General features: G+C 37.8%; 60 protein-coding genes (1 of these 60 running past the window's edge). 13 read left to right on the forward strand and 47 right to left on the reverse strand.

Going from position 1 to position 57,671, the window contains the following annotated elements; all coding sequences use genetic code 11:
* Positions 1-21 precede the first annotated feature (21 nt).
* A complete protein-coding gene (locus tag ACRPLY_RS05890) occupies positions 22-660 on the reverse strand; it encodes an HlyD family efflux transporter periplasmic adaptor subunit (RefSeq protein WP_028413985.1) in 639 nt (212 codons plus the stop codon).
* 279 nt (positions 661-939) lie between these two features.
* Between ACRPLY_RS05890 and ACRPLY_RS05895 the strand changes: the two genes are divergently transcribed.
* The gene (locus tag ACRPLY_RS05895; RefSeq protein WP_033578476.1) at positions 940-1,401 is read left to right on the forward strand and encodes a MarR family winged helix-turn-helix transcriptional regulator; all 462 of its coding nucleotides are present in this window, start codon (positions 940-942) and stop codon (positions 1,399-1,401) included.
* Between the two features lie 50 nt (positions 1,402-1,451).
* Here ACRPLY_RS05895 and ACRPLY_RS05900 read toward each other — a convergent pair whose 3' ends face one another.
* From ACRPLY_RS05900 to ACRPLY_RS05925, 6 genes are all read right to left on the reverse strand, one after another.
* Entirely contained in the window at positions 1,452-2,255 is an 804-nt protein-coding gene (locus ACRPLY_RS05900; RefSeq protein ID WP_028413987.1) for an endonuclease I family protein, read from the reverse strand.
* On the reverse strand, positions 2,252-3,211 hold the full coding sequence (locus tag ACRPLY_RS05905; protein ID WP_432231661.1) for a S8 family peptidase: 960 nt from the start codon (positions 3,209-3,211) through the stop codon (positions 2,252-2,254). Before ACRPLY_RS05905 ends, ACRPLY_RS05900 begins: the two co-directional genes overlap by 4 nt.
* Positions 3,212-3,412: 201 nt before the next feature.
* Positions 3,413-4,153, reverse strand: a complete 741-nt coding sequence (locus tag ACRPLY_RS05910; RefSeq protein WP_047751340.1) for a DsbA family oxidoreductase — start codon at positions 4,151-4,153, stop codon at positions 3,413-3,415.
* Between the two features lie 201 nt (positions 4,154-4,354).
* Positions 4,355-5,335 (reverse strand): DUF3231 family protein, encoded by a 981-nt coding sequence (locus ACRPLY_RS05915; RefSeq protein ID WP_033578473.1) that lies wholly within the window; start codon positions 5,333-5,335, stop codon positions 4,355-4,357.
* A 180-nt stretch (positions 5,336-5,515) separates the two neighbouring features.
* Positions 5,516-6,436, reverse strand: coding sequence for an oxidoreductase (locus ACRPLY_RS05920; RefSeq protein ID WP_432231662.1), 921 nt, complete (start codon positions 6,434-6,436; stop codon positions 5,516-5,518).
* Positions 6,437-6,583: 147 nt separating this feature from the next.
* The gene (locus tag ACRPLY_RS05925; RefSeq protein WP_028413991.1) at positions 6,584-6,955 is read right to left on the reverse strand and encodes a thiol-disulfide oxidoreductase DCC family protein; all 372 of its coding nucleotides are present in this window, start codon (positions 6,953-6,955) and stop codon (positions 6,584-6,586) included.
* A 419-nt stretch (positions 6,956-7,374) separates the two neighbouring features.
* Here ACRPLY_RS05925 and ACRPLY_RS05930 point away from each other — a divergent pair, with 419 nt between their 5' ends.
* Positions 7,375-8,598: an MFS transporter gene (locus tag ACRPLY_RS05930; RefSeq protein WP_028413992.1), complete on the forward strand. Its 1,224-nt coding sequence runs from the start codon at positions 7,375-7,377 to the stop codon at positions 8,596-8,598.
* A 115-nt stretch (positions 8,599-8,713) separates the two neighbouring features.
* Complete coding sequence (locus ACRPLY_RS05935) at positions 8,714-8,878, forward strand: hypothetical protein (protein WP_432231663.1); 165 nt, start codon at positions 8,714-8,716, stop codon at positions 8,876-8,878.
* Positions 8,879-8,914: 36 nt separating this feature from the next.
* Here ACRPLY_RS05935 and ACRPLY_RS05940 read toward each other — a convergent pair whose 3' ends face one another.
* The 9 genes from ACRPLY_RS05940 to ACRPLY_RS05980 form a co-directional block, all read right to left on the reverse strand.
* Entirely contained in the window at positions 8,915-10,126 is a 1,212-nt protein-coding gene (locus ACRPLY_RS05940; protein WP_033578470.1) for an MFS transporter, read from the reverse strand.
* A gap of 103 nt (positions 10,127-10,229) precedes the next feature.
* Positions 10,230-11,138 carry a UTP--glucose-1-phosphate uridylyltransferase GalU gene (gene galU / locus ACRPLY_RS05945; protein ID WP_028413994.1) on the reverse strand — a complete coding sequence of 303 codons (909 nt, stop codon included), beginning with the start codon at positions 11,136-11,138 and terminating at the stop codon, positions 10,230-10,232.
* A 44-nt stretch (positions 11,139-11,182) separates the two neighbouring features.
* Positions 11,183-12,385, reverse strand: a complete 1,203-nt coding sequence (locus tag ACRPLY_RS05950) for a macrolide family glycosyltransferase (RefSeq protein ID WP_033578469.1) — start codon at positions 12,383-12,385, stop codon at positions 11,183-11,185.
* A 287-nt stretch (positions 12,386-12,672) separates the two neighbouring features.
* Positions 12,673-14,178 carry a LysM peptidoglycan-binding domain-containing protein gene (locus ACRPLY_RS05955; protein ID WP_432231664.1) on the reverse strand — a complete coding sequence of 502 codons (1,506 nt, stop codon included), beginning with the start codon at positions 14,176-14,178 and terminating at the stop codon, positions 12,673-12,675.
* A 157-nt stretch (positions 14,179-14,335) separates the two neighbouring features.
* Complete coding sequence (locus ACRPLY_RS05960) at positions 14,336-14,557, reverse strand: spore germination protein (RefSeq protein ID WP_028413997.1); 222 nt, start codon at positions 14,555-14,557, stop codon at positions 14,336-14,338.
* Between the two features lie 84 nt (positions 14,558-14,641).
* Complete coding sequence (locus ACRPLY_RS05965; RefSeq protein ID WP_033578468.1) at positions 14,642-15,496, reverse strand: DUF1206 domain-containing protein; 855 nt, start codon at positions 15,494-15,496, stop codon at positions 14,642-14,644.
* A 35-nt stretch (positions 15,497-15,531) separates the two neighbouring features.
* Positions 15,532-17,034: a cardiolipin synthase gene (gene cls / locus ACRPLY_RS05970; protein WP_432231665.1), complete on the reverse strand. Its 1,503-nt coding sequence runs from the start codon at positions 17,032-17,034 to the stop codon at positions 15,532-15,534.
* 260 nt (positions 17,035-17,294) lie between these two features.
* Positions 17,295-17,849 carry a hypothetical protein gene (locus ACRPLY_RS05975; protein WP_432231666.1) on the reverse strand — a complete coding sequence of 185 codons (555 nt, stop codon included), beginning with the start codon at positions 17,847-17,849 and terminating at the stop codon, positions 17,295-17,297.
* A gap of 157 nt (positions 17,850-18,006) precedes the next feature.
* Positions 18,007-18,402 (reverse strand): DUF2809 domain-containing protein, encoded by a 396-nt coding sequence (locus ACRPLY_RS05980; protein ID WP_251439045.1) that lies wholly within the window; start codon positions 18,400-18,402, stop codon positions 18,007-18,009.
* A 222-nt stretch (positions 18,403-18,624) separates the two neighbouring features.
* On the opposite strand from ACRPLY_RS05980, the gene ACRPLY_RS05985 reads away from it, so the two are divergent.
* The 3 genes from ACRPLY_RS05985 to ACRPLY_RS05995 all read left to right on the forward strand — a co-directional run bounded on the left by ACRPLY_RS05985 (position 18,625) and on the right by ACRPLY_RS05995 (position 21,522).
* A complete protein-coding gene (locus ACRPLY_RS05985) occupies positions 18,625-19,668 on the forward strand; it encodes a fatty acid desaturase (RefSeq protein ID WP_028414002.1) in 1,044 nt (347 codons plus the stop codon).
* Between the two features lie 112 nt (positions 19,669-19,780).
* A complete protein-coding gene (locus ACRPLY_RS05990) occupies positions 19,781-20,923 on the forward strand; it encodes a sensor histidine kinase (protein ID WP_028414003.1) in 1,143 nt (380 codons plus the stop codon).
* Complete coding sequence (locus tag ACRPLY_RS05995; protein WP_013056197.1) at positions 20,920-21,522, forward strand: response regulator transcription factor; 603 nt, start codon at positions 20,920-20,922, stop codon at positions 21,520-21,522. Before ACRPLY_RS05990 ends, ACRPLY_RS05995 begins: the two co-directional genes overlap by 4 nt.
* Before the next feature lie 33 nt (positions 21,523-21,555).
* On the opposite strand, the gene ACRPLY_RS06000 is transcribed toward ACRPLY_RS05995, so the two are convergent.
* The 3 genes from ACRPLY_RS06000 to ACRPLY_RS06010 all read right to left on the reverse strand — a co-directional run bounded on the left by ACRPLY_RS06000 (position 21,556) and on the right by ACRPLY_RS06010 (position 22,737).
* Positions 21,556-22,080: a cupin domain-containing protein gene (locus ACRPLY_RS06000; protein ID WP_289578843.1), complete on the reverse strand. Its 525-nt coding sequence runs from the start codon at positions 22,078-22,080 to the stop codon at positions 21,556-21,558.
* A 127-nt stretch (positions 22,081-22,207) separates the two neighbouring features.
* Positions 22,208-22,390 (reverse strand): hypothetical protein, encoded by a 183-nt coding sequence (locus ACRPLY_RS06005; protein WP_047751346.1) that lies wholly within the window; start codon positions 22,388-22,390, stop codon positions 22,208-22,210.
* Between the two features lie 29 nt (positions 22,391-22,419).
* Positions 22,420-22,737, reverse strand: a complete 318-nt coding sequence (locus tag ACRPLY_RS06010) for a hypothetical protein (protein WP_028414006.1) — start codon at positions 22,735-22,737, stop codon at positions 22,420-22,422.
* Between the two features lie 493 nt (positions 22,738-23,230).
* Here ACRPLY_RS06010 and ACRPLY_RS06015 point away from each other — a divergent pair, with 493 nt between their 5' ends.
* Both ACRPLY_RS06015 and ACRPLY_RS06020 read left to right on the forward strand, forming a co-directional pair.
* Positions 23,231-23,782 carry a TVP38/TMEM64 family protein gene (locus ACRPLY_RS06015; RefSeq protein WP_432231667.1) on the forward strand — a complete coding sequence of 184 codons (552 nt, stop codon included), beginning with the start codon at positions 23,231-23,233 and terminating at the stop codon, positions 23,780-23,782.
* A gap of 88 nt (positions 23,783-23,870) precedes the next feature.
* Positions 23,871-24,170 (forward strand): hypothetical protein, encoded by a 300-nt coding sequence (locus ACRPLY_RS06020; RefSeq protein ID WP_028414008.1) that lies wholly within the window; start codon positions 23,871-23,873, stop codon positions 24,168-24,170.
* Positions 24,171-24,199: 29 nt separating this feature from the next.
* Here ACRPLY_RS06020 and ACRPLY_RS06025 read toward each other — a convergent pair whose 3' ends face one another.
* The 4 genes from ACRPLY_RS06025 to ACRPLY_RS06040 form a co-directional block, all read right to left on the reverse strand.
* A complete protein-coding gene (locus ACRPLY_RS06025; protein WP_432231668.1) occupies positions 24,200-24,985 on the reverse strand; it encodes an ABC transporter ATP-binding protein in 786 nt (261 codons plus the stop codon).
* A gap of 18 nt (positions 24,986-25,003) precedes the next feature.
* Positions 25,004-25,984, reverse strand: coding sequence for a FecCD family ABC transporter permease (locus ACRPLY_RS06030; protein ID WP_028414010.1), 981 nt, complete (start codon positions 25,982-25,984; stop codon positions 25,004-25,006).
* Positions 25,981-26,988 carry a FecCD family ABC transporter permease gene (locus ACRPLY_RS06035; protein WP_028414011.1) on the reverse strand — a complete coding sequence of 336 codons (1,008 nt, stop codon included), beginning with the start codon at positions 26,986-26,988 and terminating at the stop codon, positions 25,981-25,983. The genes ACRPLY_RS06030 and ACRPLY_RS06035 overlap by 4 nt, the downstream gene beginning before the upstream one ends.
* Before the next feature lie 90 nt (positions 26,989-27,078).
* A complete protein-coding gene (locus tag ACRPLY_RS06040) occupies positions 27,079-28,029 on the reverse strand; it encodes an ABC transporter substrate-binding protein (RefSeq protein ID WP_028414012.1) in 951 nt (316 codons plus the stop codon).
* Positions 28,030-28,288: 259 nt separating this feature from the next.
* Between ACRPLY_RS06040 and ACRPLY_RS06045 the strand changes: the two genes are divergently transcribed.
* Together ACRPLY_RS06045 and ACRPLY_RS06050 are read left to right on the forward strand one after the other, a co-directional pair.
* Positions 28,289-29,158, forward strand: coding sequence for a permease (locus tag ACRPLY_RS06045; RefSeq protein ID WP_033578462.1), 870 nt, complete (start codon positions 28,289-28,291; stop codon positions 29,156-29,158).
* A 16-nt stretch (positions 29,159-29,174) separates the two neighbouring features.
* Positions 29,175-30,011 (forward strand): TIGR03943 family putative permease subunit, encoded by an 837-nt coding sequence (locus ACRPLY_RS06050; RefSeq protein ID WP_028414014.1) that lies wholly within the window; start codon positions 29,175-29,177, stop codon positions 30,009-30,011.
* Positions 30,012-30,049: 38 nt separating this feature from the next.
* Here ACRPLY_RS06050 and ACRPLY_RS06055 read toward each other — a convergent pair whose 3' ends face one another.
* From ACRPLY_RS06055 to ACRPLY_RS06110, 12 genes are all read right to left on the reverse strand, one after another.
* A complete protein-coding gene (locus ACRPLY_RS06055; protein WP_432231669.1) occupies positions 30,050-32,818 on the reverse strand; it encodes a bifunctional diguanylate cyclase/phosphodiesterase in 2,769 nt (922 codons plus the stop codon).
* Between the two features lie 86 nt (positions 32,819-32,904).
* Positions 32,905-33,432: a GNAT family N-acetyltransferase gene (locus ACRPLY_RS06060; RefSeq protein ID WP_028414016.1), complete on the reverse strand. Its 528-nt coding sequence runs from the start codon at positions 33,430-33,432 to the stop codon at positions 32,905-32,907.
* Between the two features lie 109 nt (positions 33,433-33,541).
* The gene (locus ACRPLY_RS06065) at positions 33,542-34,093 is read right to left on the reverse strand and encodes a hypothetical protein (protein WP_013056190.1); all 552 of its coding nucleotides are present in this window, start codon (positions 34,091-34,093) and stop codon (positions 33,542-33,544) included.
* Positions 34,094-34,431: 338 nt separating this feature from the next.
* Positions 34,432-35,193, reverse strand: coding sequence for a serine hydrolase (locus ACRPLY_RS06070; protein ID WP_255256912.1), 762 nt, complete (start codon positions 35,191-35,193; stop codon positions 34,432-34,434).
* A 14-nt stretch (positions 35,194-35,207) separates the two neighbouring features.
* Positions 35,208-36,215, reverse strand: coding sequence for an ABC transporter ATP-binding protein (locus tag ACRPLY_RS06075; RefSeq protein WP_034266569.1), 1,008 nt, complete (start codon positions 36,213-36,215; stop codon positions 35,208-35,210).
* Between the two features lie 12 nt (positions 36,216-36,227).
* Positions 36,228-37,136, reverse strand: coding sequence for a C40 family peptidase (locus ACRPLY_RS06080; RefSeq protein ID WP_098113450.1), 909 nt, complete (start codon positions 37,134-37,136; stop codon positions 36,228-36,230).
* A 31-nt stretch (positions 37,137-37,167) separates the two neighbouring features.
* Entirely contained in the window at positions 37,168-38,112 is a 945-nt protein-coding gene (locus tag ACRPLY_RS06085) for a S66 peptidase family protein (protein ID WP_034266565.1), read from the reverse strand.
* An 88-nt stretch (positions 38,113-38,200) separates the two neighbouring features.
* Positions 38,201-39,844, reverse strand: coding sequence for a peptide ABC transporter substrate-binding protein (locus tag ACRPLY_RS06090; RefSeq protein WP_432231689.1), 1,644 nt, complete (start codon positions 39,842-39,844; stop codon positions 38,201-38,203).
* 23 nt (positions 39,845-39,867) lie between these two features.
* Complete coding sequence (locus tag ACRPLY_RS06095; RefSeq protein ID WP_028414022.1) at positions 39,868-40,866, reverse strand: ABC transporter ATP-binding protein; 999 nt, start codon at positions 40,864-40,866, stop codon at positions 39,868-39,870.
* 4 nt (positions 40,867-40,870) lie between these two features.
* Positions 40,871-41,809 (reverse strand): ABC transporter permease, encoded by a 939-nt coding sequence (locus tag ACRPLY_RS06100; RefSeq protein WP_028414023.1) that lies wholly within the window; start codon positions 41,807-41,809, stop codon positions 40,871-40,873.
* 1 nt (position 41,810) lies between these two features.
* Positions 41,811-42,740 carry an ABC transporter permease gene (locus tag ACRPLY_RS06105; protein WP_432231670.1) on the reverse strand — a complete coding sequence of 310 codons (930 nt, stop codon included), beginning with the start codon at positions 42,738-42,740 and terminating at the stop codon, positions 41,811-41,813.
* A gap of 14 nt (positions 42,741-42,754) precedes the next feature.
* Positions 42,755-43,579, reverse strand: coding sequence for a M55 family metallopeptidase (locus ACRPLY_RS06110; protein WP_033578456.1), 825 nt, complete (start codon positions 43,577-43,579; stop codon positions 42,755-42,757).
* Between the two features lie 252 nt (positions 43,580-43,831).
* On the opposite strand from ACRPLY_RS06110, the gene ACRPLY_RS06115 reads away from it, so the two are divergent.
* A complete protein-coding gene (locus tag ACRPLY_RS06115) occupies positions 43,832-45,127 on the forward strand; it encodes a purine/pyrimidine permease (protein ID WP_047751354.1) in 1,296 nt (431 codons plus the stop codon).
* 30 nt (positions 45,128-45,157) lie between these two features.
* On the opposite strand, the gene ACRPLY_RS06120 is transcribed toward ACRPLY_RS06115, so the two are convergent.
* From ACRPLY_RS06120 to ACRPLY_RS06130, 3 genes are all read right to left on the reverse strand, one after another.
* The gene (locus ACRPLY_RS06120) at positions 45,158-49,363 is read right to left on the reverse strand and encodes a tetratricopeptide repeat protein (RefSeq protein WP_432231671.1); all 4,206 of its coding nucleotides are present in this window, start codon (positions 49,361-49,363) and stop codon (positions 45,158-45,160) included.
* A 167-nt stretch (positions 49,364-49,530) separates the two neighbouring features.
* Positions 49,531-50,772: an MFS transporter gene (locus tag ACRPLY_RS06125; protein WP_028414028.1), complete on the reverse strand. Its 1,242-nt coding sequence runs from the start codon at positions 50,770-50,772 to the stop codon at positions 49,531-49,533.
* Positions 50,773-51,074: 302 nt separating this feature from the next.
* The gene (locus ACRPLY_RS06130) at positions 51,075-51,362 is read right to left on the reverse strand and encodes a hypothetical protein (protein WP_028414029.1); all 288 of its coding nucleotides are present in this window, start codon (positions 51,360-51,362) and stop codon (positions 51,075-51,077) included.
* 275 nt (positions 51,363-51,637) lie between these two features.
* Here ACRPLY_RS06130 and cspD point away from each other — a divergent pair, with 275 nt between their 5' ends.
* Complete coding sequence (gene cspD, locus ACRPLY_RS06135; protein ID WP_013056175.1) at positions 51,638-51,841, forward strand: cold-shock protein CspD; 204 nt, start codon at positions 51,638-51,640, stop codon at positions 51,839-51,841.
* A gap of 59 nt (positions 51,842-51,900) precedes the next feature.
* Here cspD and ACRPLY_RS06140 read toward each other — a convergent pair whose 3' ends face one another.
* Genes ACRPLY_RS06140 through ACRPLY_RS06150 form a run of 3 tightly spaced genes read right to left on the reverse strand, consistent with a single transcriptional unit; the run spans position 51,901 to position 53,095 of the window.
* Complete coding sequence (locus ACRPLY_RS06140) at positions 51,901-52,173, reverse strand: DUF2564 family protein (RefSeq protein ID WP_028414030.1); 273 nt, start codon at positions 52,171-52,173, stop codon at positions 51,901-51,903.
* 56 nt (positions 52,174-52,229) lie between these two features.
* Entirely contained in the window at positions 52,230-52,412 is a 183-nt protein-coding gene (locus ACRPLY_RS06145) for a zinc-finger domain-containing protein (protein ID WP_013056173.1), read from the reverse strand.
* Positions 52,413-52,441: 29 nt separating this feature from the next.
* Positions 52,442-53,095: a ribonuclease H family protein gene (locus tag ACRPLY_RS06150; protein ID WP_028414031.1), complete on the reverse strand. Its 654-nt coding sequence runs from the start codon at positions 53,093-53,095 to the stop codon at positions 52,442-52,444.
* A 219-nt stretch (positions 53,096-53,314) separates the two neighbouring features.
* Here ACRPLY_RS06150 and ACRPLY_RS06155 point away from each other — a divergent pair, with 219 nt between their 5' ends.
* Positions 53,315-53,713 carry a reverse transcriptase-like protein gene (locus ACRPLY_RS06155; protein WP_033578453.1) on the forward strand — a complete coding sequence of 133 codons (399 nt, stop codon included), beginning with the start codon at positions 53,315-53,317 and terminating at the stop codon, positions 53,711-53,713.
* 6 nt (positions 53,714-53,719) lie between these two features.
* Here the strand turns inward: ACRPLY_RS06155 and ACRPLY_RS06160 are convergent, their stop codons facing one another.
* The 6 genes from ACRPLY_RS06160 to ACRPLY_RS06185 all read right to left on the reverse strand — a co-directional run.
* Positions 53,720-53,995, reverse strand: coding sequence for a DUF6123 family protein (locus ACRPLY_RS06160; protein WP_013082383.1), 276 nt, complete (start codon positions 53,993-53,995; stop codon positions 53,720-53,722).
* Positions 53,996-54,056: 61 nt separating this feature from the next.
* A complete protein-coding gene (locus ACRPLY_RS06165) occupies positions 54,057-54,518 on the reverse strand; it encodes a divergent PAP2 family protein (protein WP_013056169.1) in 462 nt (153 codons plus the stop codon).
* Positions 54,519-54,648: 130 nt separating this feature from the next.
* The gene (locus ACRPLY_RS06170; protein WP_013056168.1) at positions 54,649-54,963 is read right to left on the reverse strand and encodes a hypothetical protein; all 315 of its coding nucleotides are present in this window, start codon (positions 54,961-54,963) and stop codon (positions 54,649-54,651) included.
* A gap of 105 nt (positions 54,964-55,068) precedes the next feature.
* A complete protein-coding gene (locus ACRPLY_RS06175) occupies positions 55,069-55,326 on the reverse strand; it encodes a DUF2533 family protein (protein WP_013082381.1) in 258 nt (85 codons plus the stop codon).
* Positions 55,323-56,096 (reverse strand): nucleotidyltransferase domain-containing protein, encoded by a 774-nt coding sequence (locus tag ACRPLY_RS06180; protein WP_432231672.1) that lies wholly within the window; start codon positions 56,094-56,096, stop codon positions 55,323-55,325. The genes ACRPLY_RS06175 and ACRPLY_RS06180 overlap by 4 nt, the downstream gene beginning before the upstream one ends.
* A gap of 5 nt (positions 56,097-56,101) precedes the next feature.
* On the reverse strand, positions 56,102-57,671 hold the 3' portion of the coding sequence (locus tag ACRPLY_RS06185; RefSeq protein WP_432231673.1) for a dynamin family protein. Its footprint extends 2,048 nt past the window's final position; 1,570 of the gene's 3,618 nt are visible here — the last part of the coding sequence; its start codon lies off the right edge, out of view — the gene reads right to left on this strand; the stop codon is at positions 56,102-56,104.

The raw sequence follows: 57,671 nt of genomic DNA on the forward strand, positions 1-57,671 counted from the left end.
CTTGAACTGTTGTAGTAAGAATTAGTCTTTTGAAATTTTTACTTCAGCGTTCATTCCTGGTAGCACATGCTCTGAATAATTAGAAATAGAGATTTTTACAGGAACCGTTTGAGATACTTTTGTGTAGTTTCCATCTGAGCTTGAGTTCGATGTTAAAGATGAAAGTGAATTAGTTGCATATCCCACTTCTTCAACTTTACCGTCAATTTTTGTACTACTGTCTCCATCTACTGTTACATCTACATCGTCGCCCTCTTTAATATCCTTAAGCTGATCCTCTTTGATATTCGCTACGATAAATAGATCTTTCATATCTACTTCGGTTGCAATTTGCTGTCCAGCTTGAACCATTTGATTTTCTTTTACATTTGTTTGAATAATTTTTCCATCTGCTGGTACTGTAGCAGCTACAGAGCCTTTTTCAGCTTGAATCTTAGCAATTTCAGCATCTTTTGATACATCATTTCCTTCTTCCACTGTCCAGCTTGCTACCTTACCTGCTGCAGGTGCAACTACGTTGTATACATCTCCAGATACTTTAGCGTTATCCGTTGTAATATAGTTGGATTTTTGAACGTAATAATATCCTCCTCCAATTAATAAAGCTAAAATAACGATGATTCCAATAAAATTTGTTACCATTAAGCGACTTCTAGACATTCATTACTCCTCCTTAATACTTCACTAATAAAATTACTTTTTGATATAGCTTTTTCATAAAGATATTATCTCCATCTATTAGGAGATATGTTTCTTTATAATCATCCATTTGGTTAACTACCTAAATAACTTTATCATAAAGATATTTTTTCGTAAAGATATTAATTTAAAAATAATAATGGGGGTTAAAGATAATCGTTTCCATCCTTTACAATTGTTTCATTTTATTTTAGAGTTAGTTTATATATGTCCGTAGTGTACAAGGAGATGGAAGCTAGCATGGATAACAATGTAGAATCAAAAATTGAACACCTTTATCAAATTAACACATCTTTTTTTCAATATATGCGACATTTAGTCGAAGAAACATTAAAAACGCAGCCTTATCACTTAACACCCACTAAATTTTATATCTTAAACTACATTGCCAGCGGTACAAAGTATATGGTGGCAGATATTTCAAATAAACTTCACTTAACCTCGGGCGCTACAACTAGCTTATTAAATCAATTGGAAGAAGAATCTCTCATTCAGCGCGTGCGAGACGAAAAAGACCGGAGAGTCGTGTGGGTTTCATTGACCGATGAATCCAAACAGCTTGTTTCAATGATTACAGAGAAGCGAAATGTATTTTTAAAAGATATGCTAGCAGCTCTAACTGTAGAAGAACAAGAAGAATATTTTCGCTTGTTAAATAAAATGGATGCCCTTTTGAGCGATAAATATGGATTTTCTTATTAGGATACCTAAAGGAGCTCCGTTTCGAATAGAAACGGAGCTCCTTTTTTATTTTAGAAAGCCGAATTCATTAATGTAGCTGCTTTGTCAGGAAAATCGATAAAAGGATTTCGGTTGCCTTGCAATTCAAAAATTGCTGCATTGCGATGTTTTTCATAAAGTGAAACGGTAAATTCTTCATGCCATTTTAGTAAAAGAGGAAGATCTACTCGTGAAGAGTCAATTTTATTATGATAGCGAATTAAAAAATAAAGCGTAGCTCGAGCGACAATTCCTTTTCCATATTCGGGTTCAAACTTACCTTTTTCTGATTTGCCGCACCCTTCTTTCACATCTGATTGCTTAACTTCCGGTGTATAATCCGGGAAGTCAATATAAGAGGAATTACCTCTTCGGCTGTTACAAGAAGGTTCACACGCAAACAAATGATGCAAATCGCCTCTCATAGGCTCTTGTTTTCCAAACCAAGATTGCGGGACAACGTGCTCACAGTTTAGCAGTATATCATTGCTTGAAACAGATGAGTGACTAAGCGACTGAAGTGCATCAATATCTTGCTGTATCGCTTCTAACGGATCCATACCTTTCCCTGAATACAGACTCTTCAGCTCTCCATTCTCCTGTAGATCCACCCATGGATATACATATTTATGCGGCGAATAACTCAGCAAATGCTGATGCGTTTCCGTTAACAAAGCTTGCATGGCTTCTCTTTCAAAGAGAGTACCTCGATAATAAAGATTTTTACTCTCTTCATCCGTCTTTTCATCATAATAGCTTCGTTTGTTTACGTATTCGTGATAAAGGGCTTTTGCCTGCTGTTTTTCCACCATTAATATATCTAAACTGCTTTTCATCCCATCACCTCTGAAGTCATTTGACGTTGAATTTCACGCAATAGCTTTTCAACAATGGTCAAGTGCACAAACCCGTTTCCTACTTCTCTTGGTGATTCATTTAATGGAAGTGTTCTTCTGATTAACTGTGCGTAAAGCTCTGGTTCTGTAAGTTCTCTTCCAAACGTTTCATTTGAAAGAACTTTTATCAATGCCAAAGCTCCCGCCACGTGAGACGTGGCCATAGAAGTTCCGCTCAGTGCGGCATACTTTCCATTCAAGTAGGTTGATATGATCTTCTCCCCCGGAGCCACTACGTCCACTTCATTGTTTGAGTTGGAAAATATCGAAGAACGTTTCTTTAGATCAACCGCTCCTACGCTAATCACTTCATTATATGAGCCTGGGTATGCAAACTCATCTGTGGAGCTTTCTCCATCTCCTTCATTTCCCGCTGCGCAGACAACTAAAATATTCTGATCAACAGCATCCTGAATCGCTTCATGCAGTTCAGGTACATCGGCCGGACCTCCAAGTGACATTGAAATGATATCTACTTTTTGCTGGATGGCGTAGGTAATACCTTGAATAATCCATTCATATTGACCTGAACCATTCCCATCAAGTACTTTCAGAATAAGTAAATTCACCTCAGGAGCCACTCCTACAACGCCCGCTCCATTATGAGCTGCTGCAATTGTGCCTGCTACGTGAGTACCGTGACCATTATAGTCTTGATAAACATCAGGATTTTGCTGATCATCGTGCGTAAAATTTCTTCCTCCAATAATTCGCTCCTGCAAATCTGGGTGTGTAACCTCACAGCCAGTATCCAAAACCGCTACGGTTATTCCCTGTCCTTTTGTTTGCTTCCATACTTCCTCTGCTCCAATTAGAGCCACTCCTTGTGGGACTTCATTAAATTGACTTAATTGTTCAACTACTTGAAATGGGATAATGCGCACTTTGTTCTTCATTTAGATTCCCCCTGCAGGATTAAATGGAAGCTAGTTCATGGTGGGATCACTTTTAATCGCTTATTTTTGGAGTTCACTCATCGAGGTTTGTTGCTTCTAAACTTATTATAACACAAAAACAGAACACACGTTTGTGTTTTTGTGATTTTTTTTAAAAAAATAAACAAAAAGCAGAAGCGAAATTTCCGCCTCTGTTTTCTTTTATTGTTGGTCTTTAGAAGAATCAGGCACGGCACATTGACCATCTGCACAAAAGGCATCATCTGCGCCTTCTGGAGACAAACTCTTCAAAGCGGGAGTCGGATTTTCTTCTTCCCATACTTGTTGGAGAGCTCCTACAAATGTTTCGACTGGCTGTGCACCTGAAATCGCATATTTTTGATTAATAACAAAATACGGAACGCCGCTAATGCCATATTGCTGAGCCGTTGCTTCATCACTGCGCACTTCATTTGCATATGCATTTTTATCTGCAAGAATTTGACGTGCTTCTTCTCGATCAAGACCTGCATCTTCAGCAAGAGCAATCAGCGTCTCTTCTTCACCTAGATGTTTTGATTCAGTGAAATATGCATATAAGAGTTTTTCTGTAATAGCTGCTTCTTTTCCTTGAGCTTTTGCAAATTTAGCTAAACGATGAGCGTCAAATGTATTAGTTGGCTTCATGTCGTCAAAATTAAAGGATAATCCTACACCAGCTGCCTGCTGTCCGATCCCTTCATTTGCTTGCTTTGCTTGTTCAATGGTCATTCCATATTTAGCAGCAAGAGCTTCATTAATCGTTTTACCAGTATTAACTGAAGCATTTGGATCTAGCTCAAAGCTTTTAAATTCAACCTGCACGTCATCTTTGTGTGCAAACTGCTGAAGCGCTTGCTCTAATCGACGCTTTCCAATATAACAAAAAGGACAGACAAAATCTGACCAAACTTCTATTTTCATCGTGACACCTCTTCAATTCAAGATAATTCTTATCGTAGCATACCTTTGAAGAATTTCCATCATAACTTGCTCAAACACAGCAAAAAGCACGGTGTTGATTTACATACTAAGTGTATTGAATCAGCACCGTGTTTTTATCTCACTTATTTTAAATTCATTGCTTTTAAAAGAGCATCATGTAAATACGTATTTTCATATTAGCTAATCAATACTTGGTGGAACTTCAAGCCAGCCTTTTTTAATCATAATTTCCGTCGCTTCGCTTGCATATTGAAACGCATCTTCTCCTATCAGCATCATTTTAGCCACAATATCTCTTCGAAAACTAAATGCTGCTCCAAATGCCTGACTTCCAATACTAAAATTACTTAGTAAAATATCGCATGTCAGCATCAAACGATCAGAAAAAGCAGGCGTTTCAGAAGTCGTGATGCTTCCTGTTGAGGCAACAGAAGGTGAAATATCGTCTTGTATAATTATTTCTTCTAGACGCGTAATAATCTTTTTACTGAGCTCTTTTCCTTTCAAAAAATGCTTTTTGACTTCGGTATCTTTAGCCGTTTGAGAAAAAGCCTTCATTAACTTCATCCCCACAATGTTTGTTTCGACCCCGTGATAAAGCTGAGCTAGCTCCATCGTATTTAATACTCTTTTATCCGCAAATACATTTAAGCCGCTCAAATATTTTCTGTCAGAAACAAACTCAACGGTGGTTGGCATCGGAATATAGGGTGGACGTGATAAAATCCCTTTTTTCAGTAAATACTGCGTACAGGAATCATAACAATGTTGCGTAATCTTTGTTAAATCTTGATAAAATTTCACCACATCTTCTCTGTAGGCCTTACCTAAACTTAATGTATACATCCCCATACTAATTTCTTTAATAACACGAAGAAACATAATATCAAATCCATTAGTAAATAGTTTTGGAGCCTGTATGTTTACGTCTTGAGATGAAAGCCCGGTTGGCACTACGGCTCCTTCTTTTTCAAATATTGTTTTTATCTTTCGTATGTATATAATAAGCTGCTCACGCAAATCTGTCATAATTGTTTTAGCATCTTCATCGTCTGCATGTTCAATCATATAATCCAACAAGCAAATGATTAACGTTTTCTGCTGATATGTCATCCACAGCGTTCCAATTTCACTTGAGGTAATACTAGGTTTGTCAGGCACTGTTACTTTCCTCCGCTTCTTGAGCTTTGTTGAGTGCTTTTATCGCTCAAAAGAGAACATACTCATTGTACGTTTACTTACCATTATGCTATCCAACATTCTTTTTTTTATTTAACCCGCTGATCTATAGTTTTGGAGCAACAAAAAAACAGCTCCGCACTTACAGAACTGTTTTTTATCTTAAGCACGAAACGAGTACCCAACACCTGTTAAGTCCTCAGATACGCTCCATAGTTTTTCCGCTACGTCCGGTTTAAATAAAACATCTCCCATCATATCTTTTACAGGATATCCTTTTTTAGCATCTTTTCCGTCTGGCCCAATATATGTACCGCCTTCTATTGATTCAGTGGCTGCATAAAGAGTAGGCAGCGCGCCCATTTCTGCAGATTGACTAAATAGCTTGACTAAAAATTTCAACAAGCCGTTTGGTTCTTTACCTGAACCGCGTGATAATAGGTTTGTATTAGAAATACCTGGATGTACAGCGGCACTAATTGTCGTTGATCCGGCTGCTTCTAAGCGAGTTTGCAATTCTTTGGCAAACAATAGGTTGGCGAGTTTGCTTTGTCTATAGAACTTCATTGGACTGTAGCCTTTTTCTCCGTCTAGATTATCAAAATAGATTTCTCCAGAATTAGCGGCTATACTGCTTACCGTTACGACACGTGAATGTGGAGTGGCCATTAGTAAAGGAAGCAGCAAACCCGTAAGTGCAAAATGTCCTAAATGATTACAGCCAAACTGCAGTTCAAATCCGTCTTTCGTTTTGCTGTGAGGCGGCACCATCACGCCTGCATTATTAATGAGAAGATCCAAAGACAAGTATTGTTGAAGAAATTGATTGGCAAAATCCCGAATAGAGCTCAAGTCACTAAGATCTAATGACATAATAGTCACTTTAGCATTCCCGTTATCCGCTTTAATTCTCTTCTTAGCTTCTTTCCCTTTCTCATCATTACGCACAGCAAGAATGATTTCTGCTCCGCGAGCTGCTAGAGCCTTTGCAGCTTCAAACCCAATACCGCTGTTTCCTCCCGTTATAAGGGCTGTTTTCCCCTTTAAATCGGGCATCCGTTCAGCTGTCCATTTTGTTGTCATATAAGTTCTCCCTTTCAGCTATAGCTTTTTTTCTAGAATTTACGCGTCTCGGTCACATACGTTTTTTAAAAATTAAAATATGTATAAATTATAATGTCTTCAAAACAAAAGGGACAAGCTTTTTAAAAGCTTGTCCCTTTTATATGTTTATGTGGTTCGCGGCGAATCGTAGCGCCCAAACCAGTCGTACCTGTTTGTGGATATCCATTTGTATAGCGGACTAAACGCTTTTTTCATTAATGGTAAATGCAGAAGCACGCCGATTGGACATGTAAGAGGCAAAACAGCTAAAAGCCGTCTGACCGTTTCAAATCCTGCTAATACTTCCCCTTTTTTGGTGACCATATGAATTTGATCATATAAGTCTCTTCCTTCTTCTTTTAAGTAGCTATACTCCGTTCGCTCAATGTATTGAACTGGAATCCACTGGATTTGGTTCGTCCAGTCCAGCGCTTTAATTATTTTTTTTACGTTGTAACATAAAGGACATTCCGCATCAAAAAATACTTTGTGCTTCATTGTTTCCACCTTTCTTCCCTTATTTCTTTTTCCTTAGTTTATAAATACCCTTTTCTCATTTTTAATAACCATCATTAAGAGGCACTTCTTGTGCAGCCTGGCTTTAAAGCGAACATTTTTTGTGGAGTTTCTTTTGTGAAGCCGCGAAAGAAGATAGGATTTTTTTATAAAATATCACTTTTTTGGTTTAAAGCGCTAAAAACATGTTAAAATAGATTTCATATTGATTTGAAGCACTAGATGCACGCATTTAGTCGCATACTAAAAAGAACTGAATAAATCCAATGATAAAAGGTAAAGGTAATGTCTTCATAAACTTATCATGGAAGTAGGTTTATAAATAACGATGAAAAAAGGAGGGCTGGGTGATTGCTTTTATCCATTTCATATAAGCTTTTTTACGTAAGGATGTGTAAACGATGAAAAATAAGTACATGCTGTCAGCTTCAGGTATGTATATTAACTATTTTCTACTTGGCATGGTCAATATCATGCTTGCATCAAATATGTCATTTTTGACAAAACAATTAAATACCGACGGTGCTGGAATCAGCTATATCATTTCTGCTATCGGAATTGGAAAATTGCTTTCATATTCTCTATCAGGCATCTTGTCTGATAAAGTCGGACGAAAACCTTTGATTATTGTTTCGTCTCTGACGATGGCTATTTTCTTAATTGGCATTCCATTATCGCCAAATTATCAAACAGCCTTTATCTTTGCCATTATTGCTGGTATTGCAAACTCTGCTATGGACGCTGGAACATACCCTGCTTTGATTGAAGTTTTTCCTAAATCTTCAGGTTCAGCCAGTGTTCTTGTAAAAGCATTTATATCAGCTGGAGCAGCGCTTCTGCCGTTTATGATTGCCTTTTTTGCGGATCGTGATTTGTTTTATGGGTATGCTTTTTTCCTTCCCGCTCTTATTTATTTACTAAATATGATCTTTATGTTCAAACTGCCTTTTCCCAATCATAAACGCGAACAGAATACAGTTCAACAGCAAAGTACAGAAGAGAATAAATTTATCTCTCCTCCTAACATGAAACAAGAAGGAATCGCTCTTATTGTGATTGGATTTACTTCTACAGCTCTGTTTACAGTGGCTCAAATTTGGCTTCCTACTTATGGTCAACAAGTATTAGGTATGGCTGAAAGCAGCTCGGTTCGCCTTTTAAGCTACTACAGCATCGGAGCTTTAATCTCTGTTTTAGTATTAGCCGTATTATTAAGCAAAGTGCTTCGTCCTGTAACGGTTATTCTCGTTTACCCGATGATTACCCTTATCGCTGTACTTACGCTTCTATTTGTTAAAGTACCTGCTATTGCAATTGCAGCTGCTTTTTTCATGGGATTTTCTACGGCTGGGGTCTTTCAATTAGCGATTACCGTTATGACCGAGCTTTTCTGGAACAAAAAAGGAACGGTTACAGGAATTGTAGCGACCGCTGCTGGATTAGCTGCAATTTTATTGCCTTTAGCAACAGGGCTCATGTCTAAAACGGGACATATTTCAATTATCTTTATCTTTGATGCGATGCTTTCAGTAGTAGGTATGGCGGCGGCGGCTTTTGTTAATTACCGCTACCGCAAAATTTTAAATAAAAAGCCCCGCGAACAAATTCAAGAAACAGCCTCATAAAAAAGAGGCTGGGGCAAAAGTATTTTAGAGAAAGTAAAAAAAACGAACCATTAATGAATGGTTCGTTTTTTGTTATGGTGAACGTATGTGTCATTTCTTTAGGTCCTTCTAGCAGTTGATTGGAGGGCAAGGCGAAGACTCCTGCGGGGAAAGTGGAACAGATGAGACCCCGCAAGGAGACTCATCGGCCACCCGCGGAAAGCGAAGACTTGCATGGAAATCAACTGCGGTGTCACAAGCAGTGCAGCTCATGCATACTATTTGTTTGTCTTTAGATTAGATTAATTTGGTAATATCTCAACCTCTTCTTAACTTTTCAGCTCACTTCCTCAGCTGATTTTTGCTTCATCAATAGAAACATTACACCTGAAATAACCGCAAAAACAGCTAAAATGTAAAAAGTAGAAGGCAACGGAATCACACTAACTAGTGACCCCATAGCTAAGCTGCTGACAACTGCTGAAGTTTGTATAGCTGTCATATATGCCGTCGTGGCTAGTCCAATTTGACGCGGGGCCAGTGACTGAGCATACACCATGCCAACTCCCATTGTAGCGGATAGAATGAAAGCATAAAATACTTGAAGCGCAATCAATCCACTCAGCGGTAAATGAAGGCTTGTTAAAACAAAATAAAGCACTTGGCAAGCTATGCCGATAACAAAGAAGCGTTTGACTCCGATTTTATCAGAAAAATAGCCTCCTAACGGCATAAATATTAGTTCAAAAACAGACGTAACGGTAAAAAGAATTCCTACAATTGAAACGGATTGCTTTAACGTATCCGTTATATACAGCGGCAAATACATAGAACGTCCGGAATCACCCGCAAAAATGAAAAGAGCCGCTACGAATACAGCTATTAATACAGAAGGTATACCAGCTGGCGCTTTTGAAGATGCATGTGCTGAAGGTTGAGGCATACTGTCTTCTTTAAGCGCAAAAAGAACCCACACTAAAGTTGCCAGCGATAACAACCCTGATAGTAAAAATAAAAGAGTATACCCTCCGTGGTCAATGATTAAAGCTCCGAGCATCGGTCCAAAAATATAGCCTTGTGAAAATGCCATTCGCACAGTACCGGTAATCGTACCTGCCTGCGATTTACTTTCTTCCTTTTTAACAATAAAATCATTCAGCAGAGCAAAGAAAAAAGAAAACGCATTAAACCCTCCTATAGCAAGTAAAATGAGTGCTATTGTATAAGAATGCGTAAACGCTAAGGGAACTCTTGAAATGGTTCCAATCAGTAAGGCCCAAATAATAAATGGCTTTCGTTTTCCCCATTTGTCTGATAAAGAAGCCAAATAAAACGAGACGATTAAACCAAGAATGCTCATTGGGACAAATAAAAATCCTGCTTGAAACGAAGTGGCGTGCAATGTATTTGTTGCCCAAACCGTTAAATAAGGCATAAAGCCGCCAACAGACAACCCAATAATAAATAATGAAATAAAAATCGTTCGAAAATCCCGGTCTGTAAATACAATCTTTATGCCTGATACAAACGAATTTTCTGCTTTCGACATAAACTCATTTCAACCCTTTCTATCCAGCTGTCAAACGTTCCATTTTCGCAAAAAAACGCACCTTTCTTCAAGAAACAGTAGAAGAAAGGTGTGTAAATGAAGGTTATTTTCCAATTTGTACAGCAATTTTTTCTTTTTGTTCTTCCTTGTTGATCAGCTCTTTGAATTTAGTTAAAAGAGGTGCTTTTAATTCTTCATCTTTTAACGCAAAAGCAAGGGTCGTAAAAATAAAATCTAATTTTTCCCCTGCATCATAACGTTCGCCTTCGAATTCGTAAGCATAAATAGAACGGTCTATATTCATACGCTGAATAGCATCCGTTAGCTGAATCTCCCCACCTTTTCCAGCTTCCTGCGTTTCAAGATAATCAAAAATGTCAGGTGTAAATACATAGCGTCCAATAATTCCTAAATTAGACGGAGCTTCTTCGACTGATGGTTTTTCTACAAAACCATTCACTTCGTATAATCGGTTTTTATTTGCTTTTGGATCTATAATCCCGTAACGATGAACGGCTTCTTCCTCTACGCGCTGCACGCCGATAACCGACGATCCCGTTTGGGTATACTGGTCAATCAGCTGTTTTAAACAAGGCTGATCTGGGTCTGTTAAGTCATCTCCAAGTAAAACTGCAAACGGTTCGTTTCCAATAAATTGTCGAGCACAGCCAATCGCATGGCCAAGGCCCTTCATTTCTTTTTGACGAACGTAATGAATATTCGCTAGTTCAGAGATATGCTCCATTTCCTCTAATAGTTCGGTCTTTCCTTTTTGATGAAGCAAGTGTTCTAATTGAATATTATGGTCAAAATGATTTTCAATCGCTTGTTTTCCGTTTCCTGTAACAATTAAAATATCTTCGATGCCTGATTTTAAGGCTTCTTCCACAATAAATTGAATGACGGGCTTATTTACAATTGGAAGCATTTCTTTTGGGATAGATTTTGTAACGGGTAAAAAACGAGTACCTAACCCTGCTGCTGGTATAACTGCTTTTTTTATAGTCTGCATATGATTTACTCCTCTCTGTTAGTTATCTAGCTGTCTTACATCTATTACGCTTTAACAGGTACCATCTTGAAAATTTCTTTCACACCTTGCTTGTATCCTCCCGCTGAGCGAAGTGATTCTCCGATTTGTTGTGCATGCTGTTTATATGTGTGAGTAGTTAAAACGTCGTTAACTGTATTTTTGATTAGCTCAGCAGATACATTATTTTTATCTAATTTCACGCCTGCTCCTAACTCCTGCACGCGATCGCCCACCATAAATTGATCCACTGCCATTGGAATAACGACAAGCGGTGTATCGTAGTATAATCCTTCACTGCTGCTGTTCATTCCGCCGTGAGTAATAAATAAATCTGCACGTTTTAAAATTTCTAGCTGCGGTACGTATTGTTTTACAACGAAGTTTTCTGGAATGTGTGCTAATTCTTCAGGTTTTGTATTTTTACCAATAGATAAAATAACTTTACCCTCAAAATCTTTTAATGCTTCTATACATAAGTTATAGATTTCTAGCTGCTGATTAAAAATAGTTCCCATAGAAACAAAAATAATTTTTTCATTTTCATTTTGTAAGTAAGAAGGATCTTCAATATCTAATCGTTTAACAATTGAAGGACCAATAAACTTGTACTCACTCGTAAATTCAGATACGTGCGGCTGAAAGAATTCTGACGTAAATATTAACGTAATATCCCCTGGATTTGACATAATGTCCATGGAGTCTTTTAACTCCGTATTATATTGGCTGTTGAACTTATTTAATGATTTTTCGAATTGAGGATAAAAGGAAGATTGGTCAGGTTCTGTTTGACCACTTGGCATCATACAAGTTGCTAACTCCTTATTTAACGCAAACGTCGTACAAAGAGAAACCTTTGGAAGCTGAAGAAGGTCGGCCACAGCGGAACCTGCTAAAAGGTGATAATCATAAAGTACATAATCATATGTTTCATGTTTCGTTTCACTCATAATTTTAGTAATAATATTTTCAGATTCATTTAAAAACAAATTCATTATTTCATAGCGGTCATAAGACTCTTCTTTGGTCATACGGTTGCTCATATCAAGACTTGGACGAAAATCTTCGTATTCACGAAATTCCGCTCCTGCTTTTCGGATTTTTTCAGCATAGTCTTCAATGCCGTAATAGACGACCTTCTCCCCTTGAGCCATTAATTCTTTTACAATTCCTAAAGAAGGGTTCACATGTCCTTCACCTGGAAAGCCTATTACTAATACATTTCCCATAACATCCATTCCTTTCACTTAGTTAATAATTAAATCACTTAATTATTCATTTGGTAAATTTATTGTATAGAAACTGAATTTACTATAAATTATCTTTATCGTAAAGTCATTAAGCGTTTTCAACTAAAAAAAGGTTAAATAGGCTCATTTTGGAATATAGTTATAAATTAACTCAAGAAAAACAAATATTGTAAAATTTATCTTGTTTGTAAATAGATGTATGCGCTTCAATATGATGAAAATAAAAAACACACCTAGCTACATTAAGCATAAGGTGTGTTTTTTATTTAGAAGTTATATAACTCCCATATATCTGATGTTTCTGAACCAATATACCAAGCTGCCGCCCCGCCTAAATGATAGTCATTAATTAATTTAACCCGGCGCTGCATAGATGCTTTGTCTTCGAGCCATATTTGATGCTTCGTACCATTTTCGGTGTATTCTACATAGTACTGAGAGGCTTGGCTGTCCCATTTTTTAGTTAACTTTTTAGAAGAGATAATTGCTTCGGCTTCTTTCATCGTTAAGTCTTTTGTGACAACTTTTTTGGTAGATAGATCCGTTTTCCATTCTCGCGTATAAAAAGGAACTCCCAGCAGGATTTTGTGTGCAGGTACATCTTTCATAAGAAGTTCTGTTCCTTCTTTCACCCAAGGCAGCGAAGCCACAGACCCTGGAACCTGACTCCCTCCCCAGTGTTCTTCATAACCCATCATAATGACGTAATCTGCCACTTGACCAATCTGTTTTCGATCAAAGCTTCCTGACCAAAACGGATCATTATTCTCTCGTGTTACGTCTACTGAAACGGTCATACCATGAGGCTTTAACGCTGCTTTTAATTCTTTAATAAATAAAACAAAATCTTGTTTGTTTTTGATATTAATATTTTCAAAGTCAACGTTAATACCGTCACTGTTTGTTTTCACAAGCGAACTTTCGACTGACGATACAAGCTTTTGCCGCTTTGCTTTATTGCCTAGGACGTCACTTGTCAGCACATCATCGAAATTGTTACCGATGAGCGGCCAGACTTTTTTGCCGTTTTTGTGAGCCGTTTGAACATACGATGGATTTATAGAAGATGAAACAACTTTGTCACTCCGCGTTAGCGTAAACCAGCGTGGTGAAACAACGTCTAAGTTCTTTTGTTTCATCGATTCTGCATAGCCTGCTGTTTTTTCATTAAAGCTCCAGCCCATAACTACTGGCTTATGCTTCTTTTGTCCTAAATCAGATTTTTTGATCCAGCCCTTTTTCCCTTCCAAAAGCTGTACTTGTACATAGTAATCAGGAATAATAAGCATTTGTCCAGGCTTAATATTTGTTGATGATAGCTGATTTAACTTTGTTAATTCAGTCGCTTTCACACCGTACTTTACAGAGATTTTCCAAAGCGTATCTCCTGATACTACTTTATGTAACAAGCCTTTTGGTGGTATTTTCAGCTTTTGCCCCGGAGTTAGCTCCGTCGTTTTTAGCTGATTTTGTTTTATTAGCTCGCTGACTGTTACACCATATTGTTTAGCTAGTAGCCATAGTGTATTTCCTGGCACTACTTTATGGGTGATAACTTGAGCTGCATCTCCCGCTTCAGATGAAATAGCAGGAAATTCTTCTCCTTTTTTCACTGTCTGAACAACCGAAGAATGCAAAGATGGAGAACGATACACATTTACATTATCACCTTTAACAGTGCCTACTGAAGAAGCAGCGTCTCCTTTACTTATTGGGGCCAATCCTCCACTGAAAAGACAGAGAATAAGTAGGCTCATACATATTTTCTTCATTTGATAATCTCGCCTCCCCACTTTTTGACATCACCTGTCTAGTTTACTACTCCTATAAGATAGAATCCTAGAGGTACATTGTGGTAAAGAAACGTCTGGGTATACGTCAAACTCAAATAAAAAAGCTTACCGTCCGATGACGATAAGCTTTCGTTTCTTATGCATTTCCCACTACATTTTGATCGTTAATATCCATATCAATTGTATTGGCGGTACTGGCACTGCTTGTAATATTCATAAAGTTTCCTGTGTTCCCGCTACCAGAACCGACTGTTGTAAAAGCTGTACTCTTTGGCTTAATAGCCAGACAATCACCAAACTCCACTGAAGATGAAACCAATACATTCGAGATATTTACGGCTCCTACTACCGATGGCATCTGCCTCTCCTCCTGTTCACTATCTATCTGCTATATGATATGAGCAGAAGGCTAAAAAGTAGCTTTTTCATCTTTTTAATTTTATTAAGGATCAATTCGTTTATACCTTGATTCTGCAAACATATATACTCCGTATGCCATAAGCCCGATTGATACGATAGCCAGCAGTACAGACCCAAAAGGACGCTGCGCTACTTCAGCAAGGGCTCCATCTAACCCTTTCGTTTCGTCTGGATCCGCTTGAAGAGCCGTGCGAATAAGAAAGAAGCCAATAATCCCAAAGACGATACTTCGAGCAATAATACCCGCTTTTCCAATATGCCCGCTCCATCGCCACTCTTCTTTTGACATTTCGTTTTTCTTTAGTTTTTTTAGGAAGCGTCCTGAAAGAGCCCAATATACTTGTCCAATCCCAAAGATAATAACGCCGATACCTGTAAGCGCAATGATGGTTTGCCCAAAGGGATAAGATAATAGCTTGGCTGATACCGTTTGATAATGCTTACCTGACGTATGAACGTGAGCATGAAGCAAAATTTTTATCGAACTCACACAAAGACTAATATAAAACGTGGCTACAACTAAATAGCCTAAACGAGTAAAAGCGCCTTTTACACCATGCCCAACGTGGTGAGGGTCAAAAATAGCAGAAATGATTTGCCAAAACGCATATCCACTTAAACCTACTGCCAAAACGATTAAAATTAAAAATCCAAACGGCTGCTTTGCAATTGTGTGTAGGGCCCCTTGAGAAGTAACTAAATCGCCTTTTAATCCGAAAGCTGTCTGAATCGCTAATATACCGATGACAAAATAGACCACACCTTGAGCTACATGACCAAACCGTGAAAAACGCACGACAAACGGCTTAGTGCGTTCTTTTAAGCGATGTAACTTTCGACCAAACGTATCTTTTTTAACAAATGGAGATTCACCCATACGTTTCCTCCTGCTTTTTGAAAACAAACTTTATTTTATAAAACACCTGAAAATAAGCGAGCAAATGACTCTTTCGAACGTTCTACTAAGCTTCGCTTGTAAAATGCTACTGGTTTGATCAAATGACTGTCTTCCATATCTTCTTCGTAATTTTTAATGAGCGTTTGAATCGTCTCTCCGTCAATTAAAAATGCATTCACTTCAAAGTTCAGATGAAAACTTCTCATATCCATATTTGCAGTACCGACCGAAGCCATATCTCCGTCGATAATCACAATTTTTTGATGCAAAAATCCTTTTCTATACGAATATACTTCAATTCCACATCGAAGAAGTTCGGCAAAATATGATCTTGTTCCATATTGAGTCAGAAAGCCATCATTAATTTCCGGCACCATAATTCGTACTTCTACACCTTTTCTAGCCGCAATACGAAGAGCAGTTCTTATAGCTTCGTTTGGAACAAAATAGGGGGTAGAAATCCAAATTGACTTCGTCGCGCTTGTAATCATTGTATAATAATAGTCGCTCATATTTTCCTGCGTATCTGGCCCCGTCGCCACTACCTGAACGAACCCTTCTCCTTCAACACGATGAGGTTTTGTATACGCTTCATTATGAATTAAGCATTCTCCAGAAACGTATTCCCAGTCAAACATAAAAATTGAGTGCAGCGTTTGAACAGATTCACCTCTTAACATCAGGTGGGTATCTCGCCAAAAACCGATTTTTTTATTTTTCCCTAAGTACTCATCTCCTACATTTAGTCCTCCTACAAAACCTACTTCCCCATCAATTACAACTATTTTACGGTGGTTTCGAAAGTTAAATTTTTGATTAAAAAATCCATACTTAATAGGTAAGAAAGGATGCACTTTAACATTCGCTTTCTTCATTCGCTTAATATCTGAACCCGATAATGTAAAGCTTCCCATTGTATCAAACGTAAAGCGCACTTCTACACCTTCGCTTGCTTTTTTAATTAAAATATCAATGATTTCTTTTCCTAACGAATCTGAGTGAAACATGTAGTATTCCATATGAATAAAATGTTTGGCTGACTGCAAATGCTTTTTGATTTCGTTAAACGTTTCTTGCCCGTTCTTAAGGACGTAGGTTTTTGTATGAACATTCATCTTTGTCAAAGATACACATTGAAGATACTGAGCAAAGTAACGCTGATGAGATTGAAGCGTTGATAGATCAGGCGTCGTTTCTTTATCTGCCATCTTTCTAAGCATCTCTCGGTTATGCATACGCTTTTTTTTGAACATATGCCCCTTTAAATAGAGCTGTCCTGAATACAAATAAAAGAAAAAGCCTGCAACAGGGAAGAAAAAGAGGACATACATCCAAACCAACGTACTTTCAGGCGTTCGATTTTCAAGCATAAGTGAATACATACAAATGAAAATGATGACACCATATAATCCAACTAAGGCATACTTCCAATGAATATCAATAGAGGTAAAAAAGAAAGCATAAATTGAAAGTAAAATAATAAATAAAAAAATAAAGTCCAACCGGCGTTTTTTCATAAAAGCTCTCCTAAAAACAAACTGTATTGTATCACTTGCCTACCTTTCATATGAGGTAGTATATGGAATACACAGAATTCTTATCATGCATGCTACATAAAATGTACATATATTTGCACAAAAAGCAGTTTAGCCGCTTAAGCAACTAAACTGAACTACCTCAGACAAGCATCATTCATATACCTATACCCTGGATGGTAAAACAAAAAACCTCCTTACAGGGAGGTTTTTTCACTGGCTTTTCAAGCATCGATGCCTTTTTATGAGTTAGTATAACCAGACTCTTTTTCTTTTTTAGGCCAAACGAAATTAGAAAGAGATAATAAGAAATCAATTCCTACAATAACTGTCCAAACTTCCACTACATTTTGCAGCACGTTAGTTTTTCCATTTGGTACTATATACATCATCGCCGCTAAAAGAGCTGCCCCAATAGCGTAAGCAATAAGATGCTGTATCCATGATTTAAAATAATGCTTTGCATATTCTATTCCATAGCGCTTACGAGGTTTTTCTCCGCTTTTCATCACATAATATTGAAAGCGTTCGTCTGCCCATTGAATCATACTTTTTCCAAAAGCAATCGAAATTCCAATATACACGGCTGCAATAGCGTGAGCATAAGTCGCTGTAGCACCTCCGTAAAGGTCTATGCTCGTCACAATCAGAAGAAAAAAATCAACAACAGGTGTTAAAGCTAAAATAAAAAAACTGAGCTTTTGTTTTTTAAACATATACCTTGTTGCTAATCCTAAAATGATGACTATCCAAAAAGCGATTTCACATGCAATAATCATCCAGGCTATTAAATTCAAATAATCCCCTCTCTTCCTCTCGTTCAACGAATAGATAATAGGTTTTAAATAAAAAATTTTATGCATAAGTTTATTTTTATGTATATACATCCTGCTTCATAACCCTACGGCTTATTCCATCCTCAGCTGAGTTCTAAGATTCATTGAAACGTATTTGCTAGGCGGGTCTTTTAAATCGATATCTATAATACTCCCAGCTCATTCCTACCGCGACTCCAATCGAATAGGCTAGTATATCGCTCCATAAGAAGCCATACCCCAAAATGAGCCCTCCTAGCGCAGTCTTTCTTATGTCATCAATCCACGGAGCGTGATACAGCTGTGTAAATTCAATGAAGTAACAAAACACTATAGCAAACATACCAATCATTTTTGTCTTCCATGTAGGAAACAAAAAACCCGCACTGACAAAAATCATTAAGGCCCATAACGAATCTCCCGCATATATATTTACGATGTGAGGAAGATACGCAGTAAGTTTTCTTGATAAAAGACCTGCTCCCATGATAACAATAGCTAGAAGCAGGTATACCCATCTATTTCTTTTATTCATTTCAAACTCCTTTTTCTTCTTAAATGCTTCGTCACAATAAGCCTTCACTGTATAATTTTATCAGAACCGCAAACTGTTAAATACCTCTTTTTTTCATTTTTTACAGCTTCCCCCTACGTATATATGACAAGTGTCATAGTTTCTATATGACACGTATGTCTTAAATAGTCAGAAAAATCCCTTTATACTGAGGATAATATACGGTGATGAAAGGAATTTCATATGACTATACAAAAACAAAAGAATTTACGAAAACAAGTTGCACCCTTTGAAAAAGCAGTAATGAAAGACAGCATAAGACAATTGATTAATACTTTTTTACCTTTTTTCACACTATGGTTTCTCGCTTATGAGAGCCTTTCAATTTCTTATTTTTTAGCATTTCCGCTAACTGTTATCGCAGCAGGATTTTTAGTAAGAATATTCATTATTTTTCATGACTGTTGTCACTACTCTTTCTTTAAGAGTAGACAACACAATAAAATTCTCGGAACAATTACCGGTGTGTTAACGATGTTTCCTTACAGTCAATGGGGACATAGCCATGCCATTCACCATGCAACAAGCAGCAACTTAGATAAAAGAGGTACGGGTGACATTTGGGTGTTAACCGTAACGGAATATAAAGAAGCTTCTATTTGGAAAAAAATCGCTTACCGTATCTATCGCAACCCGTTCGTTATGTTCGGCGTGGGACCTATATATGTATTTTTGATTACAAACCGATTCAATCGAAAAAATGCGAAGAAAAAAGAGAGAATGAACACGTATCTTACAAATGTATTGATTGTTGCATTAGCAGCAGCGACCTGCTGGTTGGTAGGTTGGCAGGCGTTTGTATTAATTCAAGGACCGATTTTCTTCATTTCAGGTTCAATTGGAATTTGGCTGTTTTATGTACAGCATCAGTTTGAAGATTCTTATTTTGAAGAAGATGAGCACTGGGATTATGTAAAAGCAGCCGTTGAAGGAAGTTCATTTTACAAGCTTCCAAAACTTTTGCAATGGCTAACAGGCAATATCGGGTTTCACCACGTACATCATTTAAGCCCAAGAGTGCCCAACTATAAGCTTGAAGCTGTTCATCAACACACACAGCCTCTTCAAAATGTACCAACCATTACACTCGCAACAAGCCTTCGCTCTCTTCGATTCCGTTTATGGGATGAAGAAAACAAAATGTTTGTGAGCTTTAAAGAAATAAAAAAACGCTCAGCTGCACCAAAAGCAAGCAGAATTTCTTCTCAAACAAAAGCAGAACTTTAATAAAACAGTCAAGCTTTCAAAAGCTTGACTGTTTTATCTATTCGCCTAAACTTATTTCATTCTACTTTGTGGTAAACTAATAGTGTATTTTAACAAACAAATGAGGTTCTTTATGAAAAAATATACGTTTTTCCAAAAAATCACTGGGCTATCTCCTTACATATGGACGGTATTTGCCATTTTACCATTTTATTTTATCTTACAGTCTTCATCCATGAATCACATTATTCTTGGCTCTTTACTAACCATCTTATTTTTTATTTTCTATCGTTTTGCATTTGTTTCAACAGACAAGTCCGTTTACGTATGGACGGCTTTATTAATCGTCATTTCCTTAGCCCTAACAACGATTTTTAATTATATTTACTTTGCCTTTTACTTCGCTTTTTTTATCGCTTATTTTATTGGAAATATCCAAAAACGGCTCGCTTTCTTCACTTTGTATGCTGTTCATTTGATCAGCACCGTTATTTCGGTAAACTTTAACGTTGTTATGCAAGAAGAGATCTTTTTAAAACAGCTGCCTTTCATTTTTGTAATTTCCATTAGTGTAATTGTACTGCCATTTAGCATTTATAACCGGAAGAAGCGAGACCGGCTGGAAGAACAGCTGGAAGATGCAAATAAACGTATTTCTGAGCTTGTAAAACAGGAAGAGCGCCAGCGTATAGCTCGCGACCTGCACGATACGTTAGGACAAAAGCTGTCTCTTATCGGTCTAAAAAGTGATTTAGCAAGAAAACTTATTGCAAAAGATCCTGAAAAAGCAAAATCTGAATTAAAAGATGTCCAGCAAACAGCGCGCACGGCTCTTAATGAAGTAAGAAAAATGGTTTCTCAAATGCGTGGAATTCGCCTTAGCGAAGAACTAAAACGCGTTCAAGAGCTTTTAGAAGCTGCCGAAATTACGTTTGTAGGAGAAAAGGATATTTCATTAGAGAATGTGTCTTTGCTAATTGAAAATATTCTGAGCATGTGCTTAAAAGAAGCCGTAACCAATGTGGTCAAACATAGTCAAGCCACCGTTTGCACGATTACTTTACATCAGTCTGCAAAAGAAGTAGGCATAACGGTAGAAGACAATGGAGTGGGTATTAATACGAAAAAAACCTGCTGGGAAGGAAACGGGCTTTTAGGAATGAAAGAGCGGTTGGAGTTTGTAAACGGCCATCTTGATATCTCCAGTCAAGGGGGGACGATTATTCATATTACAGTTCCAAACATCGTCAAACATATTAAGGAGGAACAATTATGATTCGAATTGTCATTGCCGAAGATCAGCAAATGATGTTAGGAGCTTTAGGCTCTTTGTTAAATTTAGAAGATGACATGGAAGTTGTCGGAAAAGCTTCAAATGGGGAACAAGCGGTATCACTTGCTAAGCAGCACCAGCCAGACATATGCGTAATGGACATCGAGATGCCACTTAAAACTGGGCTTGAAGCTGCAGAGGAACTGAAAGATTTAAACTGCAAAGTCATCATTTTAACAACGTTCGCTCGCTCTGGCTATTTTCAAAGAGCTTTGAAAGCAGGCGTAAGTGGCTACTTGCTAAAAGATAGTCCAAGTGAAGAACTCGCAAATTCAATTCGAAGCGTGATGGCAGGCAGACGCCTCTATGCTCCAGAATTAGTGGATGACTTATATAGTGAATCTACCAGTCCTCTTACTGCTAGAGAGAAAGAAGTATTAGCTCTAGTAGCTGATGGAAAAAACACAAAAGAAATTGCTGACGAACTATCTATTAAGACCGGAACAGTGCGCAACTATATTTCTACCATTCTGGACAAACTCGAAGTAAAGAATCGCATTGAAGCCATTACTCGCTTTAAAGAAAAAGGATGGTTCAAATGAAAAAAGCATGCATCAAACCGAGATGCATGCTTTTTAATCATTTGGGAGTTTATCGTACCCTAATTTGTCGATGATCACGACATGCTCGGGGAATTCATCAAGCAGCTGCTGTTTTGTGAATAATTCAAAGTCACGGAAATCAAAGCCTGGTGCGACCATACACCCTACCAGGGAAAACGTATTCTCATCTGCGACAGAGGAACCGAAAATGGTATCTCTTGGAACTAAAAATTGAGGAACTTCTCCATTTTCTAAGTTTGTACCTAGTTTTACTTCTTGATAGGTTCCGTCGCGGTAGATAATATGAATGGTTAAAGAACTTCCCCCATGATAGTACCATAATTCATCTGATTGCAGCCGGTGGAAATGCGATACATCTTGAGACCTTAATAAAAAGTAAATACTCGTATATAGAAATCGTTTGTCATCAAACTGCGATGACACTTCTTTATCAGAAATTTCATCATTAGAACGATAGGTTTGTTTATAAAACCCTCCTTCTGGATGAGGCTGCAGCTCAAGCTTTGAAATCCAATATTCCCAATTGTGTAAATCCATTACGTTCCTTCCCTTCCTTTTTTCTTTTATCATTAACTACATCATAGTAAATCATTCTTTCTAACACAACAAACGGCTTCATTATTCCATTAGGAAAATGAAGCCGCTTACCACCGGTATCTTATCATTACATCCTACCCTTTCTGTTAGCACGGCTATATCTATACCTGCTAGAATGGCAGCGATGAAATAAATACGTCATATACAAATCTAACTGAAATCGATCTCCCTCAATGAAACATTGAAACGGCTGTTCTTTATCTTGATAAATTTCCGCAGATGAACGCTGCTTAAACGGGACAATATTCATCTCTTTTCCCCCTCAGACAGATGTGCTTTTTAGTGTAAATGCTGATGACAAACGTAATATTTTTTGATAAAAGTGAGGGCTGCCTGTGCATCTTGAATGCCAAGCTTTTTACAAACGCCCGCTAACATGAGCAGTTTGTACATAACCAGCTTTTGATTATTGGTTGCCAGTACGTAATAAACAATCGTATTAGCAACTGCCCGCGGTAATCTTATTTTTTTCAACTCATATAACGCAGCAGACGAAGACATGCCTGCTTCGTTTAAAATTTGCTCGGTTGTGTACGTCTCCAAATAGCGAGCAAGCTTTCTTTCTTTATTGTTAAATATACCTTTAGAATCGTTCATTTTCTCTCCCTCTGTTATTTTAATAATCCATTAAACGCTGCATTAATTAGCCATAATGCGATAGCTCCCCCTGATAAATAAGTGCTGAGATAGAATATTAGCTCCATATACCTCCCTCCCATTTCTATCTTACCCCTTCATTTCTTTAGCTGCAGTGATATTCATCACAGTAAAAAGTGTATTGTTGAGCTGCCGAATAGCTCCGCAAAAGAGCTCGTGAGAAAGGTCTCACGAGCTGGTTAGTTAGCATTTTTATTTTCGGATAATGCGTTTAAAAATCATAATAATTAATAATACAACCACAATAACAAGCAAAAATTTCAACATGAGTTGTCCATCCCTTCAAATCAGTAAATCGTCTTTCATTAGTAAGTAGTTACCCTGTTTCGTTTTTTATAAACTGCTGACTGCTTATTTCATGCCAAAAATTATATAATAGTAGAAAATGAGCTTAAATTAGCCCTACATATAAAACATAAACGGGAGTATAACCATGACTGACTATCTTCAAACATTTCTGCTTGAACATTTAGAAGCAGCAGAGCTTATTAGTGTTCTCTTGAACATCCTTATTAGCATTACGGGCGTATTTCCAAGCGCGCCCCTTACGTTCGTAAACGTAAAATTATTTGGTTTTTGGAATGGATTTTTACTTTCTTTTATTGGAGAAATTTTAGGTGTAGCTCTCTCTTTTTGGCTGTACCGAAAAGGTTTCCGTACACTTGTTCATACCAAAACACCTTCTCACTCCAAGTGGCTAAAGCTGCTGCGCGTACAAGGGAAAGAGAGTTTTATATTCATTCTTTCTTTACGATTACTTCCCTTTGTTCCATCAGGCCTCATTACATTCTTCAGTGCTGTAGGAAAAGGCTCCTTTGCGGTATTCATTTCTGCTAGCGCACTTGGAAAAATTCCAGCGCTTTTTATTGAAGTTTATTCGGTTTATCATATTTCACAAGGATCTATGCAAGGAAAAATCATCTTAGTGGTTTTATCCATTATTTCACTTTTTTATATAAGTAAAAAATGGAAGAAAAAAGCTTAACAGACTATAAAAAGGGAAGACTATCTAAAAATAAATAAAAACATTATCCTATGTAACTGTAATAAGATAACGTATTGGAGATGGTCCATTGATTTTCCTGTTGGTTTCTGCAAGTATTATTGTTCCTATTATCATGCTTTTTTTCTCACTAAAGTGGAAAGGAGCAGAACTAGTTTTTAATACGCTAGCCCTTCTTTCAGCGCTAGTATTTGGAAATATAGCCGCTGCTTCTATCTATCGTATCTTAAAAAATCATACTGTTTTTATGACGAGCATTCATGCAATCTTTTTAAATTCAGCTTTTTTATTAACCGGTGCATACCTTGGAATCTATGTATTGTATAAACTGTTAGCTCTGACCTTAAATGTAAAACAGCGTACTATGTGAAAATAGTACGCTGTTTTTTTAAGTGCAGTTTATTTTATGATTCCAGTTGGTATACATAGAGGTGAACCATCAACCGGATTTTGAATGATAGTTGATGATAAATTAAACACATCCCTTATCATTTCTTCTGTAAATACTTGAGCAGGAGAACCTTCTTTGTAAATCTGACCGTTTGAAATACTGATTAAATGATCTGCATAGCGAGCTGCTTGGTTTAAATCGTGCAAGACCATCACAATTGTACAATTTCTCTTTTGGTTTAAGAAACGAAGAAGTTCAAGCACTTCAATCTGATGAGCTAAATCTAAATATGTGGTAGGCTCGTCCAAAAGCAGAAGCTCCGTACCCTGTGCTAATGCCATTGCAATCCAGGCCCTTTGACGCTGTCCTCCAGAGAGCGCATCCAGTGTGCGATGACTTAAATTAGACAGTTTAGTTGCCTGTAAAGCCTCATCTACAATTTGATGATCTTCAGCAGAATAGCGAGCAAATAAGCCTTTATGAGGGTGACGACCATAATAGCATAGCTCTTTTACTGTTAAATCTTCAGGAGCTTCAGGAGCTTGAGGCAAAATAGCCAGTTTTTTTGCTACTTCTTTTGATGAATGTTGATGAATATCTTTTCCGTTTAAATAAATATTTCCTTCTGTCGGCTTTAATAAACGCGCCAATGAACGAAGGATTGTTGATTTTCCGCAGCCATTTGATCCAATGATTATGCTTATCTTTCCTTCTGGAATGTGAAGGTCAATATCGCGAATAACTGAAGTTGAATCATATGATAGCGAAAGTTTTTCCGCAGTTAACTTTGTCATTAATCTTCCTCCTTTCTCCTATTTTTTCTGTTCACGCCGCAGTAAATATAGAAAATAAGGGGCACCAATAACGGATGTTACGATTCCAGCTGGAATCTCAATGGGCGGCACAACCCCTCTTCCGAGACTGTCAGCAATTATCAGGAATAAAGCACCTACTGCTGCTGAAACTGGTAACAAGAACTTCGACCGACTCCCTACTAACCTCCTACTAATATGAGGAGCAATTAAACCAATAAATCCAATTGACCCAACTACAGCTACAGATAAACCGGTTAATATCACAGCCATACTCAATAGTGTATAACGAACGTACTTTGTTCGCTCTCCTAGGCCAACTGCAATCTCATCTCCTAAATTTAAAATATCGAGCTTAGATGCAAATATAATAATAAAAGGAACAAGTACGACGCAAGGAATTAACATCAAAAGCTCACTCCAGCCTCTTCCCCATAAACTTCCTGTAAGCCAAAGAAGAGTTGTATTCACGTCATCTGGAAACTTAATCATAAAATACTGAATTCCAGCCTGGCAAATAGCTCCTAAAGCTACACCCACTAAAGCCAGCGTATGAGTTTTAGCTCCTTGAGAATAGGAAAACACCATGAGTATAACGGCGATGACCGATGCTCCTAAAAAAGCTGAAAGCGGCAGCAGAAGCATAGAAGCAGCTGGAAATACAATTAAGATAAAAACGGCGAATAGCCCTGCTCCTTTTGTTACACCGATAACATCAGGAGAAGCAAGCGGGTTTTTTAATATCCCTTGCAAAATAGCTCCTGCTACCGCTAAAGCCGCACCGACCACAATAGCAATGAGGGTACGTGGAATGCGATAATTTGTTAAAATAAAGGAACTACCTTGGGAACTACCTACTATTTGCTGAAAGATTTCTGCAGGGGAAATATAAACGGCTCCTACTCCTAAGCTAATTACAACCGTGATGATTAAACATAGCAATAAGATACTTAATATTTGATAAGGGTGTTTTCTTTTCATTGCTTAATATTCCTCCCTTTTCTAGCAAGATATAAAAAGAAAGGAGCTCCGATAAGAGCTGTTACAATCCCTACTGGCGACTCAAAAGGATAGGCAATGAAACGAGAAAGTACATCGGCATAGACAAGCAAAATGGCTCCTAATAGAGCTGAAAATGGCAGGATTCGCTGGTAGTCTCCTCCTACTAATTTTCTAGCTATGTGAGGTACAATGAGACCTACGAACCCAATTGGCCCCGCAACGGCAACAGATGCACCTGCAAGCATAATGACTAGTATACCTGCAAAAAAGCGAATCCATTTTACCTTTTCGCCTAAACCCGTTGCCATATTCTCTCCTAACACTAGAATCGATATAGAACGAGATGATACAAAAGCTAGAAGAAGACCTAGAAATGACCAAGGTAACAAAATTTTTACATGAGTCCAGTCTTTCCCGTTAATAGAACCTACAAGCCAATACAAAACGTCCGTAGCTTGTTCATTTAACACAATCACTCCTTGAGTAAGCGACGATAAAAATAAATGCACGGCCATTCCGGCAAGTGCTAGTTTCACATGAGTTGTCTTTCCGCCCGATGCGAACAAATAAACCGTTATTCCTCCTAAAGCTGCTCCTAAAAAGGCAATATAAACAGTTGATTGAGAGGTAAAATCAGGAAATAGAATAAAAGCTATTACAATCGCTAATGAAGCACCTGCATTTACCCCAAACACTTGGGGTGAAGCAAGCGAATTTCGTGTAATAGCTTGCATCAATGCTCCAGCAGCTGCCAAGCTGGCTCCAATAAGAGCTGCCAGCACGGCTCTTGGCAACCTGAGCGTCTGTACGATCGTTGTCTGCTTAGAGTCATCAGGAGCAAAAATTGCTTTAATTACTTCTGTAAAACTAACTGCAGAGGATCCCACAGCGACATGTAAAATCATTCCGATGATTAACAAGCAAACACTAGCTACCAACACAATGTATTTATTTATTTTTTGCTTTTGGACAAGATTTGTCATTTCCAACACACTTTCTACAGTTTTCTTTTCTAAACAAATAGAAGCAAGAATAGAATAACTATTCTCGCCTCTTTGTCAGATTCCGTTATATTACTGCTGCTTATTGTTTAGTAACTTAACCGTATCTTTTCCAATTGCCTCAGCTGAAATTACCCCTCGGAATCTTGTCCATAAATCACGGTCTACTACAAACACTTTATCATTTTTAACAGCTTTTAAATTTTCCCAAAGAGGATTTGTTTTCCATTCATCCGTTACAAGTTTGCCTTCATTATTTGCTAGGATTAAAATATCTGGATTAATGTCTGACAACTGTTCTAAATTCATTTCAGCATATGCTTCTTTGTTCTGCACAGCGTTCTTCAACCCTAGCTTTTCAAGAAACTCTCCGTCATAAGAAGAAGACGTATGCGCTTGGAAAGAAGTATCTCTGACAACTGCTGGTAAGACTGTCTGACCACTTTCTTCTTTTAACTCATTTTTTAATTTCGAAATCGTTTCTTCATGCTCATTTAATCGCTGCTCTGCTTTTTTTTCTTTTCCTACTGCTTTTGCAATTGTTTTAAATGAGTCTATATTTTCTTCATATGTAGATTCACGACTTTTTAATTCGATTGTAGGTGCAATTTTGTTTAATTCTTTATAAATTGCTTTATGACGCTGCACATCGGCGATGATTAAGTCCGGCTGCAGGGAACTAATTACTTCTAAATTCGGCTGTTGACGTGTTCCTACTGAAGTATAGTCAATCTTTCCACCTACAAGTTTTTTAATCATATCTTTTTTGTTGTCGTCTGCAATCCCTATTGGCTTCATTCCTAAACCTTGCAGAGCATCCACAAAGGATAGTTCAAGAACAACTACTTTTTTAGGATTTTTAGGAACTTTCGTTTTTCCAAGCTCATGCTGAACAGACACCTTTTGGTTATTATCTGAATTTTCTTTCGAAGAATTTTGATTTGACCCGCATCCTGCTAGAACAAATAAAATAGCAACAATAGTAGCTATACTGAGAAGTCTAATCTTTTTAACTTGCTTCATTTTAATGCTTCCTCCTATGTATATACTCTTGATGACGCTGATAATCATTATCATCAATGTTATCTGTTAATTCAAGATGAGTCAATAGTTTTCTCATAATACGGGACATATTTTGAATAAATAACAAAAAAATCCTTTCACTTCTTTTTGAAAAAGCTTTATTCCCTTTCCTTTTTACGATACACTATGTATAAGTTGACCAAACACAACTTTATTGCACTAATACATTTTAGATAAACTTAATTTTGGAGTGAAAATAATGAATTCGTCTCTATTACAAATGAATACTATATTTATTAGTATTCTTATTGAAGCTCTTCCTTTTGTATTATTAGGCGTGATCATTTCAGGAATTATTCAAATTTTTGTAACGGATGAAATGATGGCTCGAGTTATTCCTCAAAATAAAATAGGTGCTGTCATATTAGCTAGTGTGATTGGAGCTCTTTTTCCAGCCTGTGAATGTGGAATTGTTCCTATTACTAGGCGCTTAATGGCAAAAGGGGTTCCCCTTTATGCTGCCATTCCTTTTATGTTAACAGGCCCTATTATTAATCCTGTTGTTTTATTTTCTACCTTTGTAGCTTTCGGAAATGATTGGAAAATAGTATTTTATCGGGCAGGAGTAGCTTTTATTGTTTCCTTACTTGTAGGTCTTATTTTAAGTGTTCAATTCAAAGCACCTCAGACAAAACGTGAGGTTCATTTGCATACTTCCCCCAAGAAAATGAGTGAGAAAGTTTCACAATCGATTCGTCATACTATTGATGAGTTTTTTTCTGTTGGGAAATTTTTAATTATTGGTGGATTAATTGCCGCCGGCATGCAAACGTTCGTGAAGACCTCTACTTTACTTTCATTGGGACAAGGAAATGTTTCATCAAATGCGGTAATGATGGGACTTGCCTATGTATTATCGCTTTGTTCCTCTGCAGATGCGTTTATCGCTTCCTCGTTTCGCAGTACGTTTACAGATAGTGCTATTGTTTCATTCTTGGTATTCGGTCCAATGTTTGATATCAAGAATACGCTGATGATGCTAAGCCAGTTTAAGACTAAATTTGTCTTTACGCTTTTGGCGTATGTCTTCATTTTAGTACTTATTGTTTCGATTTTAATTGTTCATTAGTAAGGAGGGATTTGGCATGATTCGTATTTTAATTTTAATAGGGTTTACATTCATCTTCATGCACCTTCATGCAACTGGGGATATCTCAAAATATATCAATATGAAATATTCCTGGATTTCATTTTGCACCATCTTTGTCCTTTGGTTCTTGACCATTGCAGAATTAATCTTTTACATGATAGGCCCTAAAAAACATGATGATGATTGTAGCTGTGGATGCGTCCATAATCAGCAAGATGGCAAATGGAAACGAAGAGTATGGTACCCAATTTATATTTTACCTGTACTCACGGTCTTATTTTTACCTGTCGCAACCCTTGATTCTAATATTGTTGAAGCTAAAGGGTTTCATTTTCCTATTTATGACAAAAAGGACCCTTATTCTTCTCATCAATTTTTACAGCCTGACACAAGTTCTTTTTACGGAGAAGAAGCCTATGACAAGATGATTCATCGTGATCTTAAAAAGTTTTCTAAAGGAGAAAATATCAACTTAGAAGACGAGGAATTTTTAAATGCAATGGAGACTATTTACCGATATCCTGGTGAATTCACTGACAAAACCATTTCTTTTAAAGGATTTATGTATCAAACGAAAGAATTAAAAAAGAATCAATATTTTCTCTTTCGCTTTGGTATCATTCATTGTATTGCAGATTCAGGGGTGTTTGGAATGCTTATTGAGTTTCCAGATGATGTTACTTTTAAAAATGATGACTGGGCAACGGTTACAGGAAAAATTAGTACAATGTATTACCAGCCGTTCAAAAAAACCATCCCTGTTGTGAAAGTAACAAAAGTAAAGCGTGAGCAGTCTCCAAAAGACCCTTATGTATATCGAAATAACCAATAATAAAAAGCCGTTCTTATTTAGAAGAACGGCTTTTTACATTAATGAACAAATTCCATTTTTTCTTCGATTTTATGAAATTTCTCATAAAATTCCTGCGCTGAAATCGGTTTGGAGAAATAGTATCCCTGCACTTCATCACATTTTTCTTTATGAAGAAGTTCTACTTGTTCAACTTCTTCTACACCTTCTGCTACGACGGATAGCTGCAAACTTTTGGCTAGTGTAATAATGGCTCTGACAATCGATACTTCCGTTGTATTAGGATCTAAATCTTTAATAAAAGACCGGTCAATTTTCAGCGTATGAATAGGCAGCTTCTGAATATAGCTGAATGAGGAATATCCTGAGCCAAAATCATCAATCGAAATAAATACTCCTGCATCTTTTAAAATTTGTAGCTTTTCGATTGTTTGCTCAACATGCTTCATCGTTACACTTTCCGTAATTTCAAGTTCTAAATATCGTGATTCTAACTCTACTTCACGCAAGACATCTAACACATAATCAACAAAATCAGTTGTACCAAAATCCACGCTTGATATGTTCACACTCATTTTTAAGGGAGGAAGTCCTTTCAGCTGCCAATACTTATTTTGATGGCACGCTTTTTTTAATACCCATTTCGTCAATGTAACAATCACGCCTGTTTCTTCAGCAATCGGAATAAACTCTGCGGGAGAAATAACGCCCATCTCGGCGTGAGTCCACCGGATCAAAGCCTCCACTCCAACAATATGGCCACTTTGAATATTGACTTTCGGCTGATAATGAAGCTCCATTTCGCCCAGCTCAAAAGCCTTTCGTAAACCATCTTCGATTCTCATTCGTCGCGTAGTATGAACCTGCATTTCTTTTTGATAAAACAGATAATGATTACGCCCTTGTTTTTTGACTTCGTACATCGCTAAATCAGCATGGCGAACTAGCACCTCAAGCGCCTTTCCATCTTTAGGAAATAAACTAACTCCGATGCTTACCCCTAAATAAACATCTCTCGACAGCACTACAAAAGGAGTGGATAAGCAGTCATTTAATGATTGACAGATTTTTCTTACTTCTTCATCCGTCCTATCATGCAGTAAAACTAAAAACTCATCTCCTCCAAAACGTGAAAGAACATCTTGGTTTCTTAGGCAACTCTTCATTCGATCGACCACCTGAAGCATAAGCTGATCTCCAGCATGATGACCAAGCGTGTCATTTACCTGTTTGAAACGATCGAGGTCTAAAAATAAGAAATGAAGCTTTTTTCCTGAAGCAGCTGCTGAATCAATGGATTTCTCTACAATGTTTGAAAACATACTTCGATTTGGTAAATCTGTTAGCATATCGTGAAAAGCCATATATTGAAGCGATTCTTGAGCTTTTTTCTGCTCCGTTACATCTCTAGTTACTGTCTGAAAAAGGGTCTCTCCATTAATTTGAATGAGCGTAGATTTTACTTCTAAAAAGAGTTCCTTACCTAACGCATTAAACATTTTCAACTGAGCTAATGGAGGTCTTGGCTCATCTTTTCTATCTCTTACTGCCTTCAATCCTTTTTTAATATCAGGAACTTGTTCAGATGAAAAGAAATCATATAACGATTTCCCAACGAGCTGGTCTTCGGTTACTCCTAAAAGCTGAATCATAGCATCATTCACGGACACGACCTCTTCTTCTCGATGGACCATAATTGCCAATGGAGAAGAGTAAAACAAGTTTTCATAACGATTTTTTGCTTCAATCAACGTTTTTTCCGCTTCACGCTCTTGCGTCATATTGCGTATATACAGCATATACTCAACCGTCTCTTCAATCGCTACCGCCATCACCGTTATCTCAACCGTAACTTCTCTATTACTTATCAAAAGGGAGTGCTCAGTCCGTCCGTCTTGTAGAGAAGAAAATTTATAGAAGGGCAGCAGCTTAACAACATCACTCCCGATTACATCTGATGCTTTAAGAGAGAAAAGCGTTTCTGCTGCATAATTGAGCGATAAAACATGTCTTTTTTCATCAATCACCAAAATAGCATCCAGGGCAGATTCAAAAAAAGCCCATTTTAAAACTTCTTGTTTTTGTACGCGTCGATCCATAAAAATGGTTAAAAACACAGCCGTAAATAGGCAGACAACAAAAAAAATAATAACGGCGGATAAATATAGTGGATTTAAAGCAAAACCGTTTGATTGTTCAGGCATTCGCATTCCTGAAAAAGAAGCTGCCTGCATACCCGTATAGTGCATACCAGCAATAGCAATGCCCATAATAGTAGAACAAATAAGCTTAGCAAAAACGGTAAGCTTCCCTTCATTTAGCTTTGAGTAAAAACCAAGCCACAAAGCTGTATTAGAAGCAGCAACAGCAATAAGAATAGAGAGAAAAACGACAAATGGATCATATGAAATCATAATGGGCTCCATTGCCATCATGCCGGAATAATGCATAAAAACAATTCCAGCTCCCATAAAGCTCCCCGCAATGGTGAGTGCCTTCATGCTTTTCTTTTGTTTGTGAATGAGGTAAAGGCCTATATAACATCCTGTTATCGCTCCCAAGATTGAGAGAAGAACAAACCATAAATTGTATGAAACATCTACGGGCAAGTGAAAAGCAAGCATGGCAATAAAATGCATGGACCAAATGCCTACTCCCAATGTAAATGCCCCGCTGATTAACCAAAACTGAATAAATTTTGCCCGGGAAATTTTCACACGATTAGCTAACCCAAAAGAAGCGTACGCCGCAGTAATAGCGATAATGAAAGAAAGTGTAACGAGTAACTCATTGTACGTCCCTTCTAGTAAATGTGTATGATGATTCATTCATGACCTTCCTTCAATTCGTTCTTTTCTTTGTTATCGGTTAAGGCCTAAAAATATTTACTATTTCAAAAGAACTTCTGTTGGATTTACTTCTTACTTTTTGAGCGTCCTGACAATATCGCGCTCACTTTTTCTTTATTGACGGTGTATAAACACGTACAATCATCTGACTTATACGCCTCTTTTAATTGAAACGAGAATTTTTTTAAAAGCGTAATTGAATCTTTATTATTAGGATCGACCTTTGCTTCAATCTCCCGTATATGAAACTCTTCAAAAGCTTTTTCTAGCAAAAGGCAGAGCGCTTCTGTCATGAGGCCTTTTTTCCAAAAAGGTCTGCCTAAATCATACCCAATCTCTGCTTGCTTTTTACCATAATCAATACGGTTTAGACCGCAGGTTCCAATGATCTCATCGGAAGTCTTTAATCGAATAGCATAGCGTATTGCTTTTCCTTCTTTCGTCAAACTTTGAAGAAGTGCAATCATGCTTTCCGCTTGATAAAGCGTCGTAAAGGGCTCAATATTCATATATCTCGTAACCTCTTCATCCGACCAATATGCAAAAACTTTAGAAGCATCTTTTTCTTGAAGAGGAGATAAATATACCCTCATCTATGTTCTCCCTCCTTTTGATGAATGATGGAGCAAGACATTTTCATCTGCGCCTCTTTCACATCTTAAAAAATCTCACATGGTGCACGGAACATGTGAGATTTGACATTTAACTATTTTTTGATTGTGCATCGCGCAGCTGCGTATATAAACGATTAATTGCTACAGTCATTGACTGTTCATAGGAATGATGATCATAATAAACCGCTATATTTTTTAACATTTCATATGTTTGATGATCAAGCTGCACCTCAAGCGTAATTTTTTCGTCAATTGTTGCTGTTTGCAAATGATGAGGCAAGTCCTCTTTTGTAGACACTTGCTCTGCAATATGAATTGCTTCTTCTACTGTTTCAATTCGGCCGTACTGATGCACCCATCTTCTGCCCATTTCAATCGTATCTTTTACAAACTGACGATTGGTAATGGTATCTTTAATATTAAATTGATGATCCGCCACATATACAGATTGATACAAGATTACACTGATCACTTCGTCTTTTAAATTTAATTTTCTCAGCTCATCAATTAAATCCGCTATATATTTAGGTAAAGGACTAAATGTCCCTCGCACTTCCTTAATTAAATCCATGGCAATGGATTCAGTTGAATTGCGTTTAAATGCTTTTATAATATCTATCATTACATGTTCGTTTGCCATACATACACCACCATTTATGAATCGAATAATTTCATGCTCCTTGCTAATTGGCATAGACATTCACTATTCGTTTAAAATATATACTATTATTCTATTATATAAAAAATATGAATAAGTTGGTATAGGATGAATGATTTATCATTATTTTTTCATAAAATTTTATGAAAAAGAACATGTTTATCTATTACTAGCACAAATCCAGCACTGCAAACAACGGTCTCGCCAAAATCTGAGAAGACAAGCATTTATTATTAGTACATGTGAGTTTTTCTTTGATGGAAGACATTAAATAAAAAGAGACCAAACTACCCCCGCTTATTGAAATGGTCAAAAGATTTTTAGATGTTAGATGACAGAAGGTATCCAATATCAGTAATCAATCTCCTTCCCTGTTCATTGTCACTTAGTCCATCTATCAAAACAACGGCATAATACGTTTCGTTACCTCGCATGAGAATAGCACTATCATGTTCCGCTCCCTGTAGTTCTCCAGTCTTATTCGCAGCTTGAAACGCTGATCCTATACGTGCTGGAAGCTTATGCCGAAACTGCTGCATTTCTAGCATTCTCATTATTTTTTCGCAACTAGATTTTCGCAAAAAGTTTCCTTCACATATTTCCTTTAGGCACTTTACTACGTCAGAGGCACACGTATAATTATCAATCCCTTGTTTAACAGCTGTTTCGTCCATCATATAGCGGTTTAAAACGGTTTTCTTTAATCCTAGATTTTTAGCACATTCGTTAATTTTTTCAAATCCTACTAAAGAAATGAGCTCATTTGTAGCTGTGTTGTCAGAAACCATTATCATAAGGGCAAGCAGCTCTTCCACTTTAATATGTGTTAACCGCGGAAGAGCTCTAAGTACACCTGCTCCGCCAACCGTGTTTTTTTCCATTCTTTGAATGACAGATGTTAAAGCCAAGATGCCCTCATCAATTTGACGAAACGCTTCTATTGCAAGCAGCAGCTTGATTGTACTTGCTGCTCGTTGTTGGATAAAAGAATTAATCTGTATGGATTCTTTCCCTTCAATATGAATCCGTATAAGTCCATTATTACTCCGTTTCCATTTCGTAACTGCATCTTCTATTTTCACTCTTGCTTTTTCCATCATTTTGTCGCAGCTGTTTCAATATAGTTGGTACTCATTATCTTTTGATTGTATAAGTGGCAGGCCACAAAATGATTTTCTTCAACTTCCTGCCACTCTGGTTTTTGAGTCTTACAGGCTGCTACTGCAAGAGGACAGCGTGTATTAAACACGCAGCCAGAGGGAGGGTTAATGGGGCTTGGCAATTCTCCTTTAAGAACAATTCGCTTCCGATTATCCTCAACGTCAGGATCAGGAATAGGAATAGCTGACAGTAGAGCTTGAGTGTATGGGTGAAGCGGTTTTTGATACAGCTCCGAACTTGTTGTTAATTCTACTAAATGCCCTAAATACATAACTCCAATACGACTGCTTATATGCTTTACCATCGACAAGTCATGTGCAATAAATAAATAAGTTAACCCTTTTTCTTTTTGGAGTTTTTTTAATAAATTAACTACTTGAGCCTGTACAGATACATCTAAAGCAGAAATAGGTTCGTCTGCAATAATGCATTCTGGATTTAACGCTAAAGCTCTCGCAATCCCTATGCGCTGGCGCTGCCCGCCGCTGAACTCATGAGGATAGCGGTTGGCATGATCACGATTTAGCCCCACATCTTCTAGCAGCTCATACACCCGGTTCAGCATTTCTTTTTTATTGGAATAAAGTCCGTGAACCTCCATTGGTTCTGAGATAATCTCCTTTACGGTAGAACGAGGATTCAGTGAAGCATATGGATCTTGAAAAATCATTTGCATATTACGATGAAAAGCAAATTTCTCTTTCTCTGATAGCTCATGCACGTTTTTCCCTTTATAAAGCACCTCTCCTGATGTACGGTTATACAATCCAATGATTGTTCGCCCGGCAGTGGATTTTCCGCAGCCGGATTCACCAACAAGTCCAAAGGTTTCTCCTTTTGAAATATAAAAAGACACGCCGTCTACTGCTTTCAAAACCTGCTTGTTCGTAATTGAAAAATATTTGCTCAGCTGCTTTACTTCTAACAAATGCTTCGCTGTCATAACTGCCACCTCCTAATAATAGCGCCGGGCTGCGCACAGCTCTTCTTCATAAAGCGTTCCTTTTAATTCAATCAGTTCGACGGTTTTACCCGTTTTAGGTGAATGAAGCATTTTTCCTTTGCCATAACAAATACCAACATGGTGGATAGACCCCTTCCCTTTTTCATAAGCGAAAAACAATAAATCTCCGGGTTGAATAGAGTCTAATCCTACTTCTTTGCCTTTCCTTGCTTGATCGGTGGCATCTCTTGGAATAAGATAGCCGTTTGCTTGATGAGTAGCATAGGCAAACCCGGAACAATCATATCCCCAAGCACTCATGCCCCCCCATAAATATGGAAGATTCAAAAACTGTTCTCCTGCTGCAATAATCATATCTCCAGTTCCTTTTGTTGTTTTACGGTTTCTATCCTCTATTACAACAGCATCTTGACGTTTTATTCTCCCAGTGCCAACCGGTGTTTGAACCTCTAGCCATTCTTTATCTTCTTTTAAAAGAGGCAGCTGCGTTTGATAACTAATTTGCAAGGTTTCTTCCGCTAGCTGCAGTGTCGCAATCGCTGCTGATACCACTGCCGTTGGTTTATTCAATGGAGAATATTCAGCTTGGGAAATCAGTTGGTGGAAAGGAACCCACCCGGGATATCCTCTTTCATCTTTAGAAGAAAACTGAGAAGGAATAACGATTTTTGCCCATTTACCTTTCAGTTCCGTTACATATACTTCTTCTCCTAGTAACAGCTGCGTTTGAACTAAATTTTTCTCACAAAGCTCCAACCGACGTGTATACGTTAATTGCTCCAGCCATTTATCCAGTTTTACTGGGACACTTGTTGCATTGTCATCTATTTCTCTGCTAGAGTCATAGGAAGTCCAAACAGTCGCCACAGCTACACAAACGTAATACGCTTTTTTATCCATCACTTATTTCTCCTCCCTGCAGGTTTAACCTTCAGCGTTCGACTTTATCTTTTGGTAATGTAATACCGGATTCAAATTCCACCATTCGTTCATAAGTCGACATCGTGGCATAACTTCCAATTCCCACAGCTGTTTGAGGCGAGCAATGCCCGATGCGAAACCCTCTCATAACAGGCTTTTTTAAAGAAGTCAGGTAACTTGTTAATGCCTCTTCTAATGAAAGCGACTCTGTACGTTTTTTAGGATAGCAGTTATGGAAATCTCCGATAAGAATTCCCGCTGCATCCTGCAGTTTATTGGCCATATACAGCTGTGTCATCATGCGGTCAATTTCATACGGCTCTTCGTCAATATCTTCAATAAATAAAATTTTATTTTTCGTATCTAGTTCAAATGGAGTGCCAAGCGTGCTCACGAGCAAAGTCAGATTTCCTCCTATCAGCTGACCAGTTGCTTCTCCTTCACAAATAGTGTCGAGCGGGCTAATTTGATCCGTATAGTAAAAAGAACGGTGAGAAAATAATTGATAAAAAGCTTGCTTCGTCTCTATATGAACATCTTCTTTTCCGATATCCGACGAAAGCATTGGCCCGTGAAAGGTAACCAAACCTGTGCGCTGATGAATAGCGGTATGTAAAAACGTAATATCGCTATATCCCCAAAAAATCTTTGGGTTTTGCTTAATTAAATTGTAGTTTAATTGCGAGGCAAGCCTAGCAGTCCCGTACCCTCCGCATGCACAGATAATTGCCTTTACTTCCTTATTGGCAAACATCGCATGTATATCGGCTGCTCGCTGTTCATCAGTCCCTGCCAAGTACCCGTTTTTTTTATATAAATGCGCACCCGTTACTACGTTTAATCCTATTTCCTTCAAATATTCTAGTCCTTTTTTTAGATTGTGCTGATTAGGCGGACTAGCAGGTGCAATAACAGCTACTGTATCACCTTTTTTTAATCGTTTTGGTTTGATCATTTGCTACACTCCTTTTGTGTAAAGAAATGAAGAAAGTGAAACTTGGGTCAGAAGGGAATTGAAATCCCCTCTGACGAAAAGTTCCACTTTACTGTTTATCTGCCCACTTCAAATCTAAATAACCAACAGGATGACGAACAATTCCAGATACGTTATCTTTTATTAAAAACACATAGTTGTAGAAATGAATAGGAATGATCGGCATCTCATCAAATAAAATACCTTCTGCCTTATACATAAGCTCAAAACGTTTTTTATTATCCGTTTCGTTCATAGCTTGTTTAATTAACTTATCATATTCTTTATTGCTCCAAGCTGTACGGTTCATTGAATGACCCGTCTGGAAGCTCTCTAAAAAGTTGATTGGATCTGCATAATCAGCTAAAAACGAACTTCGTGACAGCTGAAACTTTAACGCTTTTTGTTCTTCTTGGAAAACATTCCATTCCATATTGGCAAGCTTCACATCTACACCTAGATTTTCTTTGAACATTTGCTGAAGTGCTTCTGCTATTTTTTTATGTGTATCGTCTGTACTGTATGTTAGCGTAATAGCTGGCAGCTTTTTATATCCTTCTTCTTTCATTCCTTTTTTCAGAAGTGCTTTTGCTTCTTTGCCATCTGTTTTTAGTAAGTCACCGCCCGTTTTACGGAAATCCTTTCCATCTGCATCTTTAAATCCGTATGATACAAACCCGCGAGCTGGTTTTTCTTTATTTTTTGTAACAAAATTAACAATTTGATCTTGATCTACAGCCATTGCGAATGCTTTACGGATATTTTTGTTTTGAAAGGGCTCTTTATCTAAGTTAAAGCGATAGAAGTAAGTTCCCGCTTGGTCTTCGATATAAACATCTCCATCTTTCAGCAGCTTTTCACTTAAATCCGATGGAATTTCAGAAACATCTAGTTCTCCATTTTGATACATTTGGTATTCTGTGTTTGTATTTTCAACAATTGCCCATTTTACCTTATCGAGCTTTACATTTTTAGCATCCCAGTACTGATCGTTTCTTTCCATTACTAGATTACTGTTATGCTTCCATTGAGTTAATTTGAAAGGACCATTAGCAACAAACGAATCTGCTTCTGCAAACCATTTCGGATTTTTTGTTGCTACTTTTTCATTAATTGGAAAAAACGCTGGATTGGAAACTACGCTTAAGAAATAGGCTTGCGGACTTTTAAGCGTAACTTCAAAAGTTTTGTCATCTAGCGCTTTGACTCCTACTTGATCAGCACTGCCTTTACCCGTATTAAATTCTTCTCCACCTTGAATAAAATAGCCTAAAAACGCCGCTGGAGAACCAGTCTTAGGATCTAACAGCCTCTTCCAAGCAAACACAAAATCACTTGCTTTTACGTCATCTCCATTTGACCATTTAGCATCTTTTCGCAAATGAAATGTATAGACTTTTTTATCGTCAGAAATATCCCATTTCTCGGCCATTGCTCCTTCAGGCTCATCGCTTTTTCCTAAACGAGTCAGCCCCTCCATTAAGTTATTAAGCATATTCCATGAATATGAATCAAACCCAATAGGCGGATCAAAAGACGTAGGTTCTGCGCCATTATTCATATAAAGGACCTTACCGTCTTCTTTTGCTGTACTGCTTTTCTTTTCTGGCTCCGCGCCTGAATCTTTTGTGGCCGTACAGGCAGCAAGTGCAAATATAAGTACACACATCATTAGTAAAGACCCTATTTTTTTCATCATTTTCCTCTCTTTCATAAGTTCGCTATTCATCTATAAATCTAGCTTATAGTTGTTACAAATTTTTGGGCTCTCTCATCTTGAAGCCAGCAGTGCACTTGGTGACTTTCTTTCAGCTTTGTCGACGTAGGATACATGCGATCACACACTTCCATTACGTAAGGACAGCGAGGTGCGAACGAACATCCAGATGGAGGTGCAAATAAATCGGGAGGTGAGCCTGCAATAGGCACAAGCTCACTTTCGTATAGATCTAACCGAGGAACTGAACGCAGCAACCCTTTTGTATACGGATGCTGCGGCGTATAAAAGATGTCTCTTCTTGTTCCAATTTCTACAATCTTTCCTGCATACATTACGGCAACACGGTCAGCTACCTGAGCAACTACACCTAAATCATGGGTAATTAAAACAATGGAGACATCCGTTTTCTGCTGAATATCCTTAAATAATTCTAAAATCTGCGCCTGTATCGTGACGTCAAGGGCTGTGGTAGGTTCATCAGCAATTAGCACTTCGGGGTTGCATACAAGGGCCATTGCAATGACAATACGCTGTCTCATTCCCCCGCTAAATTCATGAGGATATTGCTTTAGGCGTTCTTTAGGATTTGGAATTCCGACTAGCTCCAGCATTTCAAATGCTTTTTCTTTGGCTTTTTCTTTTGAAATGTTTTCATGTTGCATAATATTTTCTGCAATTTGCTCACCTACGCGAAGAGTTGGATTAAGCGCAGTCATAGGATCCTGAAAAATCATCGAAATATCAGCGCCTCGAATGTCTCGCATTTTCTTTTCTGATAGTTTTGTTAAATCCTGGTCTTTAAATAAAATAGAGCCGCTTGTGATCCTTCCCGGAGGTGTTGGAATTAACCTCATGATACTTTGAGATGTTACGCTTTTTCCGCAACCTGACTCTCCTACAATCGCTAGGGTTTCTCCTTTATGTAAATCAAAACTAACGCCTCTTACAGCTTGAACTTGCCCTCCGTAAGTTGAAAACTGTACGTGTAAGTTTTTGATTCGGATTATTTTTTCCATTTGCTTACCTCCTTAATTTCGGATCAAGTGCATCTTGCAGTCCGTCTCCAAGGACATTAAAAGCAAACATGGTAAGAGAAATAAAAAACGCGGGAAAAAACAAACGCCACCAATAGCCTGATAGAATCGTTGATAAACCATCGTTTGCCATTACTCCCCAGCTCGCATAAGGAGCCTGTACACCCAGCCCTAAAAAGCTTAAAAAAGCTTCAGCAAAAATGGCAGTTGGTACGGTTAGTGTCATTTGAACGATAATCGGTCCCATCGTATTTGGAAGCAGGTTTCGCTTAATGATACGGCTTGTTTTTGTTCCAAACGTTTTGGATGCAAGCACGTATTCATAGTTTTTTATTTGCAATACTTGCCCCCGTACAATTCTCGCCATCCCGATCCAACCTGTAACGGAAAGTGCCACAATAATCGTAGAAAGCCCGGGTCCCATGACTACCATTAGTAAAATTACCACTAATAAATAAGGAAGACCGTATAAAATTTCAATTACGCGCATCATGACATTATCTGTTTTTCCTCCTTTATAGCCTGAGAAGCCCCCGTAAATGACACCGATGATAAAATCAATAAGCGCTGCCATCAGCCCTACAAATAAGGAGATTCTAGCCCCGTACCATGTCCGAGTGTACATATCTCTGCCTAAGTCATCCGTTCCAAACCAATGACTAGCTGAAGGAGGAAGGTTTTGCTCTGTAAAAGAGGCTTTCGTTACGCTGTAGGGTGAAAACATAGGACCGAATATAGCCATCACAACGAGGATGACTAAAAAAAAGAGACCCAGCATGGCCAACTTGTTTTTTACAAGCCTGCGCCATGCATCATGCCAATAAGAAAGACTCGGCCTTACAACTGCTTCGGCTTCAGATTTCTTTTTTTTCTTTGGCGTAAACCACTCATCAGGAATTTGCTTATACTCCTGTTTTTCCAGCACGTTATCCCTCCTTCTTATACAGTTTGATTCGTGGATCAAGTATTCCGTAAGCAATGTCTACTAAAAAAAGCATAATGATGAGAATCGAACTGTAAAAGACCGTAGTGCCCATAATTACGGGGTAGTCTCTCGTATTAATACTGTCCACAAAATATTTCCCCATGCCAGGAATAGCAAAGACTTGTTCAATAACAAATGTGCCAGTTAATACGCTGGCTGCAATCGTTCCAAGAACTGTTATAACAGGCATTAAAGCATTTCTAAGCGCGTGTTTAAGTACAATTTTCATTGGCGAAAGCCCTTTTGCACGCGCTGTTCGAATATAATCTTGAGTTAGTACTTCTATCATGCTTGAGCGAGTCAAACGTGCAATAATAGCCATAGGACCGGTGGCAAGAGCTAGAGTCGGAAGAATCATATGTAAAGGGCTCGTCCACGTAGCAGCGGGTAAAATTTTAAAATTAACAGAAAGCTGTTGAATTAACAACGTGGCCATAACAAAATTTGGAATCGACAATCCGATAACTGCTATGCTCATCGCAATGTAATCAATTATTCCGTTTCTTCTAAGAGCAGCGATAATGCCTAGTGTAATACCGGAAATCACCGCAAGAATTAACGTCACCATTCCAAGTTCAAATGACACGGGAAACCCTCTTCCTAAAAGGTCGTTAACCGTTTGAGACGGCTGTTTAATAGAAGGACCAAAGTCAAAGGTAACAATGGATTTCAAATAAAGAACATATTGCACAGCTAGCGGCTCATCTAAGTGATAAAATGATTCCAGGTTTTTTTGAACTGCATCGCTTGTTGCTCGTTCTTCATTAAATGGAGATCCAGGAATCGAATGCATTAAAAAGAAGGTTAAGGTCACAATTACCCACAGCGTAACAAGCATGGATAAAAATCGCTTTAAAATATAACTTTTCACCTTTATCCCACCTTCTAACAGAATGTTGTGCGCGTAGCTAATTCAGTCATAACAAGCATGGCCTGATAAGCTTCTAAAATATCTTTTGCTTGAAACCGAACGGTCGTCGTTCCAGGTTCAATTTCTGTGCCCGGCATTAAATGCGCCCACTCTGCTTGACCATAATTTGCAAATTCTATTCGTAAGGTTGGGTGTTTAGGTGGAATTAAAGGTTTAACAAGGTGTTTGTGCTGAATAGCTGCGGCTGTTTTTTCTTGAAGTAATTGTTCTGCTTTCTTAGGGGTTAATGTTTTGGCTGCAGAACGTGAAATGGCCTGTTTGACGATAGCAGTCGTCACGTTTGGAATAAGCTGCTGCGCTTCCAGCGCCGTTTGGTCATCACCAGCTACCATTAAAACTGGCACGCCGTAATAGCCTGCGACGTATGCGTTGAAGCCTAACTCTCCAATATTCATATCGTCTATGTACATATTGCGAGCACCAAATATCATTGAATGAGACATGACACCAGGCATGGATGCTTTAGCATGATACCCTAGAAATATAGCACCATCAAAAGTCTGATCTAATCCCTGTACCATTGAATATGGTTTTACGCTTCCTGAAATAAGCTGAGTTTCTGGATGAAGACGTTCAACAAGGAGATTATTCATACTCGAATGACTGTCATTTACCACAACTTCTGAGCACTTTTCTCTAAACCCTGCATAAATGACTGCATTCGCTTCATCCGTCATTATTTTGCGGCTTCTTTCATAATTCTCTTTCTCTCGCAGAACATTTGTGTGATCGACGAGTCCCGTAATTCCTTCCATATCAACCGACAGGTATAGTTTCATTTGTCTTATCCCTCCTCCTTCCTTGACTGTTAGTCAGTTCATTATAAATTATTCTTATGTTTATAATTTATAATTGTAAGAAAATTATAAATTATCTTTCTTCTTTTTACAACAATATATTGAATCTTTTGACATTTTACTCGTCATCCTTTTAACAAGATATCGCTTACAAATTGGAAATCCCATGGTAAAATAATAGAGCAACCTGTTGGTTCATTCAGCCGCTCGTCGGCATTAATTGAGGTGTTAAGAATGTTTCGAGTTTCCATTGCTTCGCTACAATGGTTTTTATTTATGATTTCTAATAGTATGATTGTTCCTATTGTAATTGCTTCTCAGTTTCATTTAAACGCAGCAGATTCTATTCAATTTTTACAGCGAACGTTATTTATTTTGGCTTTATCCGGGCTCTTGCAGGTGTTTATAGGGCATAAATACCCAATCATGGAAGGGCCAGCTGGCGTTTGGTGGGGCGTCTTTTCTCTGTATGCGAGTCTTGGAACCGTTCTGTTTGGTTCTCACTCCGAAACGCTTCGCGTGCTGCAGTTCACCCTTCTTATAAGCGGGATAATTGCTATTTTAATGAGCCTGTTTGGTCTCATTGATAAACTAGCAAAATACTTTACTCCAACGGTTACCGGTACATATTTAATTTTATTAGTGACGCAGCTCAGCGGTTCCTTTTTAAAAGGAATGTTTGGCATTACAGAAACGAATTCAGCTATTAAACTTCCAATTGCGCTGACTTCAGCTGCGATTTTGCTGCTGACTTTTTATTTATTATCACACCGGACGTTAAATAAACTCAGCATTATTATTAGTATTGGTGTAGGCTGGGGAGTATTTGCAATGTTAGGGTTAGCTAAACCTATCGAATTTCAGGCGCAGTTATTTTACATACCTAAAGTGTTTGTATTCGGAGCTCCTCGCGTTGAATGGAATATGGTTGTTACTGCTTTTTTTGTAACACTCATTTTAATTACAAACATGCTCGCTTCTATTCGTGTTGTTGAGTCTGTTTATAAACACAAAGGAGAAAAAATTGAAAAAGACAATATTAAACGTTCCGGGATGGTTTCGGGTATAAGCCAGCTGCTTGGAGGATTGTTTTCAGGTGTCGGTGCCGTTCCTATTTCAGGTTCCGGTGGATTTATTTCAGCTACAAATCTTTATAGTCGAGTTCCTTTTATTGTAGCATCGTGTCTTTTGCTTTTTCTGAGTATCTTTACCCCTTTAACGTCCATTATGTCCGCTCTTCCTCCTGCCGTCGGATACGCGGCAATCTTTCCTGTTTTTACAGGTATGATGGCTCTTGGAATTGGAGAATTCAAGCATGCCAAACAGCCCGAAAAAGCAATGAAAAAAGCAGGTATTGCGCTGCTGTCGGGGATAGGGGTTATGTTTTTGCCTTCTCAAGCTTTTTCAACACTTCCTCCTTTAGTTACTACGTTTTTAAGCAATGGATTAGTTCTTGGTACCATTATCATTCTTGCACTGGAAATTTCCGAATCACTTTCGTTGAAAAGACAAGATGCAAAAGAGGGATAAAAAAAAGAAGCTGAAACTCAGCTTCTTTTTTTACCTTTTTACCGTTAATCCTTTTAGTTCATCGTCTTCCATAGCCATTTCATAAAATTCTCCCGTTTCATCGTGCGCTAAAACATAATCCAACTCTTCCTGAGCAGAGGCAGTTTTTCCAAGAACAGCTAGGTAGCATGCCAAGTTATAGCGAATAAAAAGATCTTCGTCTCCGCTTTCTACTCTGGTTATCATAAGCGAAGCTGCTGCTTCTGTTTCACCTTCTAAATGATACGCGATACCTAAATCGGTATACATTCCTTCATACTCTTGACGCTGTTCAATTGCTTTTTGAAGAAGCTGAACAGTTTCATGATAACGTTCCGTTTTATTATACAGTTTTGCTAGTCCTGCATATATATCAGGCTGATAAATCTCCTGCTGAAGTAATTCTTGAAAAGCAGCCTCTGATTTTTCTACCTCTTCAAGGCTACTCAAAATAAATGCTCGGTATATCTGCAAATCTATATGATTTGGCTGCTGTTTGAGAAGTTTTTGAACTAAGTTTAGCGCTTCATGTGCAGCCTGTTCATTTGCTTGGATATTAACGAGTATATTGGCTAAATGATAGGCAACATCAAAATCCCAGCTTTGATGCAGCGATTTTTTCAGCACGGTGATGCTATCTTCAATCAACCCTTTCTCTTCGTAAAAAGCCGCAAATGCATGCACAGCCTCTTTATTATTTCGATCCGTTTTTATGGCAAGTTCATACAATTCAATCGTTAAGCCAAGCAGCGTAACCGTTTTTGCTTTTGCTTTGAATTTTGCTAAGCTTCGTTTGAAGATAGATCCTTGCTGCTCTTCTACGACCGAATCGGCATACTCATTTAAAGCCTCGGCTGCGTTTTTAAATAACAAACTTTTGCTTTGTTTTTCCATTTTTATCTTTTTTAAATCTGCCGTAAGCCCGGACAGTTTTTTTCCATTTGGAAAGCTAGACATGAACGTTTGAAATAGAGCGTAATCTTCCGGATCCTCACTTAGCAACTCTGTAAGAACTTTTCTAGCTTCTTCATATCTCTGTTCCATGATGAGCCATTTTGCCTGATGATGGCGAATAGCAGGATTCTGTAGATCTAGTTCAAGAGCCTTCTCTAGATACGCTTCAGCCTGTGAAATGTCTCCTTTTAGACGATACACATGAGCCTGGCTGTCAGCGAGCCATTGAGGTAGCACAATTTCCTCTACGCTCTTTAATACCTCTAACAGCTCTTCATACTCTTTCTCTGTTTCACAAAGTGAAGCTACGTGCTCAACGTTTACTTCCATAGGATTCAGCTGTATCCATTGAAGCAGCCAATTTCTTTCAGCCGTTCGATTTTGTTCTTCACAAGCCATTTCGGCAAGCTTCATACAAGCGGCTTCAAATGTTTTATCAAGAGTTAAGCACTTTTGGAAGGCCTCTTTTGCTTCAGTGATGCGATTCATTGATTGATATATTTCACCTAGCCGATAATATGGCAAAGCATCTTGCTTGATACGAAGCGCTTGATGATAAAGTTTCTCACTTTTTGTTAGCTGCTTGGCTTGTTCGTATAATATGCCTAAATAGCACATGTACAAAATCTCATTAGGGTGCTCTTGATGTTCTGCAGTTAAAAACTTAATTCCACGAGTCAATAACGCCGTGTCTTCTAAATAACCCGTATATGCTTCTAACACTTCATCTAACGCTGTTTGAGCAAAATGAATTCCCTCTTCATAAAGAGCAAATCCAAACTCTATCGTTTGATTGTCTAGCTCCTTTTGTTTTGCTGCATCTAAAAGCATGCTGCCTGCATCCAACATGACGTCGCTGTTCGATGAAAACTTCTGCGCAATAAGCGTGAGCGTATCAACGGCCGTTAAATGTTCACCGGTTTCTAAATACGCATAAGATAAACCCAAATACATAAGGGCATCTTCCTCTATTTTTAAGCCTTCTTTATACAGAGCAATAGCTTCTTCGTACCTTTGATTCGCGACGTATAAATCGCCTAGTCTTCCTCGAATTGTCATGTCGCCCGGTAGATGCTTCATGCCTTCTTTGAGATAGCTTTCAGCTTCGTCCGTTTTTTCTAGTTGATATTGTAGCAAATCAGCTATCGAAAGATATGGATAAGGAACAGTCGGCAAAAGCTGTTTAGCTACTTGAAACCCCCGGTAAGCTTTACGAAACTTTTTTAAATGTTCATCACAACGGGCTCTTTCAAACCAGCTGTGCGCATCTTTTGGGTTTTCCTTTACTAACGCGTCGAAAAGATTTCTGGCTTCTGCGTATCTTTCTTTCTCCATTAAAATAAGTCCGTGATTGATTTGTGTATAAGATTCATCACTATACATATTTAAGGAAATAGTCGAGCATTCAAAAGCCTTTTCGAGGTTTCCTTGGTACATGTATGCAAGTGCTAGATAGCTCCAGTTCAAATGCTGCTCTACGTCTAATTGCAGCGAGCTGCGCAGTGCTTCAACAGCCTCATCATATTTCTCTTCATCCAGCGCAATTCTTCCTTTAAGATAGTGATAAAAAGAGCTATGCTTTTTGTTATCTATGTGGTGTAACAAGGAAGATGCTCCCTTACTGTCGTCAAGTTTAAAAAAGGCATATGCGGCGTGAAGCTTAAGATAATCATGATTGCTATATTTCTCTAACACATGATTAATACACGTACGAATATAGGCTTCATGCTCTTTTCTGTACAAATGCTTCATACTGTAAATAGCGGAAAATGGAACATGCTCATTTGCTTTTAATAAAGAAACGAGATCGTTAATGTGGGCCTCTTCATCCGCTTCAACTAGTTCGATTAAGTCATACAGCTGACGGATAAACTCATCTTGCTCTTTAGAAAGTGAAGCGAGATCCGCTGCCGCTTTAGAAGCAACAATTGATAAAAACCCCGAATTAGCGTAATGCTGATCAAAATTTTTATATTCTACATATGTTGGACTTAGAAAATTAGCATCTTGTACATGGAAAAGTTCAAGTTCATCATCGTAGCCAAATACAACTTGAACGTGGGAAGCTTGTTCAAATTCCAGACTGACCAAAATAGGCAGCCCTTTGTCTAATAGTTCTTTAAACTGTTCAACTGTGCCTGTGAAAAACATCGCTGCAAAGCCAAGAGATTCAAAGTAGCTCACCGCAGTTGATAATTTGGATCCTAAGCCGCCGTAAATACGCGTTCCAATCTCATCCTGTGTTTTTTCGGTATGTAAAAGCCTTAACATCATACTCATACTGGCTGGCACGCAATAATTATCTTTTTGAACGATGGGTACAATCGGAAGCTTGATTGTACTGAATTTATCGTCTGTATGCTTTCCGATTAATTTTTGATAAGGTGAATCTTTTAAACATCGCTTGGTCGAGAGCAGATGCATAAGCTGAGATTGCTGCTGCTGTTCAAAATAAATGTCGGCGCGCAGCAGCGTAAAAAAATCTTGATAATCGTGATAGGGTAACTTTGAGTCGATAAATTCAATCGTTTCAAGCAAGAGAGAATACTCTTTCAAATCTTTTAATCGCATCACTTTATCCATATATAAAGACGGAAGCTGTGGATAGCGAACAATAGCCTCGTTAATTGTTTCAAGCGCTTGTTCATGCTTCCCTTCGTACGCATATAAGTCCGCTAGCATTGCATAGCAAAAATCTCCATTCTCCTTATATGCCGTTCCTTCTTTTAAGCAGGCTTCAGCTTTCATTCTGTCGTTGAGCTGCAAATAAAAATATCCCCATCTGTCAGCCATACCCTTTTGGTTATGTGACGTTACTTGTTTCATCCACTTAGAAGCTTCATCCACTTGTTTCATTTCTAAAAGAATTCTTACCTTTAAAAAATAGATTTTCTCAAGCTGTTCCTTTTTAACTGATTCCGTATCCAGCTGAGAAATTAATAAAGAAAGTCTATCATCAGCGTCAAGTATCTTGCCTTCGCGCAGGAGATCATCGCAATAAAGAGTCACCATTCGAATCGAGCCAAATCGACGATAGCCATATGTCGTTAACATTCGGCTTACACGATTTAATAAAGCCTCATCACAAAAGCGGATAAGCTCGTACAGCTCTTCTTCCGTTTGTAAGTGTGTCAACCATTCTTTCACAATCCCCGCAAGGCTCTTTGGTTGAAGGCTTTGTACTTCTTCTGTTATATACGCTACAAGATCAAATATTTGATAATGATCCACCATGCTTTTTAATTTCTGATAATTTATACTCAATTCAAAACCACCTTATTCAATAAAATAAGAACTATTACATCTGCTGTCTATAAATTGAAGTATAAGAAATTTCAAGGATTTTTTCTAGACACAATATAAATTTAAGCATATTGACGGGTCTTTAAATAGCAAAGAGCTGTCTTTTATCATAAGACAGCTCCGTAAAATCACACTTCAGCTTTCTTCAGTTTTACGCCGCCTTCAGGTTTTGGTTTGATAGCTTTTAAAACTAAAATGGCACCTACTGCACTAACCCCTAGAGACGTTTGGAACACAGCCATGTCCGACCACTTCATAAGCAATGTATAAAGAGGAGGCCCAGCTGCTACTCCGACAAAGCGCATCGAACTGTAAAGAGACGTAATGGTTCCTCTCTCTTCCTTTTCAATTCCTTCTGTAATAAGTGCATCAAGACTGGGAAGAGCTGCTCCAATTCCAATTCCACCAAGCACTAAAGTGAGTAAAATACTAAAAAGAGACGTATTAAAAAATAAAATGATGAAAGAACATGTTAACAATAAAAAGCCAAAAAAAGCAGACCACTTCATAACGATTTTATTGTTGCCAACTTTTTTCCCCGCCACAAAAGAAGAAATAGATAAAGCGAGCAAAGGAATAGCCATTACCAAGCCTTTTTTCGTATTCACAATATGATAACGCTCCTCTAGTATGGTCGATAGGTAAAATAAAACCCCGAATAATACAAGCATAATAATGGCGCCTAAAATAAAAATAGCCATAAGCCATCCAATATTTTCTTTGAGCGTCTTCTTCAAATCCTTCAAAAACTGCGTGATACTTTTCTTTTTTTGTTCAGATTCAGAAGAACTATCATTTTTCGGAACTTTTACTAAAAAGATAACTAAAAGAATCGAAATAAGGCAAAGAATAGGAATGAACCAAAAAGGAAGAAACCAAATCATAGCCGCTAAAAAAGCTCCCAGTATTGGGCTTAGTACTTTCCCAAACGTATTGGCTGTTTCAATTAAACCTAGTCCTTTTGTAATTTCTTGCTCGTCTTTGAACATATCTCCTACACAAGGCATCACAACAGGCATAGCCCCTGCTGAACCTATTCCTTGAATCGCGCGGCCAATTAAAATAACCCAAAATGGATTGGCCATTTGCCATGAAGCCCAGCCTGTTAAAGCCCCTCCTACTGCAGCAAGCAGCAAACTAGGAATAATAATTTTCTTGCGGCCAAATCGATCTGATAAATAACCAGCAATCGGGATTAAAAAAATAGCGAAAATTGAGTAGACCGTGATAATCATGGATACCTGCAGCGAGCTTATCTGTAGACGTTTTTCAATCACCGGCAACACCGGAATTAACATTGAATTTCCGAGGGTCATGATAAGTGGCACAGAAGCAAGAGCAAGTAAATCCAATTTTTTTCTACTTTCCATAGCGTCCTCCAAACCTTACTTCTAATTAACGTCACAATCACACGTTTTTCAATTTAAGCTTTATAAAACTTCTCGTGTTCATTGATTTCAAAGCTTAACTATCTCATTACATAAGATGATGTGTATCTATATTTTTTAGCTAAAAAGGTAATTGCTATTCATGGTTTCACTGTTCTTCTTTAATTTATTGAACTTTGTTATTTATTCTTGTTAATACTTGTAAAAACACATGTTTTTAATCCCATATATGAAGAAGCGTACGAGTATCTCCGTACGCTTCTTCATATATAGGCGTCATCTTATTACACTACTTCACCTCGATGACCATCTCCATCATACATAAACTGTTTATCAATAATATGTTCGATATATATGGTTGTCAAATCGCTTTTTTTCACTTGAGCTACAATTAATCCTAACGGATCACCAATGGTGAAGCTTGTTCCATTTTGAAACATTAACAGCTGCTCATTTAAATGCAATACGCGCTTATAAATTTGTTCTTTCTCTAGGCTGCTGCGGCTCTTTGCTGCTTCGAGCGTTGAAAATAACAAAATGATTTCTTTTCCATTTATTTGTGTACGATACATACACGACCCACTCCTTATCACCGCGTTAAAATTATGCTGACTATACTTTTATTATAAACTAAATTTTCAGTTATTTTTCATCTCACAAGAAATTTTTTTATTAAAAATAGACTATGTCCACGTTAAATAAAATTTAATTTTCAGAAAAGTTAAATTTTAATATTGAAATTTTATTTCTTCTTATTATATAATATAAACAATCATTTACCTCTATTGGAAATGATAATTCGAGTTTCAGCAGCATGATGCTGCACAGTACTAGGGGGATTCAAGTTATGCAAAATGGTAAAGTAAAATGGTTCAACAATGAAAAAGGCTATGGCTTTATTGAAGTTGAAGGCGGAAGCGACGTATTTGTACATTTTTCTGCCATCCAAAGCGAAGGTTATAAATCCTTGGAAGAAGGACAAGAGGTATCTTTTGAAATTGTAGAAGGCAATAGAGGCCCACAAGCCGCTAATGTCACTAAGCTATCATAAATAGATCTTTTTATTTTATAGTAAAAGAGACTCTTTTCTGAGTCTCTTTTTTGTTATACCTAGCGTTTGGCCTCAGTAAGCTGCTGGTCACATGTTTGAATAGACTGCATGCACTGCTGAAGAAATTGCTCGTCTACTCCTGTGCCATGAGCTTTGGCAGATTGAAGCTGTGCTTTTGCATCATTAAGCGCATTCGTTGCCTCTTCAAGCTGCTGAGGACTCATACTCATCGTAGCTGTCCCAATCATCTTTTGAGCAGATTGAATGGACACTTCTACTTGCTTTAAATCATTATATCCTGTTGTTACTTCTTCATTTGAAAACTTATCCATTGAAAGAACACCTCCATATGGATAGAATGAAGCTGCTGCCGACAAATTATACACGCTTACTTTTTAGTCAGCAAATCTCCATACTGCTTAATCTTTTCTCCTACGGTACACTCTTTAATACAAAACGTCTGAGCGTATGTTTTGCCCTTTTCTTTGTTAAACGTTTTTTTTACAAAACAATCACTACAGTAGTAATCCAATAACTCCGTTACTTCTTCTAATAATTGTTTACGTTCCACTCTCGTTCATCTCCATTTCGTTCTGTGTGTTACACTTGCTTCCTGCTAGCAATTGGTATCCCTTGAAGAGCTTGAGTCGCAAGCTGGTCGGCCTCTTCATTTTCCTTCCTTGAAATAGGCTCATATACCGGTCGGATACCAAGTTCCTGCATTTTATCTTCTATTCGATCTAAGTACCGATTAAACTCTTCTTCGAAACAGGGCCACTCCCCTGCAAGCTGATTTAATACAACCTGAGAGTCACCTCTAAACGTTACCGGTATATGATGAACACCAAGTTCCTCAAGCTCTTGTATTAAATAATAAAAAGCAGCATACTCTGCCTCATTATTTGATTCTATCTCTTGCAGTCTTGAGTTTCGTCGTATTCGGTAAGACTGGTTGTTCTGTTTAAAATAAATCACAACCCCAAGCCCCGCTAAAAGCGTATCATGCTCATAGCCTCCGTCAAAATATGCCACAATATCGTGAGGCTCTGTCTGTACTTCCTGTAAGAGCTTTTTCGCTTCTTTTACAGTCCATTTTTGCTGCTGCTCATCAAGTAGAAAAATTTCCTTCGTTCGACCTGTTTTTTCTAAATCACCCACAATCATTAGCGCCTCATTCGCATCTGTGAAATCGGATGTGAAAATTAACTGTTTATGTTTCGAGGATTTATAATGCCATTCAATTTGGAAATTCATAACGAGCATTCCTTTCATCAGCAATTTTGAATTCAACACTTTTTCTGCTTTTTTGTATTTTATCTTCTATTATGTCTTTTCATGACAGTTTTCTTACCTAATAAGCGGATTTTAGCGTTTATACGTGCTAATATAAAATAGCTGAAGTACTTATGATACAATACTATTGATGAAAAAACATGGTTTAAGCTTATATTGTTTTAACAAGGAGGCTGTATGATGATTGAAGTTTATATAGACGGAGCCACTGCTGGCAATCCTGGTCCTTCTGGAGCTGGTATTTTAATTAAAGGAAATGGTGAACATCATCGTTACGCTATTGCTCTTGGGACAATGACGAATCATGAAGCAGAGTACCATGCACTTCTTCATGCATTAAAAATTTGTTTAGAAAAAAAGTATACGAGCGTATCTTTTCGAACAGACTCTCAGCTAGTAGACCGCGCAATGAACCAAGAATACGTTAAAAATAAAGCGTTTGCTCCTTTACTGGAAGAAGCCCTCAAATTGTCCAGTCAATTTGATTTATTTTTTATAAAGTGGATCCCTAGCTCTCAAAATGCAGGTGCTGATCAGCTGGCCAGACAAGCCATTAATCAAAAAGAAGCAGGAATGTAATCCTGCTTAAATCATACCTGATGACTTTAAATATTGAATGGCTTGTTTTTGATTGCTAATACGATTTGATGTCAAATTCTCGAGGAGCGATACAAAAAAACTGCCGTCAAATTCTTTTTGTACTTTTAGTGTCCATTCAATTGTAAATATGACCATCTCGTCAGCTGCACGCGTATACTGCTGACCAAATGAAATAAATCCACGTGCATCTTCTGCTAAATGAAAGCCTTTTTCTTCAAGATAAAGAAGATACTCTTCAACGGTTTGAGCTGTTTTTGTCACTTTTTCGTCCCATCCTTTTGCAAAGGTTCTTCTTTATCTTAGCTTACTTTTGGCTATTTGACTATGATTTCCCTTCTAAAAAATAGCCAATTGCTCCAAGTGCTACTCCTAAAATGGCTCCGCCAATCACTTCTTCTGGCTGATGACCAAGCATTTCTTTCAAGCGCTGTTCCGTCAAATCGTGAAAGCCTCCGTCTGGAAGACCCGCAAGCTTTTCAATTTCTTCATCTAACGTATTCACTTTAATAGTAATTTCGCCAGTCTGCCTTCGAATTCCTTGTGCATCGTACATCACAATAATTCCAAAAACAGATGCTAACGCAAAGTCAATCGTAGAAACACCTCTTTTTAATGCTACATAGGTAGCCAAAGAAGATACGCCGGCTGAATGAGAGCTTGGCATTCCACCCGACGCAGCAATCATCCGCATATCCCATTTTCCTGTTTGATACTTTTTAATTGGGATTTTTAAAGCTTGTGCTAAACCGATTGATGAAAGAGCAATGACAATTCCTTTATTCATATTGCTTCACCTCATCTATAGTTTGCGATGGATTGACATCTTGTACCCAAGCAAATATTGCCCAACAAAAAACACCCGGCTAATCTGCTGACAGAGCAGACTAATCCCGGCGTTTTTGGAAACAGTTCTGTTATTTTTTACGCTTTTTTTGTGCAGCATTATTCATTTTGGCAGATTCAACTTCAGCATAAGAGCCGAATTCTTGTCCATATTGATTATTTGCACTTTTATTAGCTTCTAACTTCTTGTTAACAGAATTATTTTGGTTTTGTTGCACGTTGAACTCAGAAGCAAACTCCCCAGCATAAGTGTCATTTGCACTTTTTGCACGCTTTGCTTTTTGAGCCTGATTTGCTTTAAACTCAGAAGAGAACTCTTGGTTATAATTATGCTTTGCATTGTTATTCGCTTGCGCATTTTTATTACCTAATTTTTGACGACCCATCGCTATCTCCTCCTATTTGTACCTCGTTGGTACACTATTAGTATGGATCAAGCGGCACGTCATATCCTGTTCAAATTAAGGTAAAAACACCAGAGCTTAGCACGTTTATATTCTTGCTACGTACTCTTTAACCATTTCTTCCGTCACTACTTTACGGCCTGGAATGATGGTATATTTTTGAGACAGCTCATTAATTTCTGCTGTTACAGCGTTAATACCGTCTACAGAAAAGGGCTTCCCTTCTTTGCAGAGAAGCACAGCTGCTTCAATAGCTTGCTCACGTCGAGCTTCTAAGCTGGCAAAAGCACGTACTAATTCGTGCTGTTTTTTAGAATGGGCTGAAATTTCTTTATGTACACTCATGTTCGTTCCTCCATTATATTATGCTGAGTTAGTAAAAATAAGTTAATGTCCTCATAACTGATTTGCTTTTCCGGTAATTCTTTTAAGTTTTTTTCTATCGCTGCAGATTCTTTCTTAATGCTATCCAAAAAGTTTTTCATCTTTTCATTAAAAGCGACTTTCCCGCTTATCTTGCATTGTACAAATTGCTCAATGATGGATTGCTGCCTATCGTCCAGATTTGCCTGCTTACATAAATCGGCAAATAAAATGACAGGGAAACTGCGCTGCTTTACTACTACTTTCAGTGATAAAAATGCACGAATCAGTTGGAGCATCACTTTTATATCCTCTATTGTAACAGAAGATGTCAGATTTCTTTTACTATTTATCGTTAAAATTTTAAAATAATGATATCCCAATGCTTTTAAGGAATATGATTGAGCCATCATTTGCCGGAGTGGCTCAGCAAACGATGACTTCTGATAATAAACAAAAGGCGACCATAGCCACTCATAAAGCGAAGGGTTTGATTTTGTAAACAAATAAATGGTTTTGTACAAATCCCACCCTTGCATATCATAATTGCCTTCTGCTACATTAATGACCTCTTGAGGTCTATTGAGATGAAGATAGCGTGATGCTTTATATTTATATATAAAGCGGACGTCAAAATCACTCGCTAACGTGTCGAGTCCGTAAGCACGGCTCCTTGCTTCACATGCAAACAAAATTTCTACATTATATTCTTTTTCAATTTCCTGTAAACGTTTATTTATGTGTGTAGACATAAAAATTAATGACCCTTTCTTTCCTCCAATACATGTTCTAGCACCGTCATTGTACTTACCAATTCTTGAATTGGAAATTCTTCAGACACGGCCGCTTGCAGCTGTTTGTAATAATCATACCATTCTTCAGATACAGACTGTTTATGCGCTAAAACGTACTGATTCACTAAATAGGTATAGTGTGAATGAAGAGCAGCTTCTTCTTTCGCAATGTAGTGATTAACATCCGGCTTAATACGTTCTAATAAAGCAGCGTGGAGCTTTGCTTTCTCATTTTTTTCAAAAAAGCTTTTATTGTTTTTATACAGTGAAAGCTCTTTTTGATACGATTCATTCTTATCGAATTGATGACTTGTCACAACTTCGCTGCCATTTGGAGGCTCTAACGAGTTCAACGTTGGAGTAAACGTCGGTTCATAGCGCTGTAGCTTTGTGATGATCATTCGATGCCAGTCTTCGATTAATTTTACGATGTATTTTTCGATTCGCAAAGTGGTCGCACGCACTTCTTGCGTTGCGTCGAAGGAAATAGACGTTAACAACTCCTGCAAACACAGGCGCAGCTGCTTTTGCTTTTCACCTCGATCATCTCTTAAGTTTGCCGGACTGAATGCTTCTTTAAAGAAGTCATCGTACCTCACAAACAGACGTTTTTTCACATAAAATAAAAGCTCTTCTAATTCTCGGTCAAACTGCTGTTGTTCATATTCAAAATGAATTTCATGCAGTTTTGCTGCTACCTGCTCATTTTTTATGTGAAGAGATTGAATGTATCGCTTTTTATCGACTTCTGATTTTGTCTGCACCTGTTTCATTTCATTGGCAACTGCTAAAATTTGTTCGAAATCTGCATAGACACTTTGGATAGCAAGCTCTGGTAATTCATAATTTATGAAGCGGTAAAACGCATTTTTGAATGGCAGAAACATTTTATCCTCGTGGTTTTGCAAAGCCTGCAAGCTTGATACCGGGTATAAGCGCGGAAAGCGTATACCATACTGTTCAAGCTGCTCTTTTACGTACGTCTGAACTAACTGCAGCTCTGTATCCGAGCTGGCTAAGTCCGCTGCATTTACTAAGAAAAACATTTTATCAAGCGCAAATACATCTTTTACACGGCCAAGCTGAATAAGAAATTCTCGGTCAGCTTTTGAAAATGCATGATTATAATACGTTACAAATAAAATGGCATCTGCATTTTTGATATACTCAAACGCTACTCCCGTGTGTCTCGCATTGATTGAATCAGCTCCAGGTGTATCAACAAGCGTAATGCCTAAGCGAGTAAATTCACAGTCATAATACAGGTTAATAAATTGAACAAAACACGCTTTTTCTTCCTTGGCTACATAATCATGAAATCCTTCTGTATCCACTACTACTTCTGAACCGATATGATGCTTGACTTCGCCGTAGCCTTTTTCTACTGCCTGTAAAAACGACAAATGCAGCTGCAGCTCTTCTGTTGCCTGCAGGGTCGGAATAATCGCTAGCGCTTCGTCAATTGTTTCTACTTCATGATGAAACAGCTTAAGTGCACCATTTAAATCTTGGATCATCTGCTCGTTTGTTTTC

It is taken from the genome of Priestia sp. TGN 0903 (assembly GCF_050846855.1).
In the GTDB taxonomy this organism is placed as follows: domain Bacteria; phylum Bacillota; class Bacilli; order Bacillales; family Bacillaceae_H; genus Priestia; species Priestia zanthoxyli.

Bases quoted from the DNA above. Each gene is read 5' to 3' on its own strand.
- ACRPLY_RS05985 (WP_028414002.1), top strand. From the start codon at position 18,625: ATGACTATACAAAAACAAAAGAATTTACGAAAACAAGTTGCACCCTTT.
- ACRPLY_RS06165 (WP_013056169.1), bottom strand. From the start codon at position 54,518: ATGAATAAAGGAATTGTCATTGCTCTTTCATCAATCGGTTTAGCACAA.
- ACRPLY_RS06125 (WP_028414028.1), bottom strand. From the start codon at position 50,772: ATGGAAAGTAGAAAAAAATTGGATTTACTTGCTCTTGCTTCTGTGCCA.
- ACRPLY_RS06060 (WP_028414016.1), bottom strand. From the start codon at position 33,432: ATGAGGGTATATTTATCTCCTCTTCAAGAAAAAGATGCTTCTAAAGTT.
- ACRPLY_RS06110 (WP_033578456.1), bottom strand. From the start codon at position 43,579: ATGAAACTATACCTGTCGGTTGATATGGAAGGAATTACGGGACTCGTC.
- ACRPLY_RS05990 (WP_028414003.1), top strand. From the start codon at position 19,781: ATGAAAAAATATACGTTTTTCCAAAAAATCACTGGGCTATCTCCTTAC.
- ACRPLY_RS06015 (WP_432231667.1), top strand. From the start codon at position 23,231: ATGACTGACTATCTTCAAACATTTCTGCTTGAACATTTAGAAGCAGCA.
- ACRPLY_RS06035 (WP_028414011.1), bottom strand. From the start codon at position 26,988: ATGACAAATCTTGTCCAAAAGCAAAAAATAAATAAATACATTGTGTTG.
- ACRPLY_RS06005 (WP_047751346.1), bottom strand. From the start codon at position 22,390: ATGAATATTGTCCCGTTTAAGCAGCGTTCATCTGCGGAAATTTATCAA.
- ACRPLY_RS06080 (WP_098113450.1), bottom strand. From the start codon at position 37,136: ATGGATAAAAAAGCGTATTACGTTTGTGTAGCTGTGGCGACTGTTTGG.
- ACRPLY_RS05995 (WP_013056197.1), top strand. From the start codon at position 20,920: ATGATTCGAATTGTCATTGCCGAAGATCAGCAAATGATGTTAGGAGCT.
- ACRPLY_RS05895 (WP_033578476.1), top strand. From the start codon at position 940: ATGGATAACAATGTAGAATCAAAAATTGAACACCTTTATCAAATTAAC.
- cls (WP_432231665.1), bottom strand. From the start codon at position 17,034: ATGAAAAAACGCCGGTTGGACTTTATTTTTTTATTTATTATTTTACTT.
- ACRPLY_RS06065 (WP_013056190.1), bottom strand. From the start codon at position 34,093: ATGGCAAACGAACATGTAATGATAGATATTATAAAAGCATTTAAACGC.
- ACRPLY_RS05940 (WP_033578470.1), bottom strand. From the start codon at position 10,126: ATGTCGAAAGCAGAAAATTCGTTTGTATCAGGCATAAAGATTGTATTT.
- ACRPLY_RS05900 (WP_028413987.1), bottom strand. From the start codon at position 2,255: ATGAAAAGCAGTTTAGATATATTAATGGTGGAAAAACAGCAGGCAAAA.
- galU (WP_028413994.1), bottom strand. From the start codon at position 11,138: ATGCAGACTATAAAAAAAGCAGTTATACCAGCAGCAGGGTTAGGTACT.
- ACRPLY_RS05965 (WP_033578468.1), bottom strand. From the start codon at position 15,496: ATGGGTGAATCTCCATTTGTTAAAAAAGATACGTTTGGTCGAAAGTTA.
- ACRPLY_RS06045 (WP_033578462.1), top strand. From the start codon at position 28,289: ATGAATTCGTCTCTATTACAAATGAATACTATATTTATTAGTATTCTT.
- ACRPLY_RS06175 (WP_013082381.1), bottom strand. From the start codon at position 55,326: ATGAGTGTACATAAAGAAATTTCAGCCCATTCTAAAAAACAGCACGAA.
- cspD (WP_013056175.1), top strand. From the start codon at position 51,638: ATGCAAAATGGTAAAGTAAAATGGTTCAACAATGAAAAAGGCTATGGC.
- ACRPLY_RS05980 (WP_251439045.1), bottom strand. From the start codon at position 18,402: ATGAATAAAAGAAATAGATGGGTATACCTGCTTCTAGCTATTGTTATC.
- ACRPLY_RS05910 (WP_047751340.1), bottom strand. From the start codon at position 4,153: ATGAAAATAGAAGTTTGGTCAGATTTTGTCTGTCCTTTTTGTTATATT.
- ACRPLY_RS06150 (WP_028414031.1), bottom strand. From the start codon at position 53,095: ATGAATTTCCAAATTGAATGGCATTATAAATCCTCGAAACATAAACAG.
- ACRPLY_RS06115 (WP_047751354.1), top strand. From the start codon at position 43,832: ATGTTTCGAGTTTCCATTGCTTCGCTACAATGGTTTTTATTTATGATT.
- ACRPLY_RS05920 (WP_432231662.1), bottom strand. From the start codon at position 6,436: ATGACAACAAAATGGACAGCTGAACGGATGCCCGATTTAAAGGGGAAA.
- ACRPLY_RS06050 (WP_028414014.1), top strand. From the start codon at position 29,175: ATGATTCGTATTTTAATTTTAATAGGGTTTACATTCATCTTCATGCAC.
- ACRPLY_RS06000 (WP_289578843.1), bottom strand. From the start codon at position 22,080: ATGGATTTACACAATTGGGAATATTGGATTTCAAAGCTTGAGCTGCAG.
- ACRPLY_RS06075 (WP_034266569.1), bottom strand. From the start codon at position 36,215: ATGACAGCGAAGCATTTGTTAGAAGTAAAGCAGCTGAGCAAATATTTT.
- ACRPLY_RS06140 (WP_028414030.1), bottom strand. From the start codon at position 52,173: ATGGATAAGTTTTCAAATGAAGAAGTAACAACAGGATATAATGATTTA.
- ACRPLY_RS06130 (WP_028414029.1), bottom strand. From the start codon at position 51,362: ATGTATCGTACACAAATAAATGGAAAAGAAATCATTTTGTTATTTTCA.
- ACRPLY_RS06180 (WP_432231672.1), bottom strand. From the start codon at position 56,096: ATGTCTACACACATAAATAAACGTTTACAGGAAATTGAAAAAGAATAT.
- ACRPLY_RS05930 (WP_028413992.1), top strand. From the start codon at position 7,375: ATGAAAAATAAGTACATGCTGTCAGCTTCAGGTATGTATATTAACTAT.
- ACRPLY_RS05890 (WP_028413985.1), bottom strand. From the start codon at position 660: ATGTCTAGAAGTCGCTTAATGGTAACAAATTTTATTGGAATCATCGTT.
- ACRPLY_RS05925 (WP_028413991.1), bottom strand. From the start codon at position 6,955: ATGAAGCACAAAGTATTTTTTGATGCGGAATGTCCTTTATGTTACAAC.
- ACRPLY_RS06085 (WP_034266565.1), bottom strand. From the start codon at position 38,112: ATGATCAAACCAAAACGATTAAAAAAAGGTGATACAGTAGCTGTTATT.
- ACRPLY_RS06095 (WP_028414022.1), bottom strand. From the start codon at position 40,866: ATGGAAAAAATAATCCGAATCAAAAACTTACACGTACAGTTTTCAACT.
- ACRPLY_RS06170 (WP_013056168.1), bottom strand. From the start codon at position 54,963: ATGGGTCGTCAAAAATTAGGTAATAAAAATGCGCAAGCGAATAACAAT.
- ACRPLY_RS05905 (WP_432231661.1), bottom strand. From the start codon at position 3,211: ATGAAGAACAAAGTGCGCATTATCCCATTTCAAGTAGTTGAACAATTA.
- ACRPLY_RS06040 (WP_028414012.1), bottom strand. From the start codon at position 28,029: ATGAAGCAAGTTAAAAAGATTAGACTTCTCAGTATAGCTACTATTGTT.
- ACRPLY_RS06025 (WP_432231668.1), bottom strand. From the start codon at position 24,985: ATGACAAAGTTAACTGCGGAAAAACTTTCGCTATCATATGATTCAACT.
- ACRPLY_RS06010 (WP_028414006.1), bottom strand. From the start codon at position 22,737: ATGAACGATTCTAAAGGTATATTTAACAATAAAGAAAGAAAGCTTGCT.
- ACRPLY_RS06055 (WP_432231669.1), bottom strand. From the start codon at position 32,818: ATGAATCATCATACACATTTACTAGAAGGGACGTACAATGAGTTACTC.
- ACRPLY_RS05955 (WP_432231664.1), bottom strand. From the start codon at position 14,178: ATGAAGAAAATATGTATGAGCCTACTTATTCTCTGTCTTTTCAGTGGA.
- ACRPLY_RS06090 (WP_432231689.1), bottom strand. From the start codon at position 39,844: ATGAAAGAGAGGAAAATGATGAAAAAAATAGGGTCTTTACTAATGATG.
- ACRPLY_RS05950 (WP_033578469.1), bottom strand. From the start codon at position 12,385: ATGGGAAATGTATTAGTAATAGGCTTTCCAGGTGAAGGACATGTGAAC.
- ACRPLY_RS06155 (WP_033578453.1), top strand. From the start codon at position 53,315: ATGATTGAAGTTTATATAGACGGAGCCACTGCTGGCAATCCTGGTCCT.
- ACRPLY_RS05960 (WP_028413997.1), bottom strand. From the start codon at position 14,557: ATGCCATCGGTAGTAGGAGCCGTAAATATCTCGAATGTATTGGTTTCA.
- ACRPLY_RS06030 (WP_028414010.1), bottom strand. From the start codon at position 25,984: ATGAAAAGAAAACACCCTTATCAAATATTAAGTATCTTATTGCTATGT.